Annotated in this window: 54 protein-coding genes (2 of these 54 cut by a window edge); 7 read left to right on the top strand and 47 right to left on the bottom strand. The window is 71.4% G+C overall.

What is annotated here, in order from left to right:
- On the top strand, positions 1-473 hold the end of the coding sequence (locus AMK26_RS12685; protein ID WP_073754604.1) for a sensor histidine kinase. It extends 724 nt beyond the left edge of the window; only the last 473 of its 1,197 coding nucleotides appear in the window; its start codon lies off the left edge, out of view; the stop codon is at positions 471-473.
- A gap of 3 nt (positions 474-476) precedes the next feature.
- Here AMK26_RS12685 and AMK26_RS12680 read toward each other — a convergent pair whose 3' ends face one another.
- From AMK26_RS12680 to rpsB, 9 genes are all read right to left on the bottom strand, one after another.
- Positions 477-1,493: an ABC transporter ATP-binding protein gene (locus AMK26_RS12680; protein ID WP_073754603.1), complete on the bottom strand. Its 1,017-nt coding sequence runs from the start codon at positions 1,491-1,493 to the stop codon at positions 477-479.
- A gap of 1 nt (position 1,494) precedes the next feature.
- Positions 1,495-3,102 carry an ABC transporter permease gene (locus AMK26_RS12675; RefSeq protein WP_073754602.1) on the bottom strand — a complete coding sequence of 536 codons (1,608 nt, stop codon included), beginning with the start codon at positions 3,100-3,102 and terminating at the stop codon, positions 1,495-1,497.
- Between the two features lie 26 nt (positions 3,103-3,128).
- The gene (locus AMK26_RS12670) at positions 3,129-4,223 is read right to left on the bottom strand and encodes a thiamine ABC transporter substrate-binding protein (RefSeq protein ID WP_073754601.1); all 1,095 of its coding nucleotides are present in this window, start codon (positions 4,221-4,223) and stop codon (positions 3,129-3,131) included.
- A 233-nt stretch (positions 4,224-4,456) separates the two neighbouring features.
- Positions 4,457-5,569 carry a 23S rRNA (adenine(2503)-C(2))-methyltransferase RlmN gene (gene rlmN / locus AMK26_RS12665; RefSeq protein ID WP_073754600.1) on the bottom strand — a complete coding sequence of 371 codons (1,113 nt, stop codon included), beginning with the start codon at positions 5,567-5,569 and terminating at the stop codon, positions 4,457-4,459.
- A gap of 272 nt (positions 5,570-5,841) precedes the next feature.
- Entirely contained in the window at positions 5,842-6,897 is a 1,056-nt protein-coding gene (locus tag AMK26_RS12660) for a phosphatidate cytidylyltransferase (protein WP_443333156.1), read from the bottom strand.
- Positions 6,898-7,034: 137 nt separating this feature from the next.
- Complete coding sequence (gene frr / locus AMK26_RS12655; RefSeq protein WP_064070288.1) at positions 7,035-7,592, bottom strand: ribosome recycling factor; 558 nt, start codon at positions 7,590-7,592, stop codon at positions 7,035-7,037.
- Positions 7,593-7,746: 154 nt separating this feature from the next.
- Positions 7,747-8,511, bottom strand: coding sequence for a UMP kinase (gene pyrH / locus AMK26_RS12650; protein WP_073754599.1), 765 nt, complete (start codon positions 8,509-8,511; stop codon positions 7,747-7,749).
- 159 nt (positions 8,512-8,670) lie between these two features.
- Positions 8,671-9,507, bottom strand: coding sequence for a translation elongation factor Ts (gene tsf, locus AMK26_RS12645; RefSeq protein ID WP_073754598.1), 837 nt, complete (start codon positions 9,505-9,507; stop codon positions 8,671-8,673).
- A gap of 99 nt (positions 9,508-9,606) precedes the next feature.
- Positions 9,607-10,533 carry a 30S ribosomal protein S2 gene (rpsB, locus tag AMK26_RS12640; RefSeq protein WP_073754597.1) on the bottom strand — a complete coding sequence of 309 codons (927 nt, stop codon included), beginning with the start codon at positions 10,531-10,533 and terminating at the stop codon, positions 9,607-9,609.
- A 253-nt stretch (positions 10,534-10,786) separates the two neighbouring features.
- On the opposite strand from rpsB, the gene AMK26_RS12635 reads away from it, so the two are divergent.
- Positions 10,787-11,263 (top strand): M23 family metallopeptidase, encoded by a 477-nt coding sequence (locus tag AMK26_RS12635; RefSeq protein ID WP_073754596.1) that lies wholly within the window; start codon positions 10,787-10,789, stop codon positions 11,261-11,263.
- A gap of 581 nt (positions 11,264-11,844) precedes the next feature.
- Here the strand turns inward: AMK26_RS12635 and AMK26_RS12630 are convergent.
- The 17 genes from AMK26_RS12630 to AMK26_RS12550 all read right to left on the bottom strand — a co-directional run bounded on the left by AMK26_RS12630 (position 11,845) and on the right by AMK26_RS12550 (position 24,699).
- Positions 11,845-12,405, bottom strand: coding sequence for a TetR/AcrR family transcriptional regulator (locus tag AMK26_RS12630; RefSeq protein ID WP_073754595.1), 561 nt, complete (start codon positions 12,403-12,405; stop codon positions 11,845-11,847).
- 53 nt (positions 12,406-12,458) lie between these two features.
- Positions 12,459-13,295 carry an RNA polymerase sigma factor WhiG gene (gene whiG, locus AMK26_RS12625; RefSeq protein ID WP_073754594.1) on the bottom strand — a complete coding sequence of 279 codons (837 nt, stop codon included), beginning with the start codon at positions 13,293-13,295 and terminating at the stop codon, positions 12,459-12,461.
- Between the two features lie 265 nt (positions 13,296-13,560).
- Positions 13,561-14,730 (bottom strand): DNA-processing protein DprA, encoded by a 1,170-nt coding sequence (gene dprA, locus AMK26_RS12620; protein WP_079277549.1) that lies wholly within the window; start codon positions 14,728-14,730, stop codon positions 13,561-13,563.
- Positions 14,731-14,845: 115 nt separating this feature from the next.
- On the bottom strand, positions 14,846-16,459 hold the full coding sequence (locus AMK26_RS12615; protein WP_073754593.1) for a YifB family Mg chelatase-like AAA ATPase: 1,614 nt from the start codon (positions 16,457-16,459) through the stop codon (positions 14,846-14,848).
- Entirely contained in the window at positions 16,459-16,821 is a 363-nt protein-coding gene (locus AMK26_RS12610; RefSeq protein WP_073754592.1) for a YraN family protein, read from the bottom strand. The genes AMK26_RS12615 and AMK26_RS12610 overlap by 1 nt, the downstream gene beginning before the upstream one ends.
- A gap of 118 nt (positions 16,822-16,939) precedes the next feature.
- The gene (locus AMK26_RS12605) at positions 16,940-17,248 is read right to left on the bottom strand and encodes a DUF2469 domain-containing protein (RefSeq protein WP_005311352.1); all 309 of its coding nucleotides are present in this window, start codon (positions 17,246-17,248) and stop codon (positions 16,940-16,942) included.
- A 55-nt stretch (positions 17,249-17,303) separates the two neighbouring features.
- Positions 17,304-17,798, bottom strand: a complete 495-nt coding sequence (locus AMK26_RS12600; protein ID WP_073754591.1) for an NUDIX hydrolase — start codon at positions 17,796-17,798, stop codon at positions 17,304-17,306.
- Positions 17,791-18,531: a signal peptidase I gene (gene lepB, locus AMK26_RS12595; RefSeq protein ID WP_073754590.1), complete on the bottom strand. Its 741-nt coding sequence runs from the start codon at positions 18,529-18,531 to the stop codon at positions 17,791-17,793. Before lepB (AMK26_RS12595) ends, AMK26_RS12600 begins: the two co-directional genes overlap by 8 nt.
- A gap of 102 nt (positions 18,532-18,633) precedes the next feature.
- A complete protein-coding gene (gene lepB / locus AMK26_RS12590) occupies positions 18,634-19,557 on the bottom strand; it encodes a signal peptidase I (RefSeq protein ID WP_073754589.1) in 924 nt (307 codons plus the stop codon).
- Complete coding sequence (lepB, locus tag AMK26_RS12585; protein ID WP_073754588.1) at positions 19,442-20,533, bottom strand: signal peptidase I; 1,092 nt, start codon at positions 20,531-20,533, stop codon at positions 19,442-19,444. The genes lepB (AMK26_RS12590) and lepB (AMK26_RS12585) overlap by 116 nt, the downstream gene beginning before the upstream one ends.
- Positions 20,526-21,287, bottom strand: coding sequence for a signal peptidase I (gene lepB / locus AMK26_RS12580; RefSeq protein ID WP_073754587.1), 762 nt, complete (start codon positions 21,285-21,287; stop codon positions 20,526-20,528). Before lepB (AMK26_RS12580) ends, lepB (AMK26_RS12585) begins: the two co-directional genes overlap by 8 nt.
- A 34-nt stretch (positions 21,288-21,321) precedes the next feature.
- Positions 21,322-21,672 (bottom strand): 50S ribosomal protein L19, encoded by a 351-nt coding sequence (gene rplS, locus AMK26_RS12575; RefSeq protein ID WP_073754586.1) that lies wholly within the window; start codon positions 21,670-21,672, stop codon positions 21,322-21,324.
- 128 nt (positions 21,673-21,800) lie between these two features.
- Entirely contained in the window at positions 21,801-22,622 is an 822-nt protein-coding gene (trmD, locus tag AMK26_RS12570; RefSeq protein WP_073754585.1) for a tRNA (guanosine(37)-N1)-methyltransferase TrmD, read from the bottom strand.
- Entirely contained in the window at positions 22,622-23,170 is a 549-nt protein-coding gene (gene rimM / locus AMK26_RS12565; protein WP_073754584.1) for a ribosome maturation factor RimM, read from the bottom strand. The genes trmD and rimM overlap by 1 nt, the downstream gene beginning before the upstream one ends.
- 94 nt (positions 23,171-23,264) lie before the next feature.
- Positions 23,265-23,504: an RNA-binding protein gene (locus AMK26_RS12560; RefSeq protein WP_005311361.1), complete on the bottom strand. Its 240-nt coding sequence runs from the start codon at positions 23,502-23,504 to the stop codon at positions 23,265-23,267.
- A gap of 2 nt (positions 23,505-23,506) precedes the next feature.
- Positions 23,507-23,950, bottom strand: a complete 444-nt coding sequence (gene rpsP / locus AMK26_RS12555; protein ID WP_073754583.1) for a 30S ribosomal protein S16 — start codon at positions 23,948-23,950, stop codon at positions 23,507-23,509.
- Between the two features lie 155 nt (positions 23,951-24,105).
- Positions 24,106-24,699 (bottom strand): hypothetical protein, encoded by a 594-nt coding sequence (locus AMK26_RS12550; RefSeq protein ID WP_198944041.1) that lies wholly within the window; start codon positions 24,697-24,699, stop codon positions 24,106-24,108.
- 745 nt (positions 24,700-25,444) lie between these two features.
- Here AMK26_RS12550 and AMK26_RS12545 point away from each other — a divergent pair.
- The gene (locus tag AMK26_RS12545; RefSeq protein WP_198944040.1) at positions 25,445-26,305 is read left to right on the top strand and encodes a methyltransferase domain-containing protein; all 861 of its coding nucleotides are present in this window, start codon (positions 25,445-25,447) and stop codon (positions 26,303-26,305) included.
- 10 nt (positions 26,306-26,315) lie between these two features.
- On the opposite strand, the gene ftsH is transcribed toward AMK26_RS12545, so the two are convergent.
- The 6 genes from ftsH to nsdA form a co-directional block, all read right to left on the bottom strand.
- Entirely contained in the window at positions 26,316-28,199 is a 1,884-nt protein-coding gene (ftsH, locus tag AMK26_RS12540; protein ID WP_073754582.1) for an ATP-dependent zinc metalloprotease FtsH, read from the bottom strand.
- 227 nt (positions 28,200-28,426) lie between these two features.
- Positions 28,427-29,977, bottom strand: coding sequence for a signal recognition particle protein (gene ffh / locus AMK26_RS12535; RefSeq protein WP_073754581.1), 1,551 nt, complete (start codon positions 29,975-29,977; stop codon positions 28,427-28,429).
- Positions 29,978-30,105: 128 nt separating this feature from the next.
- Positions 30,106-32,541, bottom strand: coding sequence for a [protein-PII] uridylyltransferase (locus AMK26_RS12530; protein ID WP_073754580.1), 2,436 nt, complete (start codon positions 32,539-32,541; stop codon positions 30,106-30,108).
- An 11-nt stretch (positions 32,542-32,552) separates the two neighbouring features.
- The gene (locus AMK26_RS12525) at positions 32,553-32,891 is read right to left on the bottom strand and encodes a P-II family nitrogen regulator (protein ID WP_073754579.1); all 339 of its coding nucleotides are present in this window, start codon (positions 32,889-32,891) and stop codon (positions 32,553-32,555) included.
- Positions 32,888-34,234, bottom strand: coding sequence for an ammonium transporter (locus tag AMK26_RS12520; protein ID WP_073754578.1), 1,347 nt, complete (start codon positions 34,232-34,234; stop codon positions 32,888-32,890). Before AMK26_RS12520 ends, AMK26_RS12525 begins: the two co-directional genes overlap by 4 nt.
- 320 nt (positions 34,235-34,554) lie before the next feature.
- Complete coding sequence (gene nsdA, locus AMK26_RS12515; RefSeq protein ID WP_073754577.1) at positions 34,555-36,027, bottom strand: transcriptional repressor NsdA; 1,473 nt, start codon at positions 36,025-36,027, stop codon at positions 34,555-34,557.
- Between the two features lie 427 nt (positions 36,028-36,454).
- Here nsdA and AMK26_RS12510 point away from each other — a divergent pair, with 427 nt between their 5' ends.
- Entirely contained in the window at positions 36,455-37,105 is a 651-nt protein-coding gene (locus AMK26_RS12510) for a bifunctional DNA primase/polymerase (protein ID WP_073754576.1), read from the top strand.
- A gap of 93 nt (positions 37,106-37,198) precedes the next feature.
- On the opposite strand, the gene ftsY is transcribed toward AMK26_RS12510, so the two are convergent.
- Complete coding sequence (ftsY, locus tag AMK26_RS12505) at positions 37,199-38,425, bottom strand: signal recognition particle-docking protein FtsY (RefSeq protein ID WP_073754575.1); 1,227 nt, start codon at positions 38,423-38,425, stop codon at positions 37,199-37,201.
- A gap of 138 nt (positions 38,426-38,563) precedes the next feature.
- Here ftsY and AMK26_RS12500 point away from each other — a divergent pair, with 138 nt between their 5' ends.
- Entirely contained in the window at positions 38,564-40,033 is a 1,470-nt protein-coding gene (locus tag AMK26_RS12500) for a cytosine permease (protein ID WP_073754574.1), read from the top strand.
- Between the two features lie 60 nt (positions 40,034-40,093).
- On the top strand, positions 40,094-41,074 hold the full coding sequence (locus AMK26_RS12495) for an LLM class flavin-dependent oxidoreductase (RefSeq protein WP_073754573.1): 981 nt from the start codon (positions 40,094-40,096) through the stop codon (positions 41,072-41,074).
- 40 nt (positions 41,075-41,114) lie between these two features.
- Here AMK26_RS12495 and AMK26_RS12490 read toward each other — a convergent pair whose 3' ends face one another.
- The 4 genes from AMK26_RS12490 to AMK26_RS12475 form a co-directional block, all read right to left on the bottom strand.
- Entirely contained in the window at positions 41,115-42,533 is a 1,419-nt protein-coding gene (locus AMK26_RS12490; RefSeq protein ID WP_073754572.1) for a sugar porter family MFS transporter, read from the bottom strand.
- Positions 42,534-42,755: 222 nt separating this feature from the next.
- Complete coding sequence (gene smc, locus AMK26_RS12485; RefSeq protein ID WP_073754571.1) at positions 42,756-46,310, bottom strand: chromosome segregation protein SMC; 3,555 nt, start codon at positions 46,308-46,310, stop codon at positions 42,756-42,758.
- A 206-nt stretch (positions 46,311-46,516) separates the two neighbouring features.
- Positions 46,517-46,726 carry a hypothetical protein gene (locus tag AMK26_RS12480; protein WP_073754570.1) on the bottom strand — a complete coding sequence of 70 codons (210 nt, stop codon included), beginning with the start codon at positions 46,724-46,726 and terminating at the stop codon, positions 46,517-46,519.
- Positions 46,727-47,136: 410 nt separating this feature from the next.
- On the bottom strand, positions 47,137-47,418 hold the full coding sequence (locus AMK26_RS12475) for an acylphosphatase (protein WP_073754569.1): 282 nt from the start codon (positions 47,416-47,418) through the stop codon (positions 47,137-47,139).
- Positions 47,419-47,569: 151 nt separating this feature from the next.
- Between AMK26_RS12475 and AMK26_RS12470 the strand changes: the two genes are divergently transcribed.
- Positions 47,570-48,445, top strand: a complete 876-nt coding sequence (locus tag AMK26_RS12470) for a CAP domain-containing protein (protein WP_073754568.1) — start codon at positions 47,570-47,572, stop codon at positions 48,443-48,445.
- Positions 48,446-48,527: 82 nt separating this feature from the next.
- Here the strand turns inward: AMK26_RS12470 and AMK26_RS12465 are convergent, their stop codons facing one another.
- The 10 genes from AMK26_RS12465 to AMK26_RS12420 all read right to left on the bottom strand — a co-directional run.
- On the bottom strand, positions 48,528-48,941 hold the full coding sequence (locus AMK26_RS12465) for a VOC family protein (RefSeq protein WP_073754567.1): 414 nt from the start codon (positions 48,939-48,941) through the stop codon (positions 48,528-48,530).
- Between the two features lie 84 nt (positions 48,942-49,025).
- Positions 49,026-49,898, bottom strand: coding sequence for a bifunctional DNA-formamidopyrimidine glycosylase/DNA-(apurinic or apyrimidinic site) lyase (gene mutM / locus AMK26_RS12460; RefSeq protein ID WP_073754566.1), 873 nt, complete (start codon positions 49,896-49,898; stop codon positions 49,026-49,028).
- An 81-nt stretch (positions 49,899-49,979) separates the two neighbouring features.
- Positions 49,980-50,894, bottom strand: a complete 915-nt coding sequence (gene rnc / locus AMK26_RS12455; protein WP_073754565.1) for a ribonuclease III — start codon at positions 50,892-50,894, stop codon at positions 49,980-49,982.
- A gap of 20 nt (positions 50,895-50,914) precedes the next feature.
- The gene (gene rpmF / locus AMK26_RS12450) at positions 50,915-51,088 is read right to left on the bottom strand and encodes a 50S ribosomal protein L32 (protein ID WP_030496967.1); all 174 of its coding nucleotides are present in this window, start codon (positions 51,086-51,088) and stop codon (positions 50,915-50,917) included.
- A gap of 2 nt (positions 51,089-51,090) precedes the next feature.
- Entirely contained in the window at positions 51,091-51,696 is a 606-nt protein-coding gene (locus tag AMK26_RS12445) for a YceD family protein (protein WP_198944039.1), read from the bottom strand.
- Positions 51,697-51,868: 172 nt separating this feature from the next.
- Complete coding sequence (locus tag AMK26_RS12440; protein WP_073754563.1) at positions 51,869-52,978, bottom strand: ATP synthase F0 subunit B; 1,110 nt, start codon at positions 52,976-52,978, stop codon at positions 51,869-51,871.
- 100 nt (positions 52,979-53,078) lie between these two features.
- A complete protein-coding gene (gene coaD, locus AMK26_RS12435) occupies positions 53,079-53,558 on the bottom strand; it encodes a pantetheine-phosphate adenylyltransferase (protein ID WP_198944038.1) in 480 nt (159 codons plus the stop codon).
- A gap of 26 nt (positions 53,559-53,584) precedes the next feature.
- The gene (gene rsmD, locus AMK26_RS12430; protein ID WP_073754561.1) at positions 53,585-54,169 is read right to left on the bottom strand and encodes a 16S rRNA (guanine(966)-N(2))-methyltransferase RsmD; all 585 of its coding nucleotides are present in this window, start codon (positions 54,167-54,169) and stop codon (positions 53,585-53,587) included.
- Between the two features lie 69 nt (positions 54,170-54,238).
- Complete coding sequence (gene recG / locus AMK26_RS12425; protein WP_073754560.1) at positions 54,239-56,425, bottom strand: ATP-dependent DNA helicase RecG; 2,187 nt, start codon at positions 56,423-56,425, stop codon at positions 54,239-54,241.
- 46 nt (positions 56,426-56,471) lie between these two features.
- Positions 56,472-56,753: the final stretch of a DAK2 domain-containing protein gene (locus AMK26_RS12420; protein ID WP_241837865.1), read on the bottom strand. Its footprint extends 1,386 nt past the window's final position; only the last 282 of its 1,668 coding nucleotides appear in the window; its start codon lies beyond the right edge, outside the window; the stop codon is at positions 56,472-56,474.

Below are 56,753 nucleotides of genomic sequence, written 5' to 3'. Positions count from 1 at the left end.
TCCTGGAGGTGGCCCGCCTGGACAACGGCGGCGAGGAGGCCGACGTACGGCTGGTGGAGCTGGGTGCGCTCGCCCGCCGGGCGGTACGCGCGGTCGAACACAGCGGCGTGCGCCTTGACATCGTTGCCGACGCGCTGCTGGAGACCGATGCGCGGCGCGTGGAGCGGGTCCTGACGAACCTGGTCAGCAACGCGTTGCGGCACGGTGCCGAACCGGTCGTGGTGGAGGTCGAGGGCGGGGTCGTCCGGGTCCGCGACCGGGGCGCCGGTTTCCCCGAGCACCTGCTGGCGCACGGGCCGCGCCGGTTCCAGACCAGCGCGGTGGGCAAGGGGCTGGGCCTGGGCCTGACGATCGCCGCGGGCCAGGCGCGGGTGCTGGGCGCCCGCCTGACGTTCACCAACCCGGAGGGCGGCGGCGCGCGCGCCGTGCTGGACCTGTCGGGGGCCGTCCGCGAGGAACCGCCCGAAGGCTGACGCTCAGCCGAGCACCACGACCTCGTCCGCCGCGAACGTCACGCCCACCACCGCCCCCTCCTCGGGCGCGTCCCGCAGCGCGCACTCGGCCTCCAAGAGGGGCCCGGTCTCCGGCCGGAGCCGTACCGCCACGTGGTGCCCCCGGAACGTCCGCCCCTCGACGGTGCACCGCAGTCCGTCGGCCGGGTCGCCGAGCCGTACCCCCGCCGGCCGCACCAGCACCTGAACCGCCCCCTGGGCGGAGTCGGCCGGCACGGGGACCTTGCCCCACACGGTGTCGGCCGCCTCGCCGGTCACCGTCGCCGCGACCACGTTGTCGAAGCCCAGGAAACGGGCGATGAACTCCGACGCCGGGCGCCGCCACACCTCCAGCGGCGTACCGCTCTGCGCGATGCGCCCGTCGCGCATCACCACCACCCGGTCGGCGAGCGCGAAGGCCTCGCCCTGGTCGTGCGTGACGGCGAGCACCGTCGTACCGAGCCGCCCGAACAGGTGCCGCAGCTCGACGACGAGCCGCTCGCGCAGCCCCCGGTCGAGCTGGCCGAGCGGTTCGTCGAGCATCAGCAGCCGGGGGCGGGGCGCCAGCGCCCGCGCGAGGGCGACGCGCTGCTGCTCGCCGCCGGACAGCGCGGCGACGGCCCGCCGTTCGGCGCCCGGCAGCCCGACGAGCTCCAGCAACTCGGCGACCCGCTCCGCCTGTTCCTTCCGCGACGCGCCGCGCATGCGCAGCCCGAACGCGACGTTGCCGCCGACGTCCCGCTGCGGGAACAGCTGGTGGTCCTGGAACATGAGCCCGACGCCGCGCCGGTGCACGGGCACGCCCGCCTGGTCGGCGCCGTCGAGCAGCACACGGCCCGCGTCCACGCCCTGGAGCCCGGCCACGACCCGCAGCAGGGTCGACTTTCCGCTGCCGCTCGGCCCGAGGACGCACACGATCTCATGGTCGGCGACGTCTAGGGACACCGAGTCCACGGCGACGCGCGATCCGAAGCGTACGGTCACGCCGTCAAGACGCAGCATGTCAGAACTCCCCGGAGCGTTCGGTGGTACGGATACGTTCGAGCAGCAGAAGCGCCACCGCGCACACCACCATCAGGATCGTCGACAGGGCCATGGCCTGGCCGTAGTTGAGCTCGCCGGGCCGGCCGAGGAGCCGGGCGACCGCGACCGGGAGGGTCGGGTTGTCGGGGCGGGCGATGAACACGGTCGCCCCGAACTCGCCCAGCGACACGGCGAACGCGAACCCGGCGGCCACCAGCAGCGCCCGCCGCACCAGCGGCAGGTCCACCTCCCGCCACACCCGCCACGGCGACGCGCCCAGCACGGCCGCCGCCTCGCGCAGCCGCGCGTCCACCGCGCGCAGCACGGGCAGCATGGTCCGTACGACGAAGGGGACGCCGACCAGGGCCTGGGCGAGCGGCACCAGGATCCACGAGGAGCGCAGGTCGAGCGGCGGCTCGTCCAGCGCGATGAGGAACCCGAAGCCGACGGTCACGGCGGACACGCCGAGCGGCAGCATCAGCAGCGCGTCGAAGCCGCGCACGACGCGCCCGGCGCGCCGGGTCAGCGCAGCGGCGGCGAGCCCGCCGACCAGGAGCGCGATCCCGGTCGCGGCGAGGGCGTACTCCAGCGAGTTCCCGATCGCCTCCAGGGGCGGCACCAGGAACGTCCCGCCGCCCGCGTCCACGTCCTGGAGCGCCCGGTAGTAGCCGAGCCCGCCGTCGAAGGACCGCTCGACGAGCACCCCGAGCGGCAGCAGGAGCAGCAGCACCACGGTGAGCAGCACGCCACCGAGCAGCCCCCACTGCCCGGCCCCGCGCGGCCGCCGCGCGGTCTGCGCGGCGTCGACGAGCTTCAGCGCGGTCTCCCGCCGCCGTACCGTCCGGGCGTGCACGGCGAGGATCGCCCCGACGGCGGCGAACTGCACCAGCGTCAGCACCGCCGCCGTCGGCAGGTCGAGCAGCTGCGCCGTCTGCCGGTAGATCTCCGCCTCCAGGGTGCGGTACGCGGGCCCGCCGAGGATCTGGATGATGCCGAAGGAGGTGTACGTGAAGAGGAACACCATCAGCGCGGCGGCGGCCACGGCGGGCGCGAGCGCCGGCAGCGTCACCCGCCGCCACGCCCCGAAGCGCGAGGCACCCAGCACCCGGGCGGCCTCCTCCTGGCGCGGGTCGAGCTGTGCCCACAGCCCGCCGACGGTCCGGACGACGACCGCGTAGTTGAAGAAGACGTGCGCGAGGAGGATCGCCCACACGGTGGTGTCCAGCCGTACGCCCCACAGCTCGTCGAGCAGCCCGCCCCGCCCGAGCAGGGCGAGGAACGCGGTGCCGACGACGACGGTCGGCAGGACGAACGGCACGGTGACGACGGCCCGCAGCAGCCCCTTGCCGGGGAAGTCGAAGCGGGCGAAGACGTACGCCCCGGGCAGCGCGATCAGCAGGGTGAGCGCGGTGGAGGCGAGCGCCTGCCAGGTGGTGAACCAGAGCACGTCCAGGATGTCCGGGCGGCCCAGCACGTCGCCGAGCCGCCCGAGCTGCCAGCCACCGTCGTCCGTCTTCAGCCCGCGCCCGACGATCGCGGCGACCGGGTAGGCGAAGAAGACGGCGAAGAACACCACGGGCAGGGCCATGAGCCCCGCCCGCAGCGCCTTGCGCTCTACCTCAGGACGAGCGAGGACCACGACTGGATCCACCCGTCACGCTTCTCGGCGATCTTCTCGGGGGCGACGGTGTGCGGCTTGTCGACCTTGGCGCCGTGCTTGGTGAACAGCTCCGGCAGCTTCGCGTCCTTCGCCACCGGGTTCACGAACATCTGCAGCGGCATGTCCTCCTGGAACTTCTTGCTGATCAGGAAGTCGATGAGGGCCTTGCCGCCGTCGGGGTTCTTCGCGCCGGTCAGCAGCCCGGCGAACTCGGTCTGCTGGAAGCACGTCCCGGTGGAGACGCCGGTCGGCGCCTCGGCGGGCTGCGGCTCGGAGTACAGCACCTCGACGGGCGGGCTGGAGGCGTACGACACGACGAGCGGCCGGTCGCCCTTGGCCTTCTTGCCGCCGGCGGAGCCGGAGAACTCCTGGTTGTAGGCGAGCTCCCAGCTGTCGACGACCTTGACGCCGTTGGCCTTCAGCTTCTTCCAGTAGTCCTGCCAGCCGTCGTCGCCGTACTGGGCGGCCGTGCCGAGCAGGAACCCGAGACCCGGCGAGGACCGCTCCGGGTTCTCCACGACGAGGAGGTTCTTGTACGCGGGCTTGGCGAGGTCGTCGAAGGTCTGCGGCGGCGCGAGCTTCTTGTCCGCGAAGTACTTCTTGTCGTAGTTGACGCAGATCTTGCCGGTGTCGACGGGCGTGACGCGGTGCTTGTCCTTGTCGAGCTGGACGGCCTCGGGGACCCGGTCCAGGCCCTTGGCCTCGTACGGCTCGAACAGCCCGTTGTCGAGCGCGCGGGACAGCAGCGTGTTGTCGACGCCGAAGAAGACGTCGCCCTGCGGGGCGCCCTTGGTGAGGATGGCCTTGTTGACGGCCTCACCCGCGTCGCCGCTCTTGAGGACCTTGACGGTGTAGCCGGTCTGCTTGGTGAACTCCTTCAGGACGGCCGGGGAGGCGTTGAAGGAGTCGTGGCTGACGAGCGTCACGGTCTTCGACTTCGTACCGCCGTCACCGGCGTCCTTGCCGGACTCGCTGCCGCAGGCGGTGAGCGTGGTGACGCCCAGCGCGGCGGCGACGGCGCCGACCGCGATCTTCTTGGTGGTGCTCACTGAGATTCCTCCTGGGTATGACCAGGAAGAGACGCGGCCCTGCCCACCCCCTCATGGAAGTGGGCAGGGCGCAACAGCTCGAGTAACGACCGAACTTCCTACCCAGAATGACCTGGGCGAGGTTCAGAGGGTCTGCGGCCGCTGTGCTTGTCTTAAAAGCGTGTGCCGCACTCTCAGCGCTGTGGCGCTCCCCTGTCGGAATATGCAGGTGTGTTCGAGCTCAGACTACAAGCTCACCTCTCCGAGGCGGCGAGCTGTCCACAGGCACCGTCGATTTCCTGACCGCGGGTGTCACGCACCGTGACCGGTACGCCGTGGGCGGCGATGGCCTCGACGAACGCCTTCTCGTCCTCCGGGCGGGACGCGGTCCACTTCGACCCCGGGGTCGGGTTGAGCGGGATCAGGTTGACGTGGACGCGCTTGCCCTTGAGGAGGCGGCCGAGGAGGTCGCCCCGCCAGGCCTGGTCATTGATGTCGCGGATCAGGGCGTACTCGATCGAGACACGGCGGCCGGACTTCTCCGCGTACTCCCAGGCGGCGTCCAGCACCTCCCGCACCTTCCAGCGCGTGTTGACGGGGACGAGGGTGTCGCGCAGCTCGTCGTCGGGGGCGTGCAGCGAAACGGCGAGGCGGCACTTGAAGCCCTCGTCGGCGAAGCGGAGCATCGCCGGGACGAGGCCGACCGTCGAGACGGTGATGCCGCGCTGCGACAGCCCGAGCCCGTCCGGCTCGGGGTCGGTGAGCCGCCTGATCGCTCCGACGACCCGCTTGTAGTTCGCCAGCGGCTCGCCCATGCCCATGAAGACGATGTTGGAGAGCCGTGCGGGCCCACCGGGCACCTCGCCGTCGCGTAGCGCCCGCATGCCGTCGACGATCTGGTGCACGATCTCGGCGGTGGACAGGTTCCGGTCGAGCCCGGCCTGGCCGGTGGCGCAGAACGGGCAGTTCATGCCGCAGCCGGCCTGCGAGGAGATGCACATCGTGACGCGGTCGGGGTACCGCATCAGGACGGACTCGACGAGCGTGCCGTCGTGGAGCCGCCACAGGGTCTTACGGGTGGTGTCGTCGTCGCAGGAGATGTGCCGTACGACGGACATCAGGTCGGGCAGCAGCTCGGCCGCGAGCTTCTCGCGGGACGCGGCGGGGATGTCCGTCCACTCGGCCGGGTCGTGCGCGTACCGCGCGAAGTAGTGCTGGGACAGTTGCTTGGCGCGGAACGGCTTCTCACCGATCGCGGCGACGGCCTCCTTGCGCTCGGCGGGCGTGAGGTCGGCGAGGTGCCGCGGCGGCTTCGTGGCTCCGCGCGGGGCGACGAAGGTGAGCTCTCCCGGTGCGGGGCGTGGCATGACCTGGTACTCCTCAGTAAAGACGAGGCCGCGGTACGTGAGCCGGGAGACCTCACCGGATGATCCCCGCGCGCGTGCGTGGGCCGCGGGGCCGAAAGGGCCCGCCGCGACGGTGCGACGAGCCCTTCCAGGGTAACCGGATGCCGGTTCAGCCTGTTCCGACGAACATCACCAGCAGCAACCACACCACCGGAGCCGTCGGCAACAGCGAATCCAGCCGGTCCATACCGTGCCCATGTGCGGCTACCGCCGCGTGGCACCATGGCCCGCCATCAGCCTGTTCCGACGAAGACCACCAGCAGCAACCACACCACCGGAGCTGTCGGCAACAGCGAATCCAGCCGGTCCATGATGCCTCCATGACCCGGCAGCAGCGTGCCCATGTCCTTGATGCCGAGGTCCCGCTTGATCATCGACTCGCCGAGGTCGCCCAGCGTGGCGCTGGCCGCGACGGCGAGGCCCAGAAGCAGGCCCTGCCACCAGGTGCCGTCGTCGATGGCGAACTCCATGCACAGCGCGCCCGCCGCCATGGCGAACGCCACCGCGCCCAGCAGCCCCTCACGGGTCTTGCCGGGGCTGATGCGCGGCGCGAGCTTGTGCTTGCCGAAGCGCCAGCCGACGGCGTACGCGCCGGTGTCGCTGACCACGGTCAGGAGCAGGAAGGTGAGCACCCGCCAGGGGCCGTCGTCCGCGGTGAGCATCAGCGCCACGAACGTCGCCAGGAACGGCACGTAGAACGCGGCGAAGACGCCGGCCGTGACGTCCTTCAGGTAGCCCTCGGGCGGCTCCGTCATCCGCCACACCAGCACCGCGAGCGCGGTGAGCGCCATGGCGACCCAGGCGCCCTCCGCCCCGCGCACGTACCCGGCCACGACCATGGCCGCGCCGCCGACGGCGAGCGGCACGAGCGGGGCCTTGATGGACTTGCGCTCCTCCAGGCGGGAGGTCAGTTCCCACAGCCCGACCACGACCGCGACGGCTATCACGCCGACGAACGCGGCCTTCCAGATGAACAGCGACGCGACGATCACCGTCCCGAGAGCGACGCCGACCCCTATGGCGGCCCTGAGGTCCCGCCCGGCCCGCTTCTTCTGCGGGCCGGACGGACGGGGCTGTTCCGGAGGCTGCGGCGCTCCCGACGGCGAGCTGGGCATGGGCTCCTGCGGATTCTGCGGATTCTCCGGCTGCTGCGGCTGCGGCTGCGGCTGCCACCGCTGCCGCGTCTCGTCACGGAACGGGGGACCGCTCAGCGGAGCGGTCCCCCGGTCGCGGTCGTCCTGGCCACCGCCGGTGTCTCCACCGGCGGGGACGTCGGGCACGATGGGCATGGGCCGAGTCTGCTGTGCCTCATGCCCGTCGTAGGCGGGACCCGCCGGGGCTGCCGGAGCGAACCCCGGGTGGTACCCCTGGTCGGGCGGACCCCATGGACCGCCTCTCGGCGGGGCCCCCCAGGAAGAGTCGTTCATCAGACCTCGAGCAGCTCGGCTTCCTTGTGCTTGAGCAGCTCGTCCACCTGCGCGACGTACTTCGCGGTGGTGTCGTCGAGCTCCTTCTCCGCGCGGCGGCCCTCGTCCTCGCCGACCTCGCCGTCCTTGACGAACTTGTCGATCGTCTCCTTGGACTTGCGGCGGACCGAGCGGATCGAGATCTTGGCGTCCTCGGCCTTGCCCTTGGCGACCTTGATGTACTCGCGGCGGCGCTCCTCGGTGAGCTCGGGGAACACCACACGGATGATGTTGCCGTCGTTGCTCGGGTTGACGCCGAGGTCCGAGTCGCGGATGGCCTGCTCGATGTTGCGCAGCGCGCTCTTGTCGAACGGGGTCACCACGGCCATGCGGGGCTCCGGCACGGAGAACGACGCCAGCTGGTTGATCGGCGTGGTGGCACCGTAGTAGTCGGCCACGATCTTGTTGAACATGGCCGGGTGCGCACGCCCGGTACGGATCGCGGCGAAGTCCTCCTTGGCGACCAGGACGGCCTTCTCCATCTTCTCCTCTGCCTCGAGGAGGGTCTCTTCGATCACCACTTGCTCCTGCGTGTCTATGAGTAGGCCCGGCGTAACAAAGGGCTGCGGAACCTGCGTCGCGTCTGTCCCCTGCACGGTGTCCGACCGGCAGGGCTTTGTCCATCCCCTCGCGGGGCACCCCGGGGGCCGGAGCCCCCGGTGGATCCGGGGGTCAGGTCCTGGTGCCCTGGTCGCTCACGAGAGTGCCGATCTTCTCACCCTTCACGGCCCGCGCGATATTGCCCGCCGCGAGCAGCTCGAAGACGAGGATCGGCAGGTTGTTGTCGCGGCAGAGGGTGATGGCGGTGGCGTCGGCGACCTTGAGGTCGCGGGAGAGCACCTCGCCGTACTCCAGCGCGTCGAACTTCACCGCGTCGGGGTTGGCCTTGGGGTCGGAGTCGTAGACGCCGTCCACCCCGTTCTTGCCCATGAGGAGCGCTTCCGCGTCGATCTCCAGGGCACGCTGGGCCGCGGTGGTGTCGGTGGAGAAGTAGGGCATGCCCATACCGGCGCCAAAGATCACGACGCGGCCCTTCTCCAGGTGGCGCACGGCGCGCAGCGGGATGTACGGCTCCGCGACCTGCCCCATGGTGATGGCGGTCTGGACCCGCGAGTCGATGCCCTCCTTCTCCAGGAAGTCCTGGAGGGCGAGGCAGTTCATGACCGTACCGAGCATGCCCATGTAGTCGGAGCGGGCCCGGTCCATGCCACGTACCTGAAGCTCGGCGCCGCGGAAGAAGTTGCCGCCGCCGATCACGACCGCGATCTCCGCGCCGTCGCGGACGACCGCGGCGATCTCGCGTGCGATGGCGTGTACGACGTCGGGATCGACGCCGAGGCCACCACCGCCGGCGAACGCCTCGCCGGACAGCTTCAGCATGAAGCGGCCGGCCTTTTTACCGGTGTTGTCGTCGCCCTGTGCGGCGCCCTGGTTCATGGAGATCTCCTCGTGCACATACGAAGAAGGCCATTGCCGGTGGGTGTGGTTGTCCCTACGGCAATGGCCTCCTCGTCAGATCTGTGGCCGCCGGCGCTCACGCGACCGACCGTCCACTGGGAAAACCCTAGCGGGCTCCCGTGTCGAGCGCGTACCGGCTCAGATGCCGACCTTGATGCGGCTGAAGCGCTTCAGGGTGACACCGGCCTCGTCCAGGACCTTCTGGACGGACTTCTTGTTGTCGAGCGCGTACGGCTGACCCAGGAGGGTGGCGTCCTTGAAGAAGCCGTTGAGGCGACCCTCGACGATCTTCGGGAGCGCGGCCTCGGGCTTGCCCTCGGCGCGGGTGGTCTCCTCGGCGACGCGGCGCTCGGCCTCGACGACCTCGGCCGGGACGTCGTCCTTGGAGAGGTACTTCGGGGCGAAGGCGGCGATGTGCTGCGCGATGCCCTTGGCGACCTCGGCGTTCTCCTTGTCGAGCTCGACGAGGACACCGATCTGCGGGGGCAGGTCGGGCATGGTGCGGTGCATGTACGCCGAGACGTAACCGCCGGAGAACTGCGCGAAGCGGTCCAGGACGATCTTCTCGCCGAGGTTGGCGTTGGCCTCGTCGACGTACGCCTGGACGGTCTTGCCGGGCTCGATCTCGGACGCGAGCAGCGCCTCGATGTCGGCCGGGGAGGTCTTGGCGACGTGCTCGGCGAGGGCCTTGGCGACGCTCTGGAACTTCTCGCCCTTGGCGACGAAGTCCGTCTCGCACTTCAGCTCGACGAGGACACCGGAGGTGTTGTCGTCGGCGATCACGGAGACGACGGCGCCGTTCTCGGCGGAGCGGCCCTCGCGCTTGGCGACGCCCTTCTGGCCCTTGATGCGCAGGGCCTCGACGGCCTTGTCGACGTTGCCGTCGGACTCGTCCAGCGCCTTCTTGCAGTCCATCATGCCGGCGCCGGTGAGCTCGCGGAGCTTCTTGACGTCAGCGGCGGTGTAGTTCGCCATGATCTGTAAGTCTCTCTCGAAGTCTGGAAGATCTACGAAGATCTACGGGTGGACGGCGGGGGCTTTGTGGGCCCCCGCCGTCATCCGAACCTGAAAGGGTCAGGCCTGCTCGGCGTCCGCGGCCGGAGCCTCGGCGGCCGGAGCCTCGGCGGCGGGAGCCTCGGCAGCCTCGGCGGCCGGGGCCTCGGCCGGAGCCTCCGCAGCGGCCTCGGCCGGCTTCTCGGCAGCCTCGTCGGAGTCCGCCTTCTTCTCACCCTCGAGCAGGTCGCGCTCCCACTCGGCCAGCGGCTCGCCGGCGGCCTTCTCACCCGGCTTCTGGTCGCCGGTCGCGGCGCCGGAGCGGGCGATGAGGCCCTCGGCGACGGCGTCGGCGATCACGCGGGTGAGCAGGGTGACGGAGCGGATCGCGTCGTCGTTGCCCGGGATCTTGTAGTCGACCTCGTCGGGGTCGCAGTTGGTGTCGAGGATCGCGACGACCGGGATGTGGAGCTTGCGCGCCTCACCGACGGCGATGTGCTCCTTCTTGGTGTCGACGATCCAGACGGCGCTCGGCACCTTCTGCATCTCGCGGATACCACCGAGGGTCTTCTCCAGCTTGGCCTTCTCGCGCGACAGCACGAGAAGCTCCTTCTTGGTCAGACCGGACGCGGCGACGTCCTCGAAGTCAATCGCCTCGAGCTCCTTCAGACGCTGAAGGCGCTTGTAGACGGTGGAGAAGTTGGTGAGCATGCCACCCAGCCAGCGCTGGTTGACGTACGGCATGCCGACGCGCGTCGCCTGCTCGGCGATGGCCTCCTGGGCCTGCTTCTTGGTACCGACGAACATGATGGAGCCGCCGTGCGCGACGGTCTCCTTGACGAACTCGTAGGCGCGGTCGATGTACGACAGCGACTGGAGCAGGTCGATGATGTAGATGCCGTTGCGCTCGGTGAAGATGAAGCGCTTCATCTTCGGGTTCCAGCGACGGGTCTGGTGACCGAAGTGGACGCCGCTTTCCAGCAGCTCCCGCATCGTGACGACGGCCATGGCCGTATCTCCTTGGTTCTCGGTTATGTCCTGACGCCCCGACGCGCCGTGCCACGAGTGGACCGAAGAGCGCTGCCACGACTTTTGAGGGTGGTGGCGGGGCGTGCGAAGTCGACCCGGTGGCCCGGGTCGCCAGAAGAAGTGTACGGGACCCTGGCAGCGGTGGGTGACGGCGCTGTCCACAACCGGCGGGTAGTCCACAGATCGGGTCCAAGATCAGCGCGGTCGCGTACGCCTGCGCCACATTCGGCTCATGTACTCCACCGTATTCGCCCTGGTCCTTTCCTCCGCCCTCATCACCGCCGCCTGGCCGGTGGGCCCGCCGCGCCCGGCGATCGTGCGGGGCTGGGAGCCTCCCGCCTCGGCGTACGGTCCGGGCCACCGCGGCGTGGACCTCGCCGCCCCGCCGGGCACCGAGGTCCGCGCGGCGGCGGCCGGCCGGGTCTCCTTCGCGGGCCCGGTTGCGGGCCGTGGCGTCCTGTCGGTCACCCACCCGTCCACGGGCACCCCGCCGCTGCGCACCACCTACGAACCGGTCCGCCCCCTGGTCCGCCCGGGCACCGACGTCGCGGCGGGCCAGGTGGTGGCCGTCGTGTCCCCCGACCCGGACTCCCACTGCACCCGACGGTGCCTCCACTGGGGCCTCCGCCGGGCCGACACGTACCTCAACCCCCTCTCCCTCCTCCACCGCCCGCCGTCCCGCCTGCTGCCCCTCACCGATCCGGGCTGACCGAACCCACGCCCGGGTGCATGTCCGTGTGGCGCGCGGGCGAAGTCGCCTGCAACCCGCGGGCCCGGTCGGGACGGGGTGCCGTGCGGCGCGCGGGCGAAGTCGCCTGCGGCCGGCGGGCCCGGTCAGGGCGGGATGCCGTGCGGCGCGCGGGCGAAGTCGCCTGCGGCCGGTGGGCCAAGGTCGGGGCCCCTCCGGGCTCACCTCCTCGCGGTCGGCGGGGTGCCCGAGCACTCACGTGGCCGTATCCCGCCGCCAACCGCTGCGGGGGCGACCCTGCACGGCCCCTCCTCGCCGTCTTCGTAAGACCACCGGCCCGCAGACGGCGTACGACCGGGGTGTGGCCGTGCAGGGTCGCCCCCGCAGAGGATGGGGGTCCCCCCTGCTCGAGCGAAGCCGAGAGCTTGGGGGAGGCGTCGGACGGGCTCCCTACCGCCGAGACCCAAGGCCGCCGGCCTCGAGGAGGTGAGCCCGGAGGGGCCACACCCCCACCCACCGGCAGGCGCCGCCCCGAGCACCGGGCCGGAGCCCGCGCCGCAGCCCGCGTCGCAGGCCCGCCCGCCAAGCACGGACGGCAAGCGCTACGCGCCCCGCACGCCCCGGAGCGCCATCGCGACGGCCGTGTCGGCGATGGAGCCCGGGTCCTCCGCCGCGCCGAGCTCGATGCGGCGCACCGCGGCGTCCACCACGCCCTGCAGCAGCATCGCGGCCAGCCGCGGCTGCTCCTGCCCCAGCTCCGCCAGCGCCTCCACGATCATGGCGACCAGGCCACCGTGCGCCGCGCGGATCTTCTCCCGCGCGCCGTCGTCCAGTTCGCTCGCGGAGATCGCGACGACCGCCCGGTGGCGCCGGTCGCCCACGAGGTCCAGCTGGGTGCGGACGTACGCCTCGACCTTGCCCTCGGGCGTGTCCGCCCGCTCCATCGCCGACTCGACCTCCGCCGCCCACACGGGGAAGTCGACGGCGCACAGCTCTTCGACGACGGCGGCGCGGGAGCGGAAGTACTCGTACACGGACGACCGGGCCAGGCCGGTTCGCTCGGCGAGGGCGGGGAAGGTCAGCGCTTCCGTCCCGCCTTCGGACAGCAGGGAACGCGCGGCGTCCAGCAGGGCGCCGCGCTGCATGGTCCGGTGCTCGGCCACGGAGGCCGCTCGAATCCTGGGCACGGCTCCACTTTACGGCCGCCCGTTCGACGTCACCGTCCTACATCGGCCAGCTTTGCCCGCAGCTGGAGGACCGACTTGGTGTGGATCTGGCTGACGCGGCTCTCGGTGACCCCCAGCACGTTGCCGATTTCGGCCAGGGTCAGACCCTCGTAGTAGTACAGCGTGACGACCGTCTTCTCGCGCTCGGGCAGGGTGTTGATGGCGCGGGCGAGCAGCCGCCGCAGCTCGCGGTCCTCGGCGACCTCGACGGGGTCGTCGGCGGCGGTGTCCTCCAGCGTGTCCATGAGACTGAGCCGGTCGCCGCCCTCGCCGCCGACGTGCAGCAGCTCCTCCAGGGCGACGACGTTCGCCAGGGACAACTGGCTGAAAACCGCGTGCAGTTCCTCCAGGGCGATGCCCATCTCCGAGGCGACCTCGCTCTCGGAGGGGGTGCGCCGCAGCTGGGCCTCCAAGGTGGCGTACGCGCGCTCCACGGCCCTCGCCTTCTGCCGCACCGAGCGCGGGATCCAGTCCAGCGCCCGCAGTTCGTCGATCATCGCGCCACGGATCCGGGTGATGGCGTACGTCTCGAACTTGATCGACCGCCCGATGTCGAACTTCTCGATCGCGTCGATGAGTCCGAAGACCCCGGACGACACGAAGTCCGCCTGCTCCACGTTGGACGGCAGACCGACGCTCACCCGGCCCGCGACGTACTTCACCAGCGGCGAGTAGTGCAGGATCAGCTGTTCCCGCAGCCGCTCGTCGCCCGTGTCCTTGTACGACCGCCACAGCTCGTCGAGCGACGAGGGTGCGGGCGGGCGCACGGTGCCCCGGGCAGCGGGGGGCACCGCTGCGCGGTCGGACCCGGAGGTGTGCTGGGGCATGCGTCGCCTTGAGCCGTTCTGCTGAGGTGTGAGTGGGGACGGGGGAATGAGGGGGGAATGCGGAGGGGGTAATTCTGGTGAGCGTAGCGTGACTGAGGAGTCGCAGTGAGCGAAGGCCCCTCGATCGTGACTCCGCGAGGGCGTGCCGTCGGCCGCATCTTCGAATGGGGCCCACGGGGCCGACTGCGCGCGCGTCGGCCCCTCGGGTGTCGCCGAGAGAGCTACGAGGGTCATCCGCATCACCTTTTCACCCGAATGCTGCGGGTCAAGCACCGCCTCGCCGGGCGTTCGGGCGACGTACCGCCGCGGCCGTCAACTGCCATCCGTCGCCATGGCGTTCGACGAAACCGAGGGAGTGGAGTTCGTACAGCCTGGCGAGCGTCGCGTCAACGCTGGTGCCGGCGTCACGCGCGATGTCGTTCCCGGTGGCGGTCCTCCCTCGTGCGGGCAGGGCTTCGAGCACGCGTGCGCTGACCGGGTCGAGGAGGTCCCTGGGCAGGACGGGCCCGCGCCGGGGCGGGGCCAGGTCGCCGATCTCCCCGACCAGCTCCGCGACTTCCGCGGCGTCCGTGACCAGCTCGGCCCCGCCGCGCAGCAGCTCGTGCACGCCCGCGGAGAGGCCGCTGGTGGCCGGGCCTGGGACGCCCATGGTGAACCGGCCGAGCTGCTGCGCGGCGCGGGCGGTCACCAGGGAGCCACTGCGGTACTCGGCCTCGACGACGACGGTCCCTCGGGTGAGCGCGGCGATCACGCGGTTGCGGAGGATGAACCGGCCGGGGGTCGGATGGGCGCCGGGCGGCAACTCGCCGATCACCAGGCCCTGTTCCGCGATACGCCCGATCAGCTTGGCGTGGCCGCGCGGATAGGCCACGTCGACCCCGCAGGCCAGCACGGCGACGGTCGCCCCGCCGGCGGCCAGCGCACCCCGGTGGGCGGCGCCGTCGACGCCGAACGCCGCGCCGGAGACGACGACCCAGCCGCGCTCGGAGAGGCCCGAGGCGAGGGTCGCCGCCATGTGCGCCCCGTACGGTGTGCAGGCTCGCGCCCCGACGACGGCGACGGAGCGCAGCGCCCAGCGGCGGAGGTCGGGCCGGCCGCGCACCCAGAGGCCGACGGGCCGGCCGTCCCCGAGGTCGTCGAGCTGGCTGGGCCACTCGGGGTCGCCCGGCACGACGAACCGCCCGCCGCACGCGTCCACCGCCGCCAGGTCCCGGTCCGGCTCGGCCCGCGCGGCCCGCGTCCGGAGGCCCTGGATCCGCTGTTCGCTCGCGCCGGTGAGCGCGCTGTCGTCGTACGGCACCGACGTCAGCCGCCGCAACAACTCCACGGCCCCCAGCTGCCGCAGCCAGCGCCCGCCGTGCTCATCACCCGGTTCGATGACCCGCGTCAACGCCGCCCGCGCCCACCGCTCTTCCTCCGTCACCTTCTCAGCCATGCCTCTCCCCCATCGCAAGCCGTTCGCACCCCCGTTGGGCAGCCGCCCTCCCCGATCCGGTTCCGCCGCCCCCGCCCGGGGCAGGCGCCACCCCGCACCACCTCCCCGCTCCCGGTCACGGTGCGTCCCCGACCGCCATGGGCACACCCCGGGCGATGCCGGTGCGGAGCTCCAGCGCCAGGTGGACGTCGGCGGGGCCGGGGCGGTCGCGGCCGGCGAGGTCGGCGATCGTCCAGGCGACGCGGAGGACCCGGTCCAGGCCGCGCGCGGTGAGCAGGCCCCGTTCGATGTCCCGCTCGGCGGCGGCGAGGGCGCCGGGGGCGACCTGCCAGCGGGTGCGCAGTTCGTGTCCGGGCACCTCGCAGTTGACGTTCCACGGCGTGCCGTCCAGGCGGGCGGCGGCGCGCGCCCGGGCGTCCCGCACCCGCGCGGCGACGGCGTCGGTGGACTCGCCGCGCCCGCCCTGGCCCAGCAGGTCCGAGCGGCTGACCGCTTCCACCTCGACGCGCAGGTCGACCCGGTCCAGCAGCGGTCCGGACAGCCGGGCCTGGTAGCGGCGGATCACCGACGCGGGGCATTCGCAGCCCGCCCCGTGCAGGGTGTGCCGCCCGCACGGGCACGGGTTGGCTGCCAGCACCATCAGGAACCGCGCCGGCAGCCGCACCACGCCCGCGCTGCGCGCCACCACCACATGGCCGGACTCCAGGGGCTGCCGCAGCGCGTCCAGCGCCTTGCCGGAGAACTCGGGCGCCTCGTCGAGGAAGAGCACCCCTCGATGAGCGAGGGAGACGGCGCCCGGTCTCGGCAGGCCGTTGCCGCCACCGACCAGGGACTGCATGGTGGCGGAGTGGTGCGGCGCGCAGTACGGCGGCCGGTGCACGAGCGGCTCGCCCGGCGGCAGGAGGCCCGCCACCGAGTGGACCGCGGTGACCTCCAGGGCCTCCTGGCGGGTCAGCGGCGGCAGGACGCTCGGCAGCCGCTCGGCCAGCATGGTCTTGCCCGCGCCCGGCGGGCCGGACAGCAGCAGGTGATGGCCGCCGGCCGCCGCCACCTCCAGGGCGACGCGCGCCGCCCGTTGCCCCGCGACGTCGGCGAGGTCGGGCCCGTCGGCGGGGTCTGGGCTCAGTCCGGTGCCCACGCCGGCGCCGGGGACCAGCAGCCCGGCCAGTATGGCGTCGGGCCGCCCCGCCTCGGCGGGCTCCTCGTCCGGCACCGGCTCGTCGGCGAGCACGGCGATCAGCTGCCGTAGCGTACGGACGCCGAGGACCGAGACGCCCGGCACCAGCGCGGCCTCTCCCGCCGTCCGCTCCGGGACGACCACCTGCTGGTAGCCGGCCTCGGCGGCGGCGAGCACCGCCGGCAGCACGCCCCGGACGGGTCTGACCCGGCCGTCGAGGCCGAGCTCCCCGATGAGCACCAGGTCGGCGATGGTCCGGGGATCGATGCGCTCGGCCGCGCCCAGTACCGCGCAGGCGACCGCCAGATCGAAGCCCGAGCCGCCCTTGGGTACGGAGGCCGGGCTGAGCCCGACCGTCAGTTTCTTCTGCGGCCATTCCGCGCCCGAGTTGACGACCGCCGCCCGCACCCGGTCGCGGCTCTCGGTCAGGCTCTTGTCCGGCAGCCCGACCAGCGTGAACGCCGCGACGCCCGGCTCCAGGTCCGCCTGGACCTCGACGACCACGCCTTCGACGCCGACCAGGGCAACCGAGCATGTCCGGGCGAACCCCATCAGGCCACCCCCCGCACGTGCTCGACGACGGGCGCGCCGCGCCGGGGCAGCAGTACCCCCACCAGATCGATGCGCACCCCGCCGGGCGGTGGCCCGCCGTGCCGCTCCAGCCAGCACTGCGCCAGCCGCCGCAGCCGCTCCGCCTTGGCGGGCGTCACTCCGGCCATGGGGTGCTCGAAGCCGCCCCCTCTGCGGGTCTTGACCTCGCAGATGACCACCGTGTCGCCGTCGCGGGCGACGATGTCGATCTCCCCGGCCCGCCCGCACCGCCAGTTCCGGGCGAGCGTGGCCATCCCGGCCTCGCCCAGCCGGCGGACGGCCAGCTCCTCGCCGTACCGCCCCAGTGCCCCCGTCGCGTTCATTTCGGCACCACCTCCGGCACCGACTGTGACGCGTCGGCGCCGGACTTGTGGATCTTGGTGGATAACCGACCGGTTGTGGAAAACCTCGTCACCCACACCGGTGAACGCCAACCAAGAGCTAGCTGCCGGGCAGCTCCAGGTCGCTCTTGTTGAGCTCCTCGATGTTCACGTCCTTGAATGTGAGAACGCGTACCTGCTTGACGAACCGCGCCGGCCGATACATGTCCCAGACCCACGCGTCCGCCATGGACACTTCGAAGAACACCTCGCCCTGGACCGAGTGCACCTGCATCTCGTAATCATTGGTGAGGTAGAAGCGACGCTCGGTCTCGATCACATATTTGAACAGACCGACGACATCGCGGTACTCCCGGTAGAGCTTCAGCTCCATCTCGGTCTCGTACTTCTCGAGGTCCTCGGCGCTCATGGCATGTTCCCCTTCAGCCGTGCGTCCCCCTATTGTGCTCCAGTCTCCTGCGCCCCTAGACGATTTCCGGGGCCAGCACCACTGGCGTAGCAGGGGGTCCCTCGTCGAGCAGCGTGCGGAGCAGCTCGGCGAGTCGTGTCGGGTACACCGTCTCACGGGCCGCCGACAGTTCGGCGGAGGTCCACCACCTCAGCCCTGTGACACTGCGCGCCTCCAGCTCCGTGGGGTCGGCCAGGGCCACCGCCGCCGCGGGCTGCCGCGTACGCGCCAGGTAGTACCACTCGTCCTGGTTCCAGCGCCGCCCGGCGAACGGGAACGAGCAGAACCGCTGCCACACCACCGGGCCCAGCTCCACATCCGTGAGCCCGGTCTCCTCGGCCAGCTCGCGTACCGCGGCCTCTTCGCGCGTCTCGTCGCCCTCCACCCCGCCGCCCGGGGTGAACCACCAGGTCTCGGCCGGGTCGTCCGGCTCGTACCCGTGCAGCAGCAGGATCCGGTCGTCGGGGTCGAGCAGCAGGACCCGCGCGACCTTCCGCGGCTCCTCAGCCATGCGCGCCCGCCCCGGTACGCGGCCGAGACCGCGACAGGACCCTGGCGACCGGCCCGTACGCCGCACCGCCGAGGACCAGCACCGCCCCGGCCACCACCGACCCGGCCACCAGCTTCACCGGACCGGGCCGCGACACACCGCCCGGCAGCGCCGCGAAGCTCCGCGGCCGCTCCACCATCGCGCCCAGCGGCCACGCCACGGCGTCCACCCGCGCGTTCACCGCACTGCGCGGCACCGAGCCCTGCCCGGGGTCCTGGAGGTGGACGCGGGAGTCCTGGGAGCTGCCTCGCTCGTCACCGAGCAGGAAGAGCTGCCCCTCGGGCACCGAGGCCGAGAACGTCGTCGTGGAGGCGGGCCCCTCCGAGCGAAGATACGGTTCTTCAACCGCCTTGCCGTTGATCGTGAGCCGGCCCCCGCTGCCGCAGCAGGCCACCGTGTCACCGCCCACGCCCACGACCCGCTTCACCATCGGCAGATCGCCCCAGGACGAGTCCCTGAACACCACCACATCACCGCGCCGCACCTCGGAGCCGTCTATCCGCTGCGCCAGCACGCGGTCCCCCGCGACGACGGTCGGGGCCATCGAGTCGGTCGGCACGGTGTACGGCTGGTACTGGACCGCTCCCCAGGCGAACCCACCGAGGAAGAGCACACAGCCGACGGCCACGGCCAGCCCCGACAGCACGCTGCCGAGACGGCCGTGGCCGTCGCCCGTCGTGACGTTCCTGCTCATCGCGCGCTCCCGCCTTCGCCAGATCCACGATCTGGGACGGCACCCTACCCGCGGTGCCCTACCCGGCGGTACGCCGACCACAAGCCGACCGTCGGTCGGCCGTTACGCCGCCGTACGCCGCTTCCGCCGCCACAGGATCACCGGCAGTGCCCCGGCGAGCCCCAGCGCGCCCGGCCCGGCCATCTCCGCGGCGGCGGTCGCGGCCGCCGCGGTGCTGAGCCCCGGCTGGTCGAACGTGTCCGGGACCGGAAGGGTGGACCAGCGGGTGACCGGCCAGGCCACCACGACCGCCCGCCCGACGACCTGGTCGTCGGCGATCGTGCCGCTGCCGGGCAGTTCCTGGTGGTAGCGGGAGTCCAGCGAGTTCTGACGGTTGTCGCCCATCACCCAGATACGGCCCTCGGGCACCTTGATCGGCCCGAACGGCTCGTCGTCGCACGGCGTGGAGCCGGGGTGGATGTACGTGGTCTCGTCCAGCGGCTTGCCGTTGACGACGACCTTGCCGCCCTTCTTGCAGCTCACGGTGTCGCCGCCGACCGCGATGACCCGCTTGATCAGGTCCTTCTCCTCGGCGGACGGCATCAGTCCGATGAAGCTCAGGAACTTCTGCACCACGTTGGGCTCGGGGGTGGGCTCGCCCTCCAGCCAGCCGCCCGGGTCGTGGAAGACGACGACCTCGCCGCGCTCCGGCTCGGAGCCGAACCACGGGGTCAGCTTGTCGACCAGCACCCGGTCGCCGCGCTGGAGCGTGTTCATCATCGACTCCGAGGGAATCGAGAACGCCTGCACCAGGAACGTCTTGATCAGCAGCGCCAGGAGCAGCGCGATACCGATCAGCAGCGGCAGTTCCTTCCAGAAGGAACGGGGCTTCCTCGGCTCCTCGAGGCCGCCGTCCTCGGCGGTGTCGCCGTCAGTCGGACCCGTCTCGGATGGGGGCTCCCCGGCGGAACCGGACGACGAAGCCTCGCCGAACTTCTCGGGCCTCTCCTCGGGCTCGTCGTGTCCGGATCGTGCGCCGACCGCCAAATCCCCCACATCCACTCCTCACTCCGTGCAACCGCCGGCCCCACAGCAGGGGCAGGCCCACCACTCCCATAACGAGCGGGAGTTCCGCAGGGGTCGGGAGCCCGGTCAATCCGTTCACATTCCGAGAGGACACACTATGCGACGCGCCGAGCGCCGTCGCAGTCCCGGTCCGCGAGTCCGGAACGGACGCGAAAGTGTCCGGTTCCTCAAGGCTGCGCCAGTGGTCGAAGGGCCAGGCGATGACGACCGCCCGCCCGACGACCTCCTCTTGCGAGACCGTTCCCTGAAACGCCTCGTTCAGGTGAAACCGCGAGTCCGCCGAGTTCGACCGGTGGTCCCCCATCACGAAGATCCTCCCGGCCGGCACCTTCACCTCGAACGGGATGGTCGAGGGGACGTCTCCCGGGTGCAGATACGGTTCGGTGAGCGGTACGCCGTTGACGGTGACCCTGCGGTCCTGGTCGCAGCACTTGACGGTGTCCCCGCCGACCGCGACGACCCGTTTGATCAGGTCCTGTTCGTCCTCGGACGGCAGCAGGCCGATGAAGGTCAGGGCCTGTTTGACCTGCTTGACGACGACCGGGTCGTCCTTCTTGGGCGTCTGCTCCTGCTGGAGCCAGCCGCCCGGGTCCTTGAAGACGACGACGTCCCCGCGCTGCGGCTTGGAGCCGAACCACGGGGTGAGCTTGTCCACCAGGACCCGGTCGTCGATCTGGATCGTCTGCTCCATGGAGCCGGACGGGATGACGAAGGCCTGCACCAGAAAGGTCTTCAGAACGAGCGCGATGAGCAGCGCCACGGTGATGAGGAGGGGTATCTCCTTGACGGCCGACCGGCGCCGGCGCCGCTTGACCTTGCGGGCCAGTTTGCGCCGCTCCGCGCGCCCGGGCAGCGGCCGGGCGCCGTCCGTGGGACGTGAGCCGGTGGGCAGCCGGGTGTCGGCCCGGTGGCTGCCCTGCTTGCCGCGGTTACCCATGGCCCCCGCCCGCCGCTCCCGCCGCCTCCGGTACGTCGCGGAAGGCGCCCGTGGGCTCCACCTCCGACCAGCGCCCGAACGGCCAGCCGATCCAGTCCGCCCGTCCGATCACCCGGTCCACGGGGACCATGCCGCCGCCCGGGGAGCCGAGGTGGTCGCGGGAGTCGCGCGAGTGGCTGCGGTGGTCCCCCATGACCCACAGCGTGCCCGGGGGTACGACGATGTCGAAGGGCACCCGCGAGGGCGCGTCACCGGGGTACAGGTAGTCCTCGTCCACGGGTACGCCGTTCACCTCGACCCTTCCCCCCTCGTCGCAGCACTTCACGCGGTCGCCTCCCACCCCCACGACGCGCTTGACGAAGTCGGTGTCGGCCGGCTCGGCGAGGCCGAGTGCGGCGGCCGCGCCGTGCAGCAGCCCGGCGACCGGGTTCTGCTCCGGTGCCTCCTGGACGAAGGACCCGGTGCCGTCGAAGACGACCACGTCCCCGCGCGCGGGCTCGGAACCGAAACGGTACGCCACCTTGTTCACCAGCACCCGGTCCCCGATCCGGAGGGTGGGTTCCATGGAGCCGCTCGGGATCTGGAAGGGCTGCACCACGAAGTGGCTGAACAGCAGCAGGAAGACCGCACAGGCGAGCCCGATCAGCCCGGCACGCCGCCAGGAGAGCCGCGAGGGCCGGAAACGCACGGAGCGCGACCGCTCCTCCTTCTCGGAGGAACGGCCGCGCTCTGTGTGCTGTGCTTCGGTGTCCATCGGAGCCAGATGGTATCCGGCCCTCCTGTGACGGTCAGTTGTCGCGCTTCTCCTTGATCTTCGCGGCCTTGCCGCGCAGCTCACGGAGGTAGTACAGCTTGGCGCGACGGACGTCACCGCGGGTCACGAGCTCGATCTTCTCGAAGATCGGGCTGTGCACCGGGAAGGTGCGCTCGACGCCGACGGAGAAGGAGACCTTGCGGACGGTGAACGTCTCGCTGACGCCCGAACCCTGGCGGCGGATGACGACACCCTTGAACTGCTGGATACGGGAGCGGTTGCCCTCGATGACGCGGACGTGGACGTTCACGGTGTCACCGGGACGGAACGCCGGGACGTCGGTCCGCAGCGACGCGGAGTTGACAGCGTCGAGCACGTGAGACATGTGTGTCTGCTTCCTCGCTGATGCCACAGGTCATCAACGGAATATCGATAAGGAGAAAAGGGGCGCTGAGTCGGGCGGGCGTCGTGTCCCCCTGTGGCAGGGGCGCACGCCGGACGTACAGCAGCGGCCTATTCTTCCACGTCCTGGGGCCTGCGCCAAAATCGGCCACCTTGTTCCGGTGCCCAGCCCAGCAGGGAGAGGGTTTCGCGGTCCTTCTTGTCGAACGCGGAGGGGTCGCAGCGCTCGATCAGATCGGGCCGGTTGCGGGCGGTACGCCGCAGCGCCTCGTCCCGCCGCCACCTCGCGATCTTGCCGTGGTGCCCGCTGAGCAGGACGTCGGGGATGCCGCGGCCACGCCACTCGGGCGGCTTGGTGTAGACGGGGCCTTCCAGCAGGTTGGCCATCGCGCCGGGGGCGAAGGAGTCGTCCCGGTGGGATTCGGCGTTGCCCAGGACGCCGGGCAGCAGGCGCGCCACGGCTTCGGTGACGACCAGGACGGCGGCCTCGCCGCCGGCCAGTACGTAGTCGCCGATGGACACCTCGTAGACCGGTATCCGGGTGGCGTACTCGTCCATGACACGGCGGTCGATGCCTTCGTACCGGGCCGGGGTGAAGATCAGCCAGGGGCGCTGGGAGAGCTCGACGGCCAGTTCCTGGGTGAAGGGCCGGCCGCTGGGCGTGGGGACGACCAGTACGGGTCCGTGGGCGCCGGTCTCGTAGCCGGAGGCCAGGACGTCGTCCAGGGCGTCGCCCCAGGGCTCTGTCTTCATGACCATGCCGGGGCCGCCGCCGTAGGGGGTGTCGTCGACCGTGTTGTGCCGGTCGTAGGTCCACCGGCGCAGATCGTGTACGTGGACGTCGAGCTGACCGCGCGCGCGTGCCTTGCCGACGAGGGAGACGTTCAGCGGTTCCAGGTACTCGGGGAAGATCGTGACGACGTCGAGCCGCATCAGGACCCGTCCTCGTCACGGGTGGACACGATCTCGGCGCGGTCGTCGATGAGTCCCGGCGGCGGGGTGATGACCGCCTTCTGCTCGTCGAGGTCGATGTCGGTGACGATCTCCTCGACGAACGGGATCATGACTTCGCTGCCGTCGGGCCGTTCCACCACGAACAGGTCCTGGGAGGGCAGGTGCGAGATTTCGGTGATCCGGCCGACCTCGGTGCCGTCGGCGAGGACGACGTCCAGGTCGATGAGCTGGTGGTCGTAGTACTCGTCGGGCTCCTCCGGACGCTCGTCCGGGTCCACGTCGGCGATCAGCAGCGTGTTGCGCAGGGCCTCGGCGGCGTTGCGGTCCCGTACGCCCTCGAAGCGCAGCAGCAGCCGGCCGCTGTGGACGCGGCCGGTCTCGATGGTCAGCGGCCCGGCGGAGGCCGGGTCCGTGGCCAGTACGGCACCGGGCGCGAGCCGCAGCTCTGGCTCGTCCGTACGCACCTCGACGGTGACCTCGCCCTTGATGCCATGGGCGCGGCCGATCCGTGCCACTACCAGCTGCACTACCTCTCCTTTACGACAACGACTACGGGCCGGGGTGGGCCCGAAGCCCTCCCCGGCCCGTGCCGGCGCATTTAAGCGAAAACAGCCAACGTGTTCAGCGGACCTGGTCCACATCGACGAGGTCGACGCGGATGCCACGGCCGCCGATGGCGCCCACGACGGTACGCAGAGCGCGCGCGGTGCGGCCGTTACGGCCGATCACCTTGCCGAGGTCGTCGGGGTGGACCCGGACCTCGAGCACCCGCCCACGGCGCAGGTTGCGCGAGGCGACCTGCACGTCGTCGGGGTTGTCGACGATGCCCTTCACGAGGTGCTCGAGAGCCTCCTCGAGCATGCTCAGGCCTCGGTCGACTCGGTGGACGCGGCCTCGGCCTCGTCCGCCTTCTTGTCGGCCTTCTTCGCCTTCGGGGTGATGGCCTCACCCTTGGTGTCGTCGCCCTCGAGCGCCTTGGCGAAGGCGTCGAAGGAGGCGCGCTTGTCTTCCTTGGCGGCCGGGGCCAGCAGCGGCTTCTCCGGGGCCGGGAGGCCCTTCGCCTTCTGCCAGTCGCCGGTGAGCTTCAGGATCGCGAGGACCGGCTCGGTCGGCTGGGCGCCGACGGACAGCCAGTACTGCGCACGCTCCGAGTCGACCTCGATGCGCGACGGGTTCTGCACCGGGTGGTACAGGCCGATCTCCTCGATGGCCCGGCCGTCACGGCGGGTACGGGAGTCGGCGACGACGATGCGGTAGTGAGGCGAACGGATCTTGCCCAGACGCTTCAGCTTGATCTTGACTGCCACGGGTGTGGTGTCTCCTGGTCTTGACGTGGTTGGGCACAACGTGATGCCGCGTGGGGTTGCGGTACTCGAGTGCCCGATGGACGCGTCAGCCGGAGGAGAGAGGGGTCCTGTTCGACTGTCGAGTACAGCTAGCCATTGTGCCACATCACGCGCGGTCAGCTCGCCGCGCCCACGGCTTCCGGGATACGGAAGGGCTTCCCGCAGCCGCCGCACACGATGGGCGCCTGCGCGAGGACCGAGGGCACGACCCGGACGTTGCGACCGCAGTCGCACACGGCCTTGACGCGTACGCCACCACCGGAGGAGCCGTGCCGGGCGGCCGGCCCACGGAAGGAGCGCTTGGTGTCCGCGGCCGTGGCGACCGTGTGCGCCTTGAGGGCGCGCTGCAGCCGCTCGATGGTCGGGCGGTACCGGCGCTTGGCCTCGGGGCTGAGCGTGACCAGGGAGAAACCGCTGCTGGGGTGCGGCTCCTCGGAGTGGTCCAGGCCCATCTCCTCGGCGATCGCCAGGAATCTGCGGTTGTGGTAGCGACCGGCGCGCGAGGTGTCCCGGACGCCTCGCGCGGCGGCGATGCCATGGACTGCCTCATGGAGCAGTCGCTCGAAGGAGAGCTCGGCGCCACACGCGGACGACGACTCTCCGATCAGGGATTCGGGCGCGGCAAGATCGGGCAGCTCGGGGTGGTGCCGCTGAATGTCGGCCCACGCCTGTGCCAGCTCTGCGGCGAGAACAGGTGGTGTCGTGCTCACGTCGTGACAACGAGCCGGAGTGCCGCCGGGTTCCATTCCGGGGCATCCCAAATAATTTGCACGTACCCGTCAGTTGCCGTTGATGCGTCCTGACGAGGGCCAGTGCGCTGATCTGCGGAGAAGCCGCGCAGCTCGCATCAAGGTGGTACGTAGCGGCGCGTACGCCCCGGCGCGTAGCCGACCGCCGTGCGCCGGTCGCCGCCCCCGGGTCGTGGAGGGCGCGCGGGCGGGCCCCGAGCGGTGTACGGAGCCGACAGTACCGGGGCCGTTCCCGGCGCGGCCGACCGCCCCCGCGTCGGCCGGCACCGGGCGGCTCCTCCGCCGGTCAGGGCGAGGTCGGGACAGAGATCGGGACCGGACCAGGAGCTGGCCAGGACCCGGGCCGGGGTTCCGGCCAGGACCCGGCCGGCCGGGAGCCCGGCCGTGACCCGGGCCGTGACCCGGGCCAGGACCTGGGCCGATGGCCCGGCCGGGAAGCGCGCCAAGGGCCCAGGCCACGGGGGCCGGCGGTCCCTCGGCGCCGTCCTGGCATGGCGGGATTCGCAGGGCGCCGCCACTATGGGAGGTGGTTCGTGCCGCACTCGGGGGCGCACAACCGGGGCACGCAAGCATTGCTCCCCGACCCCTGGACTTGGGGGCGGATGCGGAGTTCCCTGGCTACGGGGAGTGCGAGCGCACGTACACGGGGGCTGTCAATCAGGGCAGAGACGCACAGATGGACTCTCGGCGGATTGGGGCGCTTTCGATGACACCTATGCTCGTCCAGCACCACCCCCACCCGGCCTCGGCCCCTCCGGCTTCGGATGCGCCCGGCCGTGCCCGCGACTGGGCGGAGATCCAGGAACGGATGCTCGTCCCGCTCTATGAGGCGGTGTACGAGCACCTGGAGGTCGGTACCGGGACGCGGCTGCTCGGTCTCGGATGCGGCTCCGGCCTCGCCCTGCTGATGGCCGCCGCGCGCGGCGCGCAGGTCACGGGCGTCGACACGGACCACGCGCGCGTGGACCTGGCTCGTAAGCGGCTGCTCCCCGACGCGGGCGGGCGTGAAACCCACCGCTGCGGCGAGACGAGACTGCTGTACGGCGGGCCCGCGGACGCCGCGGATCCCACCCGTCCGGCGTACAACCTGATCACCGCCTTCCAGCCGATCGGCTGCTCCGCGGGTGACTCCGACGGGCTGGCGCCCGCCCTCGCGGCCGCCGTACGGCTGGCCGAGCGGGGCAGCGCGGTGGTGCTGGCGGGCTGGGGCCCGCCGGAACGGTGCGCCACCTCCGCGGTGCTGCGGGTGGCGGGCCGGCTGACCGAGCGGCTGCGCACGGGCGCGACCTGGCGTCCGGCCCTCCGGGACGACCTGGAGGAGGTGGCCTCGCGGGCCGGGCTCAGGCCGGACGGCTCGGGACGGGTGGCGTGCCCGTTCGGGTACGCGGACATGGACAGCGCCGTACGCGGGCTGTTCTCGACCGGCCTGTTCGACCCGGCGGTGGCCGCCTCGGACCAGGCGACGGTGGAGAAGGAGGTCACCGAGGCCCTCCACCCGCATGTGCGCCCCGACGGCACCGTATGGATGCCCAACGTGTTCCGCTACCTCGTCGCCAGGACGCCCTGACGGCCATGGGCTACTCCTTGGCGAGACGGGGGATGCCCGCGGCCCGGTAGGCGTCCTCCTCCTCCAGGGTCTCGTTCTCCAGGAGCGCCGCCGCCAGCGCGTCCAGCCTGGCGCGGTGCTCCTGGAGCAGTCGGCAGGCGCTCTCGTAGCACTCGTCGACGATGCGGCGCATCTCGTGGGCGACGGCGTCCAGCGTGGCGGGCGCCGCCGACAGCCCGTACGCCTGCTGCGCGTCGCCGGGGATGGCGCTGAGCCGGCCGACCCGCTCGCTCATGCCCCAGCGGCCGGCCATGCCGCGCGCGATGTTGGTGACCTGTTCCAGGTCGCTCTCCGAGCCCGTCGTGATGACCCCGAAGACGATGTGCTCGGCCGCCATGCCGCCGAGCGCCCCGATGATGCGGCCGCGCAGATAGTCCTCCGTGTACGCGTACTTGTCGGCGTCCGGCGTCGACAGGGTCACCCCGAGGGCCCGCCCGCGCGGGACGATGGTGACCTTGCGGACCGGGTCGGCGCCGGGCTGGAGCATGCCGAGCAGCGCGTGCCCGCTCTCGTGGTACGCGGTACGGCGCCGTTCCTCCAGGGGCATGACCAGCGCGCGTTCGGCTCCGAGCTGGACCTTCTCCAGCGCGTCGGAGAGGTCCGAGCGGGTGACCTGGTGCTGCCGGCGCTTGACCGCGAGGAGGGCGGCTTCGTTGGCGAGGTTGGCCAGTTCGGCGCCGGTCATGCCCGGTGTCGTACGGGCGACCTGGGTGAGGTCGACGTCGTCGGCCAGCGGGATGTCACGGGTGTGGATCCGGAGGATGGCCTCGCGGCCGCCCCGGTCGGGCGGGCTGACGTGGACGATCCGGTCGAAGCGGCCGGGGCGGGTCAGCGCCGGGTCAAGGACGTCGGCGCGGTTGGTGGCCGCGATGACGATGACGCCCTCGGAGCCGGAGAAGCCGTCCATCTCGGTGAGGATCTGGTTGAGCGTCTGTTCGCGCTCGTCGTGTCCGCCCATGGCGGCGCCGCCGCCGCGTACGCGTCCGATGGTGTCGATCTCGTCGATGAAGATGATCGCGGGCGCGACCTTGCGGGCCTCGTTGAAGAGTTCCCGTACGCGTGAGGCGCCCACGCCCACGATCATCTCGATGAACTCGGACGCGGACGCGGAGAAGAACGGCACACCCGCCTCGCCCGCCACGGCCCGCGCCAGCAGCGTCTTGCCGGTGCCGGGCAGGCCGGACAGCAGCACGCCGCGCGGCATCTTGGCGCCCATCCTGCGGTAGGCCTGGGGGTTCTTCAGGAAGTCGACGACGTCGTTGAGCTCGCCCTCCACCTCGTCGATCCCCGCCACGTCGGCGAAGGTGGTCCGCTGCCCCACCTCCAGCTCGACGGGTTTGGGCGGCGCCTTGCGGCCGAGCATGCCGCCCGCGCCGAACCCGGCGCCCCTCATCCGCCGGGCGATGAACAGCCACAGCACGACGAGCAGCAGGATCGGCGCCAGTGAGAACAGCAGGTTGGCGAGGAAGCTCGGCTTCTCGACGACCGGCTCGGCCGTCACGGTGACCTTCTGCTTCGTCAGCTCGGCCCAGAGGTTGTCGTCGGCGAACGCCGGCCGCTGGGTGGTGAAGCGCTGCTTGTTCTTCAGCTCCCCCTCAATGGCGTCGCCCTTGGAGTAGATCTTTGTGACGTTGCCGTCCGAAACCTGTTGGCTGAATTCGGTGTACGAGATGGTCCGCTCGTCGCCGTCGCCGAAGTAGGACAGGGCCAGGTTGGTGAGGACGAAGACGGCCACCGCGGCGAGGAGCAGCCCCATCCAGCCCGGCATCCTCTTGCGCGGAGGCGGTGGAGGCGGTGCGCCCTCGGAGCGCCAGGGCTGGTCGGTACGGTCGCGCGGGGGTACGGAATCGGCCACGCAGCCATGATGCGAGAGGCGAACGAAAGCGGCATTACGGACGCCGGGGCGTCCACCCCCCGTATGGCCGACGCGCGGGGCCCGGTTCAGGAGCAGGCGCGCCCGTCGGGCGGAGGCGCTCCCCGACGAACCGAGGGGCGTCCGCCCTCACACGGACGAACGGGCGTCCACCCGTGGTGGACGCCCGTTCGGCGGGGGGCGGGAGTCCGCGCCCTGCGGGTTGCTGGTCAGCCCATGAACTTCTTGAACTCGTCGGGGAGCTCGAAGTCCTTGCCCGGCTCACCGTTCGGCAGCCCGAACGCGCCGCCCTGCTGAGCCTGTTCGCGGCGCGCCGCCGCGGCCTGCTCCTCGGCCTTCCGCTTCATCGGGTTGCCGCTCTTGCGCTTGCCCTTGGCCTGCTTGACCTGCTTCTTCTGCCGGCCGGGGCCACCGCCCATGCCCGGGATGCCAGGCATACCGGGCATCCCGCCGCCCTGGGCCATGCGGGACATCATCTTGCGGGCCTCGAAGAAGCGCTCGACCAGCGACTTGACCGCGCTGACGTCGACACCGGAACCACGGGCGATACGCGCCCGGCGGGAGCCGTTGATGATCGTCGGGTCCTGGCGCTCGCCCGGCGTCATCGACTTGATGATCGCGGCCGTACGGTCCACGTCACGCTCGTCGATGTTGTTGATCTGCTCCTTCATCTGGGCCATGCCCGGGAGCATGCCGAGCAGCTTGGAGATGGAGCCCATCTTCCTGACCTGCTCCATCTGGGCCAGGAAGTCGTCGAGGGTGAAGTCCTTGCCCTTGCTGCTCGCCAGCTTGGAGGCCATCTTGGCGGCCTCTTCCTGGCTGAAGGTCTGCTCGGCCTTCTCGATCAGCGAGAGCATGTCGCCCATGCCGAGGATGCGGGACGCCATGCGGTCCGGGTGGAACGCGTCGAAGTCGTCCAGCTTCTCGCCGTTGGAGGCGAACATGATCTGGCGGCCGGTCACGTGCGCGATCGACAGCGCGGCACCACCGCGGGCGTCGCCGTCGAGCTTGGACAGCACCACGCCGTCGAAGCCGACGCCGTCGCGGAACGCCTCGGCCGTGTTGACCGCGTCCTGACCGATCATGGCGTCGACGACGAACAGCACCTCGTCGGGGCTGACGGCGTCGCGGATGTCCGCGGCCTGCTGCATCAGCTCCTGGTCGATGCCGAGGCGGCCGGCGGTGTCGACGATGACGATGTCGTACTGCTTGGTGCGCGCGTACTCGATGGAGTCCTTGGCGACCTGGACCGGGTCTCCGACGCCGTTGCCCGGCTCCGGCGCGTAGACGCCGACGCCGGCGCGCTCGGCGACGACCGAGAGCTGGTTGACGGCGTTGGGGCGCTGGAGGTCACAGGCGACGAGCAGCGGGGAGTGGCCCTGGCCCTTCAGCCACAGGCCGAGCTTTCCGGCGAGGGTGGTCTTACCGGCACCCTGGAGACCGGCGAGCATGATCACGGTCGGCGCGGTCTTGGCGAACCGCAGCCTGCGGGTCTCGCCGCCGAGGATGCCGATGAGCTCCTCGTTGACGATCTTGATGACCTGCTGGGCAGGGTTCAGCGCCTGCGAGACCTCGGCGCCGAGCGCCCGCTCCTTGACCTGCTTGATGAAGGCGCGGACGACGGGCAGGGCGACGTCCGCTTCCAGCAGCGCGATACGGATCTCACGTGCCGTGGCGTCGATGTCCGCCTCGCTGAGGCGGCCCTTGCCTCGGAGGTTCTTGAAAGTCGCTGCAAGGCGGTCGGAGAGGGTATCGAACACGGCGGTCGCGGATCCTCGGTGTAGGGGTCGGGCGGACACTCGCCCCCCAGGGTATCCGCCTCGCGCCGGTGAGCATCAGCCCCGCCCGGAAGCGGCCGTCCGGAAGCGGCCGCCCGCCAGGGCGGGCCCTACCGGTTGCGGAGGTCGGTCTCCAGGGTGCGGGCCACCTCCGAGGCCTCTTCCGGGGTGAGCGGGGCGCCTGTGGCGTCCGTGACGTAGAAGGCGTCGACAGCGTTCGCGCCCAGCGTCGAGACGTGGGCGCTGCGGACGCGGACCTCGGCCGTCTCGAGGGCGCGGCCGATGCGGTGCAGCAGGCCCGGGGCGTCATGGGCGCGGACTTCGATGACCGTGGCCAGCGTCGAACCGGCCGGGGCGACCGTGACCCGCGGTGGCGGGGCCGTGACGCCGCGCCGGCGCGGGTAGGCCGCTTCCCGCTCGGCGAGGCGGGCGGCGATGTTCAGGGAGCCGTCCAGGGCCCGGAAGAGGTCGGCGCGCAGCCGGGTGGCCTGCGGCAGGGAGCCGTATTCGGCCGCGACGCGCCAGTTCAGTACGAGGACGGCGGCGGGGCCGAGCTCGGTGGGCAGGTCGATGGCGCGGAGGTCGGCGGAGCGGACGGTGAGGCGGTGCAGGGCGAGGACCCCGGCGACGGCGGGCAGGACGCCCGGCTGGTCGGGGAGGGCGATGAGCAGTTCGACGCCGACCGGTTCCGGTTCCGTGTGGTCGGAAGGGGACTCGGCGTGGAGGGTCAGGACCGGTTCGCCGGTGCGGAGGGCTTCGACGGCGAGGCGTTCCTCCTCGGCACTGGGAGCGGCGGCGGGCTCCGGGGCGGGGGGTGTGTCGCCCGCGAGGACGCCCGCGACCCGCTTGACCAGGTCGGCGACGAGTGAGGCGCGCCAGGAGGACCAGGCGGCGGGGCCGGTGGCCAGGGCGTCGGCCTCGGTGAGGGCGTGCAGGAGTTCCAGGGTCGAGGGCGAGCCGACGGCCGCGGCGACGGACTGGACGGTGGCCGGGTCGTCCAGGTCGCGGCGGGTCGCGGTCTCGACGAGCAGCAGGTGGTGGCGTACGAGGGCGGCGATGACGGCGACGTCGTGCGGGTCGAAGCCGATCCGGCCGGCCACGTCCCGGGCGATGGTCTCGCCCGCCACGGAGTGGTCGCCGGGCCAGCCCTTGCCGATGTCGTGGAGGAGGGCGGCGACCAGGAGGAGGTCGGGGCGGCCGACGCGGCGGGTGAGGGCGGCGGCGCGTACCGCCGTCTCGACGAGGTGCCGGTCGACGGTCCAGGTGTGGACGGGGTTGCGCTGCGGGCGGCAGCGGACGCGTTCCCAGTCGGGCAGGAGGCGGGTGATGAGGCCTTCGGCCTCCAGGGCCTCCCAGACGGGGACGGTGGGTTCCCCGGCACCGAGCAGCGTGACGAGTTCCTCGCGCGCGTCGGCCGGCCACGGCTCGGGCAGCGGTTTCGTGGTGGCCGCGAGGTGGCGTACGGCGTGCAGGGAGAGGGGCAGGCCGGACTGGGCGGCCGCGGCGGCGGCGCGCAGCGGAAGGACCGGGTCGCGTTCGGGACGGGCGGTGCGGGCGAGGACGACCTCGCCGTCCATCTCGACGACGCCCTCGGCGAGCGGGGTGCGCTCGGGCTGGGCCTTGCCGCCACCGAGCATGGCGCGCAGCCGGGGGCGGGCGGAGCGGGCCTTGAGGACACGGTTGACCTCGCGCCAGGTGACGTCGCCGGCGTACGAGATGGTGCGGGCGGCTTCGTAGACCTGGCGGAGCAGGGTGTCGGAGTCGAGCAGCTCCAGGGCGCCGGCGACCTGGCCCTGTTCCTGGAGGGCGAGGCGGTCGGTGGCCCGCCCGGTGACGAGGTGGAGCGCGTCGCGGGTGTCGAGGAGGGTGCGGCGGGCTTCGGCGAGCCCTTCGCGGGGGGCGTCGGCGAGCCAGGAGGCGGCGACGGCGCGCAGCGCGGTGGCGTCGCGCAGTCCGCCGCGGGCTTCCTTGAGGTCGGGTTCGAGGAGGAACTGCAGCTCGCCCTGGCGTTCGGCGCGCTCCCGGCACAGTTCACCGAGCTCGGGCAGCCGCTTGGGTGCCTGGTTGCGCCAGTCGGCGAGGACGGTCGTACGCAATCCGGCGACCAGGCCGAGGTCGCCCGCGATGGGGCGGGCGTCGAGGAGGCCGAGCTGGACCTTGAGGTCCTCGCCGGCGGTCTTGCGGGCCTCGGCGGGGGTGCGGACGGAGTGGTCGAGGGCGAGGCCGAGGTCCCAGACGGGGTACCAGATGCGGTCGGCGAGGGCCGCGATGGTGGCGGCGTCGGCGCTGCCGTCGTGGAGGAGGAGCAGGTCGAGGTCGCTGCGCGGGGAGAGCTCGCCGCGTCCGTAGCCGCCGACGGCGACGAGGGCGGTGCCGCGGGGCGGGGCGGCGGCCGCGTGCAGGGCGGTCAGCCAGTCGTCGGTGAGCCGCGCGAGGGCGGCACGGCGCGGCGGCCCGGACCGCGCCTCCTGCGTCAGGAGGCGCAGCCGGGCCGCCGCGTAGCCGCTGGGTCCCGAGTCTTCGCTGGTCACTTCGGTACTCGTCACCCGTGGGCTCCTTACAGTGCGTCGGGTCCGCGTTCGCCGGTGCGGACGCGTACGGCGGTGTCGACGGGGACGCTCCACACCTTCCCGTCACCGATCTTGCCGGTACGGGCGGCCTTCACCACCACGTCGATGAGCTGTTCGGCCTCCTCGTCCTCGACCAGCACCTCGATGCGGATCTTCGGGACGAGGTCGACGGTGTACTCGGCGCCCCGGTAGACCTCGGTGTGGCCGCGCTGCCGTCCGTAGCCGCTGGCCTCGGTGACGGTCAGGCCCTGGACTCCGAAGGCCTGGAGGGCCTCCTTGATCTCGTCCAGGCGGTGCGGCTTGACGACCGCGGTGATGAGCTTCATGCGTCCACCTTCTTGTTCTCCGCTGCGGGCAGGGCCTCGGTGAGGGACTTGCGCGAGCCGGCACCGCCGCCGGCCCCGCTGAAGTCGTACGCCGTCTCGGCGTGCTCGACCTGGTCGATGCCCCGGACCTCGTCGTCCTCGCTGACGCGCATGCCCATCACCTTGTCGATGAGGAAGGCGAGCAGCGCGGAGACGATCAGAGAGTAGGCGAGGACGGCGAAGACTCCGGTGGCCTGCTTGCCGAGCTGCTCCAGGCCGCCGCCGTAGAAGAGGCCCTTGGCGTCGGACTGGACGCCGCCGGTGGCGAAGAAGCCGACCAGCAGGGAGCCGACCACACCGCCGACGAGGTGGACGCCGATGACGTCGAGGGAGTCGTCGTAGCCGAACTTGTACTTCAGGCCCACGGCCATGGCGCACAGGAGACCGGCGATGGCGCCGATGGCGATCGCGCCGAGCGGCGAGCAGGAGCCGCCGGCCGGGGTGATGGCGACGAGGCCGGCGACCGCGCCGGAGGCGGCGCCGAGGGTGGTGAAGGCGCCGTGGCGGATCTTCTCGTACGCGAGCCAGGCGAGCATCGCGGCGGCGGTGGCGACCTGGGTGTTGACGAACATCACCGCGCCGACGCCGTCGTCGTTGCCGAGCCAGGACCCGGCGTTGAAGCCGAACCAGCCGAACCACAGCAGGCCGGCGCCGAGCATGACCAGCGGCAGGCTGTGCGGCCGCATCGGGTCCTTCTTGAAGCCGATGCGCTTGCCGATGACGAGGATCACGCCGAGGGCGGCGGCACCGGCGTTGATGTGGACGGCGGTGCCGCCCGCGAAGTCGATGACGCCCATCTCGAAGAGCCAGCCGCCTGCGCCCCACACCCAGTGGGCGACGGGGAAGTAGACGACGGTGACCCACAGGGCGATGAACAGGGCCCACGCGGTGAACTTCACGCGGTCCGCGAGCGCGCCGCTGATCAGGGCGGGCGTGAGGATCGCGAACATCAGCTGGAAGACGGCGAAGACGTACACCGGGATGGTGTAGCCGTCCCACAGCTCGGTGATCCCGATGCCGCTGAGCCCGACGTAGTCGGACGACCATCCGACGATGGAGCCCGAGTCGGTGCCGAAGGCGATGCTGAAGCCGTAGAGCACCCACAGGATCGTGACGATCCCGAGGCTGATGAAGCTCATCATCAGCATGTTGAGAGTGGATTTGACGCGGACCATGCCTCCGTAGAAGAAGGCGAGGGCGGGCGTCATCAGCATCACCAGGGCGGAACAGATGAGCATGAACCCGGTGTTGGCGGCAGACAGCGTGGGTGCGTCTGCGGCAAGGGTCGTGATGCCTGGGGGCATCGGCGTCTCCTCGTCGTCGGTACGGCCTGTGCGGGGCTGAGCCGGTGCTGCGTTCGGCTATGAGGGGTGGCCGGTTATGAGCCCGAGATTTACGCAGCGCGGTTTCGGTCAATGCCGCACGATGTTTCGCCGCAGTGACGAAGAGGGCGGGTGTGTTACGTCGCTATGAACCGCGGAGTCACGGGGATGTAACGGGAGTACCCTCCGCACACGTCATGGGACCGGCCGCGACGGTCACCCTGTTGACCTGGCAATGGGGGAGCCGAGTCGGGCTGTACGGGGTGACGGTCGCGGCCGGGGTCTTATGTACCGCCGTGTTTTTAAACCGCTTCGGCGGTCTCGGGGAGCTGGGCGGTGAGGATGTCGGTGAGCCTGGCGACCTCCGGTACGTCTCCGAAGTCGCGGGCCGCCGTGTCCACGGTCTTGCGCAGCCGGGTGTTGACCCGCTCGGAGCGGACCCGCCGGGCGACGCCGAGGGCGGATTCGGCCAGCTTGGTGGCCTCCTCCGGCTCGCGCTTGAGCAGGTGCACGGTGGCCATGCCGACCAGGTTGAGGGCGTACGAACGCTGGTGGTCGTCGTCCTTGGAGAACAGGTCCACGGCCCGCTGCATCACGGGCTCGGCGAGCGAGGCGTACGTGGGGCTGCGGCCGGCCACATAGGCGAGGTCGCGGTAGGAGTGGGCGTTCTCCCCGTTGAGCTCGGCCTCGGAGAAGAAGCGGATCCAGTCGGGCTCGGGCTCGCCGTCGAGGCCGACGTCGGCAAAGGTGTCCTCCGCCATCCGCACGGCCCGCTTGCACTTGCTGGGCTGACCCATGTTCGCGTACGCCCGGGCCTCCATCGCATACAGCATGGCCTGGGTGCGGGAGGTCGCGCACTCCCGGCTTCCGTACTGGGCGAGGTGGATGAGCTCCAGCGCGTCGTCGGGCCGTCCGAGGTGGATCATCTGGCGGCTCATGGAGGAGAGGATGTACGAGCCCAGCGGCTTGTCGCCGGCCTCCTTGGCGGCGTGCAGGGCGAGGACGAAGTACTTCTGGGCGGTGGGCTGGAGGCCGACGTCGTAGCTCATCCAGCCGGCCAGTTCGGCCAGTTCGGCGGCGCACTTGAACAGCCGCTTGGCGGTCGAGGCGGGCTGCGGCTCCTGCAACAGGTCGGTGACCTCGTGAAGTTGGCCGACGACCGCCTTGCGGCGCAGCCCGCCGCCGCACTGGGCGTCCCACTGGCGGAACATGACGGTGGTGGATTCCAGCAGGTCGAGCTCGGCGCGGGAGAGCCGGGTGGGGCGGCGCGGGGCGGTCGGTTCGGCGCGGGCCGGTTCGGCGGTGGGGGTGGGTACGAGCCAGCGCTGCATGGGCTCGATGAGGGCGGGGCCGGCGGCCAGGGCGAGCGAGGTGCCGAGGAAGCCGCGCCGGGCCAGCATCAGGTCGCTGCGGGAGAAGTCACTGAGCAGGGCCACGGTCTGGGGGCCCGCCCAGGGGAGGTCGACGCCGGACACCGAGGGTGACTGGTGTGCCGTGCGCAGCCCGAGGTCCTCGATGGCGACGACGCTGCCGAACCGCTCGGAGAACAGTTCGGACAGGATGCGCGGGATGGGCTCGCGCGGCTGTTCGCCGTCGAGCCAGCGCCGTACGCGCGAGGTGTCGGTGCTGATGTGGTGTGCGCCCATCTGGCGCGCCCGTCGGTTCACTTGACGCGCCAGCTCGCCCTTCGACCAGCCGCTGCGCACGAACCACGAGCTCAGCTGCTCGTTCGGGCGCTTCCCGGCGTTCGTACCGTCTGCGCCACTGCCGCCCACTGGAAGGCCCCCATCCGCCGAATCACTGTTGCGCGAACCCGTATCAGAATGCCGTCGATCGCGGCCGCCCGTCCGGAGGTTGCACCCTTCGAACAGGGAACCGGCTTGCCTCCGGCATACCCACCTGCGCGGTCACTACCCCGGGTTCGTGCACTGAAAGTAATCCTACGATCACCCGTCCGGCGAGGCCGTTTCCATAAACGCCACCATTCGCCACCCCTTCGAATGAACTCCCCCGCCGCCAGGCGCGATTCACTTGACACGACGACGATCGGGAGTCGGCGGACGGTAGCGCGACAAGGCGTGCGCTACGGGACGCACCACCCTGCGCACCACTGCGCGCCGCCCGCTGGGGTACGGCCGCGACGGTACGTCACGGTGGGACTCCGGGTCGTAACCACCGGCGATTTCCACCGTTGGAGGGGACATGGGCTTCACGATCGGCGGCTCCCGCATCCTGTCCGGCTCGCGGCGGCGCGGCGCCCGCGCCACGGAGTGCACCGTGGTGGCGGAGTACACCGGCCTGTGGGGCTGGGACGTGGTCCCCGGCGCCCGGGCCGCGTCCGGCCGGTGCTCCTGCGGCGACCCGGCCTGTACGGCTCCGGGGGCGCACCCGCTGGGCTTCGCGCCCGAGGTGCCGGCGGGTTCGACGCTCGACGCGGTCGCCGAGGTCTGGTCGGAGTTCCCGGGCGCGGCGCTGATGCTGCCCGTGGGCCGCGCCTTCGACGTGCTGGAGGTGGCGGAGCAGGCCGGTCACCGGGCGCTGGTCCGACTGGAGCGGATGGGCCTGCCACTGGGCCCGGTGTGCGTCACGCCCACGGGCCGGGCCCAGTTCTTCGTGGCGCCCGGCGCGGCGGCGGAGCTGCCGCAGCTGCTGTACCGGATGGGCTGGGACGACGCCGACCTGGACCTGCGGTGCCTGGGCCCGGGCGCGCACATCACGGCTCCCCCGTCGGACCACGCGGGCCTGGGCCCCGCCCGCTGGCTCCGCCCCCCGACGCTCGACGCGGGCGCCCCGCCCCAGGCCCGCCTGCTGCTGGGCACGCTGGCGTACATCTGCCACCGGTCGGCGACGTAACGGGGGCCACGCCCCCACCGCCCGGACGGGCAAGCCCGGCACAGCCCCGCCCCGGGGCGGGCACCCCCGGAAGGGCGCCCGCCCGGTGGGAGGCTAGTCGCCGATCAGGGCGTCGACGAAGGCTTCCGGCTCGAAGGGGGCCAGGTCGTCCGGGCCCTCGCCCAGGCCGACCAGCTTCACCGGGACGCCCAGCTCCCGCTGGACCGCGACGACGATGCCGCCCTTGGCCGTGCCGTCCAGCTTGGTGAGCACGATGCCGGTGATGTCGACGACCTCGGCGAAGACCCGCGCCTGGACCAGTCCGTTCTGGCCGGTCGTGGCGTCCAGGACGAGCAGGATCTCGTCCAGCGGGCCGTGCTTCTCCACGACGCGCTTGACCTTGCCCAGCTCGTCCATCAGACCGGTCTTGGTGTGCAGCCGGCCCGCCGTGTCGATGAGCACCACATCGGCGCCCTCGGCGATACCTTCCTTCACCGCGTCGTACGCGACCGACGCCGGGTCGCCCGCCTCCGGCCCGCGCACCGTGCGTGCGCCGACCCGCTCGCCCCAGGTCTGGAGCTGGTCCGCGGCCGCCGCGCGGAACGTGTCCGCCGCGCCGAGCACCACCGACTTGCCGTCGGCGACCAGCACCCGCGCCAGCTTGCCGGTGGTCGTGGTCTTGCCGGTGCCGTTGACGCCGACGACCATGACGATCCCCGGCGTGTCCAGGTCGCTCTCGGTGTGGACGGTGCGGTCCAGGTCCGTACCGACGAGGGTGAGCAGCTCCTCGCGCAGCAGGGCGCGCAGCTCCTCGGGCGTACGCGTACCGAGGACACGCACGCGCTCGCGCAGGCGCTCCACCAGCTCCTGGGTCGGGGTGACACCGACGTCGGCCGTGAGGAGGGTGTCCTCGATCTCCTCCCAGGTGTCCTCGTCGAGGTGCTCCCGCGACAGCAGGGTCAGCAGGCCCTTGCCCAGGGTGTTCTGCGAGCGGGCGAGCCGGGCGCGCAGCCGGACCAGCCGGCCGGCGGTCGGCTCCGGAACCTCGATCTCGGGCGCGGGCGGCGCCGCGACGAGCGGGTCCTCGACGGCGGCGGGGGCCTCCAGCGCCTCTTCGGCCGTCGGGAGGTCCACCTCCTCGATGGTGCGGCGCGGTTCCTCCCGCGGTGTCTCCGCCTCCTCGCCGACGTGCGGCTCGGCGGGCGGAGCGGTGATGGTCGGCGTACTCGACGGCGCCTGGGGCGGCGGCAGCTGCTTCTTCTTGCGGCTGCTGACCACGAGGCCGCTGATCGCGCCGACCGCGACCAGAGCGATGACTACAGCAAGGATGAGGATTTCCATAACCCGTCCAGTATCGGCCACGACCGCCCGGTCGAGCGGTCTCGGAGCATGCACCCGGGACCAAGGCCCCTGTTTGGACCTTTATGGACAGGAACGTACGATGCGGGGAATCCCCCTCCTCCCGCACGGAGCTGATCCATGCCCCACGCCTCCGAGTCCGAAGGCGCGACAGAGACCGCGACAGAGACAGCGATAGAGACCCGCGGCCTCGAGCCCGTCCCCGATGCCGAGCGCACCGGTCACATCCGGGAGCTGTTCCCCACCTGGGTCGCGGCGAACATCAGTGTGCTGCTGCTCACCATGGGCGCCGGCCTGATCGTCTTCAACGGCCTGAACTTCTGGCAGGTGCTGACCGTCGCGATCGCCGCGCCCGTCCTCTCGTACGGGATCGTCGGTCTGATCTCGATCGCGGGCAAGCGCGGCGGCTCCCCCGGCATGGCGCTGTCCCGCGCGGTGTTCGGGCAGCGCGGGAACCTCTTCCCGGGGACGCTGATCTGGGTGGCGCGCTGGGGCTGGGAGACGATCAACGCGGTGACGGGCGCGTACGCCGTCCTCACCGTCCTCGACCTGCTCTTCGGCATCAAGAGCAACACCGTCCTCATCGTCACCACCCTCCTCCTCTTCGTCGCCGCGACCTTCCTCGTCTCCGGTCTGGGCATCAACGCCCTGCGCGTGTGCAGCACGTGGTCCACGTACCTCTTCGGCGCGTTCTCCGTCCTCGTGCTGGTCTACCTGGTCGCCAACACCGACTGGAGTGCCGTCTTCGCCAGGCCGGCCGGTTCGACGGCGATGATGATCGCGGGTATCGGCACGATCGCGGCGGGCGGCATCAGCTGGGTGCCCTCCGGTCCGGACTTCACGCGCTATCTGCCGCGTACGGCGTCGTCGAGGGCGATGGTCGCCTCCACGGTCGGCGGGGCCGGGATCGTGGTGCTGCCGATGGTGCTGATGGGTGCGGTGATGGCGGTGTCGACGCCGAGCCTGGCGTCCGCGCAGGACCCGGTGTCGTTCATCGGCGAGCTGCTGCCGGCGTGGATCTCGGTGCCGTACCTGGTGATCGCGCTGATCGGCATGCTGCTGATCAATTCGATGTCGATGTACTCGGCCGGGTTCACCGCGCAGACGCTGGGCATCAACGTGCCGCGCGCCTGGGCGGTCAGCGTGAACGCGGTGATCTCCCTGGTCTTCGGCTTCCTGCTGATGGTGGTGGCGACCAGCTTCATCGGCTCGTTCATCTCGTTCCTGACGCTGCTGGCGGTGGCGTTCTCGGCGTGGATCGGCGTCTTCGGCGTCGACATGCTGCGCCGGACGTCGTACGACGGCGAGGCGCTGATGGACACCACCCGGACGAGCGCCTACTGGTACCGGGGCGGCTTCGCGTGGCAGGCGATGGCCGCGTGGGGCGTGGCGCTGGCGGTGGGGCTGCTGTTCACGAAGGTCGACTGGTTCGCCGGGCCGCTCGCCGGTTCGTGGATCGGTGCGAACGGTCTGGGCTGGCTGGTGACGATCGTGGTTGCGGCGGTGCTGTACGGCGTGCTGCCGCGCAGCTCGCGGCAGGAGCCCCAGGAGGCCAGGACGGCGCCCGAATCCGTCCCTGTTTCCATCTGACGTCGCGTCAGCTAACGTCCCTCTTCGCCGCGTTCACCGTCCGGCGGAGGGGGACTTCTCATGGCCTTCACAGTGGTCCGGTTCAACCTCGTGGCGCCCGGCGCGACTCCCGAGGCCCTCGCCGGGCGTTACCGCGCGGCGCTGGAGATGGCCGCGTACGCCGACCGCATCGGCGTGGACACGGTCCAGACGGAGGAGCACCACGGCGCCGCGAACAACTGGCTGCCCTCACCCTTGGTCTTCGCCGGCGCGGTCTTCGGCGCGACCCGCCGGATCGGTGTCACCGTCTCGGCGGTCATCGGCCCGCTGCACGACCCGCTGCGGCTGGCGGAGGAGGTCGCCGTACTGGACCTGCTGTCGAAGGGGCGGCTGGTGACGGTCGCGGGGATCGGCTACCGGCCGGAGGAGTACGCGGCGCACGGCGTCGACTGGGGCCGGCGCGGGCAGCTCCAGGACCTGCTGCTGGAGACGGTGCTGCGGGCGTGGACGGGCGAGGAGTTCACGTACCAGGGCCGTACGGTACGGGTCACCCCGCGCCCGTACACGCGGCCGCACCCGCTGCTGCTGGTGGGCGGCTCGTCACGGCCGGCCGCCCGGCGGGCCGCCCGGCTGGGCCTGCCGTTCTTCCCGAGCGCGCACCTGCCGGAGCTGGAGGCGTACTACCACGAGCAGCGGGCCGCCTTCGGGACGGAGGGCTTCTGCGTGATGCCGGCGGCGGCGACGCCGCTGCTGCACCTGTCGGAGGACCCGGACCGTACGTGGGCGGTGTACGGGGAGCACCTGCTGCACGAGGCGCGGACGTACGCCTCCTGGCAGTCGGAGGGGATCCGCTCGGCGGTGCGGTCGCGTGCGACGACGGTTCAGGAGCTGCGGGCGGAGGGGGTGTACCGGGTGGTGACGCCCGACGAGTGCGTGGCGCTGGGCGCCGGGGGTCTCGTACTGCATCCGCTGTGTGGCGGGATGCCGGTCGACGAGGGGTGGCGCGCGCTGCATCTGCTGGGCGAGAACGTACTGCCCCGGCTCAAGGCCGTCGGGGCCTGAACCGGGGCAGTTCTCGTTCCGAGGAGAGGGGCAGCGGGGATTAGCCCATCTCCTCCAACGCCTTGCCCTTGGTCTCCTTCACGTACTTGAGCACGAAGGGGATGGAGAGCACGGCGAAGACCGTGTAGATGACGTACGTACCGGAGAGGTTCCAGTCCGCCAGGGACGGGAAGCTCGCGGTGATGGTCCAGTTGGCGATCCACTGCGCGGAGGCGGCGACGCCGAGGGCGGCGGCGCGGAGGCGGTTGGGGAACATCTCGCCGAGGAAGACCCAGACCACCACGCCCCACGAGAGGGCGAAGAAGAGCACGAAGAGGTGGGCGGCGACCAGGGCGACGGCACCCTGGGTGGCGGGCAGCTTGCCGTCGACGAGGTCGGCGGAGAAGGCCCAGGCCTCGAAGGCGAGGGCGATCGCCATACCGGCGGAGCCGACGAGGGCGAGCGGCCTGCGGCCGACCCGGTCGACCAGGACCATCGCGATCACGGTGCCGACGATGTTGATGATCGACGTGGTGAACGAGTAGAAGAACGAGCTCTCCGGGTTGACGCCGACCGACTGCCACAGGGTCGCGGAGTAGTAGAAGGCGACGTTGATGCCGACGAGCTGCTGGAAGACCGAGAGGCCGATACCGACCCAGACGATCGGCAGGAAGCCGAAGCGGCTGCCGAGCAGGTCGCGGAAGGTCGACTTGTGCTCGCGGTGCATCGCGATCTCGATCTCGCGTACGCGGGCGTCGAGATCGACGTTGTGGCCCTCGACCTCGGCGAGGACCTCCTTGGCCTTGTCCTTGCGGCCGACGGAGATCAGGAAGCGGGGCGACTCGGGGATCGCGAAGGAGAGCAGGCCGTACAGGATGGCCGGGACGACCATGACGCCGAGCATCCACTGCCAGGCCTCCAGGCCGGCGATCACGCCGCGCTGGTCACCGTCGGCGAGCTGGAGGATGCCGTAGTTGACCAGCTGGGAGACGGCGATGCCGATGACGATCGCGGCCTGCTGGAAGGAGCCGAGCCGGCCTCGGTACGCGGCCGGGGAGACCTCGGCGATGTACGCGGGGCCGATCACCGACGCCATGCCGATGGCGAAGCCACCGACCACGCGCCACATGGCGAGGTCCCAGAGCGCGAAGGGCAGGGCGGAGCCGACGGCGCTGACGGTGAAGAGGACGGCGGCGATCTGGATGCAGCGGATGCGGCCGATGCGGTCGGCGATCCGGCCGGCGACGGCGGCACCGATGGCGCAGCCGACGAGGGCGACCGCGATGACCTGGGCGAGGGTGCCGGAACCGATCTCGTACCGGTGGCGGATGGCCTCGACGGCGCCGTTGATGACGGAGCTGTCGTAGCCGAAGAGGAATCCGCCCATCGCGGCGGCGGCCGTGATGAAGATGACATGGCCGAGGTGGTCGGGGTGGGCCTCGCGGGCCCCCGACGCCGGTGGCTGCGCTGTGCTGGTCACGTGAACTCCTGGTACCCGGCGCCGTCGCCGGGCATGGGGGGCGAGCCCTTCCAGTGGCGCACAACTTCACGCCGCCCACCACTTGAAGGTAAAAGCAACGTTGCAGAGACTATTCCTTCAAGTTTCGAAGTCAAGAGTCTTTGGGATGTGAATCTGAGCGCACGGCGTGTCGGCTTGCGTTCATGACTTGAAGCCTTCAGGCAGGGGTGGACCCCCGGCGGCTCAGCGGAGGCGCTGGCTGATGACCTTGGAGACGCCGTCTCCCTGCATGGACACGCCGTAGAGCGCGTCGGCGACCTCCATGGTTCGCTTCTGGTGGGTGATCACGATCAGCTGGGAGCTCTCCTGGAGCTCCTGCATGATCCGGATCAGCCGCTGGAGGTTGGTGTCGTCCAGTGCCGCCTCGACCTCGTCCATCACGTAGAACGGGCTCGGCCGCGCCTTGAAGATCGACACCAGCATGGCGACGGCCGTCAGCGACCGCTCCCCGCCGGACAGCAGCGACAGGCGCTTGACCTTCTTGCCGGGCGGGCGGGCCTCGACGTCCACACCCGTGGTGAGCATGTTGTCGGGGTCGGTCAGCACGAGCCGTCCCTCGCCGCCCGGGAAGAGCCGCGAGAAGACGCCCTCGAACTCGCGGGCCGTGTCGTGGTACGCCTGCGTGAAGACCTGCTCGACGCGTTCGTCCACCTCCTTCACCACCTGAAGGAGGTCGGCCCGCGTCTTCTTCAGGTCCTCGAGCTGCTCGGACAAGAACTGGTGGCGCTCCTCCAGCGCCGCGAACTCCTCCAGCGCCAGCGGGTTCACCTTTCCGAGCTGTTGGTACGCCCGTTCGGCCGACTTCAGGCGCTTTTCCTGTTCGGCGCGGACGAAACGTCTCGGCTGGTTGCGGGGATGGTCCGGGTCGTCCGGAAGCTCTTCCCCCTCGGCGGGCAAGGACGGCGGGACCGGCTGGTCGGGGCCGTACTCGGCGATGAGGACGGCCGGCTCCACACCCAGCTCCTCCAGCGCCTTCGTCTCCAGCTGCTCGATGCGCAGCCGCTTCTCCGCGCCCAGCACCTCCCCCCGGTGCACCGAGTCGGTGAGCTTGTCCAGCTCGCCCTTCAGGTCCCGGCCCCGGGCGCGGGCCGCCCCAAGGTCCTGCTCGCGCGCCGCCTTGGCCGCCTCGGCAGCCGCCCGCTCCCGCTCGGCCCGTACGAGGGACACCTCGACGTGCGCGAGGAGCTGACGGGCGCCGGAGGCGACGGCCGCGGCGACCTCGGCCTCGTGGCGCAGCCGGGCGCGGCGCTGCTCGGCACGCGCGCGTGCCTCCCGTTCGGCGCGCGCGGCCCGGTCCAGGGCGTCGGCGCGCCCGGCCAGGCCCTTGACCCGCTCCTCATGGGTACGCACCTGGAGGCGGGCCTCCATCTCGGTCTGGCGGGCGTTGGCGCCGTCGGCGGCGAGCCGGTCGCGTACGGAGGTGTCGGGCTCCTCCTCGGCCGGCGCCTCCTCGGCGACCAGCAGCCGCTCGGCCAGCTCCTCGGCCTCCTCGGTGGCCTTCTCCAGGGCCTCCTGGGCGCGGGCGGCGGCCGCGGCGGTCCGTTCGGCCTCGCCCGCGGCGCCGCGCGCCTGCCCGGCGAGCCGCCCGAGAGCCTGCGCGACGGAGGACTTCTCCCGGTCGGCCGCCCGGCGCCGCTCGGCCAGCTCCTCGACCCGGGCGGCCCAGGCGCGGCGCCGCTCGGTGGCCTCGGCCTGCGCGGCGGCCAGCTCCTCGCACCGTACGGCCAGCTCGGCCAGCTGGGCGGCGGCCTCGTCGACGGACGCCTGCACCTCCAGCAGGCTCGGCGCCCCGGCCGACCCGCCGTGCGCGACGTGCGCCCCGAGGACGTCGCCCTCGGCGGTGACGGCGACGAGCCCGGGACGGGCGTACACCAGGTCCTCGGCGTCCTCCAGGGTGGCGACGACCACGACGTCCCGCAGCAGCCGCCGCACGGCCGGCATCAGTTCCTCGGGCCCGCGCACCAGGTCCACGGCGTACGTACGGCCCTCTTCGCGTACGTCACCGTCGGGGCCGCCCGGCAGGCCGCCCAGCAGCAGCGCGGCGCGCCCCGCGTCCTGTTTGCGCAGCAGCCGGATGGCCTCGGCGGCCGTCGCCGGGTCCCGCACCGCGACCGCGTCGGCGGCCGCGCCCAGGGCGGCGGCGACCGGCACCTCGTAGCCGGGGGTCACGGTGAGCAGCTCGGCGGCCGGGCCCAGCAGGCCGGCGAGGCGGTCGGCGGCGCCCAGCAGCGCGCCCGTCCCGTCCTTGCGGCGCAGCCCCAGCGCCAGGGCCTCCTGCCGGGCCCGGGTCGCGGCCCGCTTGCGTTCCACCGCGGTCGCGGCCTCCCGCGCGGCGGTGAGGGCGGCCTCCGCGTCGGCGAGCTCCCGCTTGGCCGCCTCGTGCTGCTCGGCGAGCTCGGTGTCGCCCGCGTCCAGCCCGTCGACCTCCGCCTTGAGCGCCTCGTACTCCTCCTGCGCGGCGACCGCCCGCTCCTGCGCCTCGTCGCGGGCGGCGGCCAGCCGGTCGATCTCGGCCTGCGCGGAGGCGGCGCGGGAGCGGGCGGCGCCCACCTGGCCGCTCAGCCGGGCCAGACCCTCGCGCCGGTCGGCGATCGCCCGCGCCGCGTCCTTCAGGCGCCGCTCCTCCACCGCCAGTCCTCGCTCCAGCTCGGCGCGGTGGGCGACGGTGTCCTCCAGGGCGCGTTCGGCGGCCTCCAGCGCGGCCTCCAGCTCCGCCTCCTGCTCGCGGATCCGGGCGGCCTCCCGCTCCAGGTCCTCGGGGTCGCGGCCGCGCCGCTCCTCCACCGGCGGGGCGGTGGCGCTCTTCACCCGCGCGTCGGCCAGCGAGATCGTGCCGCGCACCCGCTCGGCCAGCTGCGACAGCTCGTACCAGGTCTGCTGGGCGCGCTGGAGCCTGGGCGCCAGGCGCCGTACCTCGTCCTCCAGCGCCGCCTCCCGCGCGAGCGCCGCCTTCAGCTCGGCCTCCGCCCGCTCCTTGCGCTCCTTCAGCGCGGCCTCGTCGGCGATCTCGGCTGCCAGCGCCTCCCGGAGGCGTACGAGATCGTCGGCGAGCAGCCGCAGCCGGGCGTCCCGCAGGTCGGCCTGGATGACGGCGGCCCGCCGCGCCACGGCGGCCTGCCGCCCGAGCGGCTTGAGCTGACGGCGCAGCTCGTGGTTGAGGTCCTGTACGCGGGCGAGGTTGGCCTGCATCGCGTCCAGCTTCCGCAGCGCCTTCTCCTTGCGCTTGCGGTGCTTGAGGACGCCGGCGGCCTCCTCGATGAACGCCCGGCGGCCCATCGGGTCGGCGTGCAGCACGGAGTCGAGCTGGCCCTGCCCGACGATCACGTGCATTTCCCGGCCGATACCGGAGTCGCTGAGGAGATCCTGGATATCGAGCAGCCGGCACGTGTCGCCGTTGATCTGGTATTCGCTGCTGCCGCCCCGGAACATGATCCGCGTAATGGTGACTTCGGCGTAGTCGATGGGCAGCGCGCCGTCGGAGTTGTCGATGGTGAGGGAGACCTCGGCGCGGCCGAGCGGCGGCCGGCCGGTCGTCCCGGCGAAGATGACGTCCTCCATCTTGCCGCCGCGCAGCGACTTGGCCCCCTGTTCCCCCATGACCCAGGAGAGCGCGTCCACCACATTGGACTTGCCCGAGCCGTTCGGCCCCACGACGCACGTGATTCCCGGTTCGAACCGGAGGGTGGTGGCGGAGGCGAACGACTTGAAACCGCGCAGGGTCAGGGCCTTGAGGTGCACGCCCCCGGACTTTACCCGCCGCTTCCCGTTTGCCCCATGAACGCGGAGGGCAGATCAGAGGTTAAGGATCAGTGGAACGCCGGTGACGGCGGGGGAAGGAAAAGAAAGAAGGGACGCCGAAGCGTCCCTTGCATATCTCGCGAGAGTGTTTCTCACCCTGCCCGATACCGACGTGCCGATACGGGCCTTGCCGACGGGGGCTGGGTTCAGGTGAGCGCAGGCTCCGCCTTGGGTACGTCGATGTCGATGCCGTCGAGCAGCGACTCGCTGTGTGCGGCGGCGTTCAGCGCATCGTTCTCGGACTGAATCCGTACGAGCTCGGACTCGAGGTCCTGGACGCGCTGCTGAAGCCGTCGCATCTCGGCGAGAAGTCGCGGGTCGGAACCGCCGACATAACCGAGAAGCGCCTTTGCCATGACTTTTGGTCCTCCACACTGAGTGACCGACCGAAGCGGTGTGGGTCGTGAGGGATTCGCACCCGCGGTGTCCAGCAGTGGTGGTGCCGCTGCGGTTCTTACTGCCAAACAGCTAAGGTGCGCGGGGCTTCCAGAGTCTCACCAAAAAGTTTGACGGTCAACACGATCACGCCCCGCATCAAGGGGCAACCGGGGAGCCTGCGGCCGCGAATGGTGCGGCGGCGCCTCGCGCTGCGGTGCCCAGGGGCGTGCGGATGATCCATCGGGACCTTTCGATCATCCTTACCCGCGCAGCCTGGCATGACAACCGATTCTTGGCAACCACCAGGTCGTTTCTGCCGTGCGCACATGCTGCCGGCAGTTCCGGGGGCCCGGCGCGTGAAACCCGGCCGCCGCCGCGACCAAGATCGTCAGCGGATCGCGAAGCCGTCGTAACCGCCGCGGGGGGTGTCCCAGATCTCAGTGACTCCGTCGACGCGCCCGGGAGTGTCGCCGGAGCGAAGCCACTCCAGCAAACGGTGGCAATTCTCACTCGGCCCCTCGGCCACGACCTGCACGCGCCCGTCGTCCAGATTGGAGGCGAAACCCGTAAGGCCCCCGATCTCCAGAGCGTTTGCCCTGGTGAACCAGCGGAAGCCCACTCCCTGTACTCGACCGCGCACCCAGGCGGTGAGCCGTGCGTCTTCGTTCATGGCTGCACGCTAACCGGCCAATTGCACTCGGAGCACTTCTCCCCCACGCGTCATGGCGTACAGTCCCGACGAAATGAGCCTCACCCGTTCGGGCGAGTGACGGAATGACCTTGACGTACGGACCAGACGTCGAAGCAGGAAGGCACAGCAGATGGGACGCCACCGGAAGAAGCGGGCCGTGGTGCCCGTACGCACCGGGCTGCTCGGCGCCTCCGCCGCGATGGCGGTCGGCGCCGTCGCCGTGACCTCCGGCCTGCTGCCCGGTGGCGACACCTTCACCATCGGCGGCAGCGGCTCGAACGAGCGCGTCCACGCCGGGAGCTCCCCCGAGCTGGACGCCCAGGGCGGCTCCGGCGCCACGCCCGAGCGCCCGTCGACGGCCGCGAGCCGGAGCGCGGAGCGTACCCTCGCGCCGTCCAAGGCCCCCTCGGCGACACCGTCCGCACCCGCCTCCTCCACGCCGCCGAAGCAGACGAAGGCCCCGGCACCGAAGAAGACGGCCACCAAGGGCGCGGCACCCACCCGGCCGGCGACGCCCACGCCGAAGCGGACCGTCGAGCGGCCCAAGGCCCCGTCGGCCCCCTCGGTCCCGTCGTCCCTCCCGTCCTCCGTCCCCTCCTCCGCCGCTGCCGCCGCCGACACAGGCCGGGAGGCGGCCGCCGAGGCCGCGGTGCTCAGCCTGGTCAACGCCGAGCGCGCCAAGGTGGGCTGCGGCCCGGTGCAGGCGTCCCGCGGGCTGGCGGCGCTGGCCGGCGCGTACAGCAAGGACATGGCCGAGCGCGGCTTCTTCTCGCACACCGACCCCGACGGGGCGTCGCCCTGGGACCGCGCCGCGAAGGCGGGCGTCGAGGGGCTCGCGGCGGAGAACATCGCCCGGGGTCAGGCGGACGCCGAGGCCGTGATGGAGTCCTGGATGAACAGCGACGGGCACCGCGCCAACATCCTCAACTGCGACTACACGCGGATCGGCGTCGGAGTGCACTTCGCCGAGGGCGGCCCCTGGTGGACCCAGAACTTCGGCTTCTGAGGTAGCCGAAGGTCCCCTATGCCGCTTGCAGGACCGTCTCCGGGCCGTCGTCGCGCTTCTGGGGAGCGCCCCGCCACGGCGGTTACTGGTCGCGCTGAGGCCAGATGAGGCCCTGATCAGTCCAGATGACACCCCTGTTGCGGCAGAGGCAGAAGGGGTGGCCGATGGGGTCGGCGTAGACGCGGAAGCCGTAGCCGTCGGGGCCGATGCAGTCCCGCAGCAGGGTCGCGCCGAGGGCCAGGACGCGGCGCTGTTCGGCCTCGATGTCGTCGACTTCGAAGTCGAGGTGGAACTGCTTGGGGTGCTCGCTGTCGGGCCACCGCGGGGCGCGGTAGTCCTCTACCTTGGTGAAGGCCAGTTCGATCTCGCCGAACCGGATACCGGCCCAGTTCTCGTCACTGCCCTGCTTGACCGGGAGCCCCGTCACCTCGGAGTAGAAGGCTGCCAGCTTCATCGTGTCCGGGCAATCGATGATGAAGTCGGTTAGTCGTAGCATCCCGCGATCTTGTCACAAGATCAAATGAGCCGGACGTGAGACAGGCCCCCAGGCGGCTGCCCAACCCCTTCGGCTTCTGACGCGTTACGACGCGGTGCGCGGAACGGTACGCGGCGGGCGCTGGCAGCGCGGGCAGTAGTAGCTGGACCGGTTCATCCAGGGGCGTCGGCGCATCGGCGTGCCGCACCGCCGGCACGGCTCGCCCTCACGGCCGTACGCGTCGAGGGAGCGGTCGAAGTAGCCGGACTCGCCGTTGACGTTGACGTACAGGCTGTCGAAGCTGGTGCCGCCGACGGCGAGCGCGGCCGTCATCACGTCCCGTACGTGCCCGAGCAGCTCGGCGGAGCGGGGGCGGGTCAGGCTGGCGGTGGGGCGGTCGTAGTGGAGGCGGGAGCGCCACAGCGCCTCGTCCGCGTAGATGTTGCCGACGCCGCTGATCAGCGACTGGTCCAGCAGGGCCCGCTTGACCGTCGTACGGCGCAGGCGCAGCGCCGTGTGGAAGGCGGTGTCGTCGAACTCCGGGTCGAGCGGGTCGCGGGCGATGTGCGCGATGGCCTGGGGCAGCCCGTCCGGAGTGTTCTCGTGGAGCGAGAGCCCGCCGAAGGTGCGCTGGTCGACGAAGCGCAGCTCGGTGCCGAGCTCGTCGGCGAAGCGGATACGGATCCGCAGGTGTTTCTCGTCCGCCGCGTCCTCCGGCTGCACCAGCAGCTGGCCGCTCATGCCCAGGTGCCCGAGCACGGACGCGTCGCTGTCCTCCAGGGGCAGCCACAGGTACTTGCCACGCCGTCGCGCGACGCCGAAACGGTGCCCCTTGAGGCGGGCCGCGAAGTCCTCGCCGCCCGCGAGATGCCGCCGGACGGCACGGGGGTGCAGGACGTGGACGTCGGCCACGGTCCGGCCGCTGACCCAGCGCTCCAGGCCGCGCCGTACGACTTCGACCTCGGGCAGCTCGGGCACGGGACTCCTCCGGGGGACGGACGGTGGATGGGAAAACCCCGCCGCACCGGTGGGGTGCGGCGGGGCCGGAAGCGAGGAAGCTCAGGCCGTGGCCGAGTCGGCCGCGGGGGTCTGAGGAACTCCGGAGCCCGAAGAGGTGTCGGCGGCCTCTTCGGACTGGGAACCGGAGTCCGTGCCGTCGCCGGCACTCGTGCCGTCGCCGTCGCCGGGGACGGCGACGGCGGACGTGGCGGCTTCGGCCGCGGCCCTGGCCGAAGCCTTCGCCGCCGCCTCCCGTTCGTCCGCGGCGGCCCGGATGGCCCGCCAGGCGGACTCCGCCGCCTGCTGCTCCGCTTCCTTCTTGCTGCGGCCGGTGCCGGTGCCGTACGAGACACCACCGACGCGGGCAGCAGCAGTGAAGGTCTTCTCGTGGTCCGGTCCGGTCTCGGTGACCAGGTACTCCGGAACGCCGAGACCCTCGGCCGCGGTGAGTTCCTGGAGGCTGGTCTTCCAGTCCAGGCCGGCGCCGAGGTTCGAGGACTTCTCGATCAGCGGGTCGAAGAGCCGGTGCACCAGCTCGGACGCCGCTTCGAGGCCCTGGTCGAGATAGACCGCGCCGATCACCGCTTCCAGGGTGTCGGCGAGGATGGATGCCTTGTCCCGGCCTCCGGTGCCCTCTTCGCCCCGGCCCAGCCGGATGAAGGAGCCCAGGTCGAGGCCGCGGCCGACCTCCGCCAGCGCACGTGAGTTGACCACCGCGGCCCGCAACTTGGCCAGCTGGCCTTCGGGCAGGTCGGGGTGGGTGCGGTACAGCGTGTCCGTGACCACCAGGCCGAGCACGGAGTCCCCGAGGAACTCCAGGCGCTCGTTGGTGGGCAGGCCGCCGTTCTCGTACGCGTACGAACGGTGGGTCAGCGCACGCACCAGAAGGGCGGACTCGAGGTGGTACCCGAGCCGCCCTTCCAGAAGCGTGTGGGACGAGGCCGTGTTCTCCGCCTGCTTCTTGGCGTCAGACATCGCGCCTCTCACCAGCCCGCTCAGACCGAGAGGACCTGGCGCTTGTTGTACGTGCCGCAGCTCGGGCACGCGATGTGCTGCTGCTTCGGCTCCTGGCAACGCTCACACGAAACCAGGGTGGGGACCGCAGCCTTCCACTGCGACCGGCGGTGGCGCGTGTTGCTGCGCGACATCTTCCGCTTCGGAACAGCCACGGCTACTTCTCCTGCTTCTCGTCGACGCCCGCTTCGGCGCCGCTCATGTTGTCCTTCTCGTCGGTTCCGAGTGAACCGGCGAGTCCCTGCAGTGCCGCCCAACGGATGTCGACGGCGTCATGGTGGTGGTCCGGGTTCTCGTTCAGGTTGGCCCCGCATTCGGCGCACAACCCGGCACAGTCCTCCCGGCACACCGGCTGCATCGGCAGTGCGAGCACCACCGCATCACGCAGCACGGGTTCGAGGTCGAACATGCCGTCCTCGAGGGGCATGATGTCCTCGTCGTCCTCGGCATCGTCGTCCGCGGCCGCCTTGCGGTGGCCCCGGTCATCGGTGTCGGGGTACGAGAACATCTCCTGGAAGTCCGCCACGACATCCTGGCGCAGCGGCTCCAGACACCTTACGCACTCCCCCTCGGCCGACGCACGGGCGGTGCCTGTGACAAGCACCCCTTCCATGACCGACTCGAGGCGGAGGTCCAGCTCGACGGGCGAGCCCTGCGGCACGCCGATGACCCCGTCGATGCCGAGGTCCACGGGGGCCTCGACCGTGCGGGACAGCCGCTGGAGGGCACCGGGACGCCGACCCAGCTCGTGCGTGTCGAACACGAGGGGGTTGCGGTGGTCGAGGCGCGTACTCAGGGCTTTTCCTGCTTTCGGAATCGTTCGAGGGTGCCCGGCTCAGGACTCTGGGCCTAAGCGGGCACGCGGGATCGCGGACGTACTCGCGACCGAAGAGCCAGGATACTGGACGCTTCGCTCACAGCCCAATCCGGGCCGGTCAGTGCCCTTGTCCGTGCCCCTGCCCGTGACCCTGCTCGTACTGACGGAGCTGGTCCAGGTCGATCATGCTCGTGTCGAAGAAGCTCGTCTCGTCGAGCGCGGCGGCCTGCGGCTGCTGCTGCGCATCGTAGGGCGCGGCGTAAGCCGCTCCGGTGGAGCCGGTGCTTGCACCGGGGTACGGCTGCTGTGCATAGCCCTGGACCTGCTGGCCGCTCTGGTCATAGCCCTGGTACGCGTACGGGTCCTGCTGGTAGGCGTAGGCGTCCTGGGTCTGGTGGGGCTGCTGGTAGGCGTACGGGTCGGGCTGCTGCTGGGCCGGGATGTGGGGCGCCGCCGGCTGTACGGGCTGCTGTACGGGCTGCCGGCCCGGCTCCGGGTCGGCCAGCTCCGCCAGGCCCGCCAGGTAGTCGGCGTCGCTGGTGTGCTGCCGCCCGCCGCCGGCCGCGTCCTGGGCGGCCATGTGCGCGCCGAGGTCGTCGGTGGCGATCCGGCCGTGCAGCTTCTGGCGGCCGCGCCCGACCGCCTCCAGGGTCTTGGTGAGCACGGCCTCGAAGGCGCTGATCTTGGCGTCGACGTACTCGTCCGCGCGCCGGATCAGGGTCTGCGGGTCCGCGCTGTACTCGGGGGCGTCCTCGTCCGCGTACCCCTGCTCGTCGAGGCCGGGGCCCCGGCCGAGGAGCTTCTCGCGGCCGCGGTCGACCGAGCCGATGGTCTTGGTGAGGACGACCTCGAAGTTGGCGAGCTTGGAGTCGACGTAGTCGTCGGCCTCGGCGCGGATCTCCTCGGCCTCCCGGCGGGCCTCGGCGAGGATGCGGTCGGCCTCCTCCTGGGACTGGCGGGCGATCTGGGTGTCGGAGATCAGCGAGCCGCGCTCGGCGTGGGCGGCCTCGATGATCCGCTCGGCCTCCTGGCGGGCCTGCTCGACCAGCTGCTCGCGGCCGCCGATCAGCTCCTGGGCCTGGGCCAGCGAGCCGGGCAGGGCCTGGCGCAGCTCGTCGAGCATCCCGAGCAGCTCGGCGCGGTTGACCACGCAGGAGGCCGACATGGGCATGGAACGGGCGCTCGCGACCGTCTCGACGATCTCGTCGAGCTTCTTCTGCACGTCCACCGTGTGCTCGCCACTCTCTACAGCCGGATTGGAGACGGACGGGACCGACTGTAAGGCCAGTCGGCCGGGGCCCGACACCGGGTGACGGACTGTCAGTTGCTCACTTCTCGCCCAGCCGCTTCACCAGGGCCTCGTGGACGACCGGCGGGAGGAGGTGGGAGACGTCACCGCCCCAGGCGGCGACCTCCTTGACCAGGGAGGAGGACAGGAAGCTGTAGGTGGGGTTGGTCGGGACGAAGAGGGTCTCGACACCGGAGAGGCCGTTGTTCATCTGGGCCATCTGGAGTTCGTAGTCGAAGTCGCTGACCGCGCGCAGCCCCTTGACGATGGCGGGGATGTCGCGCTCCTTGCAGAAGTCGACGAGCAGGCCGTGGTGGGACTCCACCTTGACGTTGCCGTACTCGACTGTGACCTGGCGGATGAGTTCCATCCGCTCCTCGACGGTGAACAGGCCCTTCTTGGACTGGTTGATCATCACCGCGACGTGGACGACGTCGTACAGCTTGGAGGCGCGGGCGATGATGTCGAGGTGTCCGTTCGTGATGGGGTCGAACGACCCCGGACAGACTGCGCGGCGCAACTGGATTCCCTCGCTCTCCGAACCGGTCATCGTGCGTCTTCGCACGTAGAGGCGGCGCGACCGTACCAAAACGTTCCCTCGCCGTAGCGACGGGCCCGTAGCGGTTCGAAACCGTCCGGCCAGGTGAATTCTCCGCCCCTGGTGCTGCGCTCCACGGTGACGAGCGCGGCGTCGGCGAGCCAGCCTTTGGTGCGGAGTGTGAGGAGGATCTCGCCAAGATCGTCGTCGGAGACGGCGTACGGCGGGTCGAGGAAGACCACGTCGTACGGCTGCGTCGGCGCCGGTCCTGTCACGATCTGTTCGGCTTTGCCGGCGCGGACCTCGGCGCCGGGCAGGCCGAGTGCCCGGACGTTCTCGCGGACCGTGCGGGCGGCCCGCTGGTCGGCCTCGACGAGCAGGGCGTGGGCGGCGCCCCGGGAGAGCGCCTCCAAGCCGACGGCGCCGGACCCGGCGTACAGGTCGGCGATCCGGATGCCGTCGAGCGTCCCGAGGAGCGCCTCCCAGGTGGAGAACAGCCCCTCGCGTGCCCGGTCGGAGGTGGGGCGGGTGCCGTTGCCCGGCGGCACGGCCAGGCGGCGTCCGCCGGCCGCGCCGGCGATCACGCGGGTCATCTGAGGTCCTTAGCCGTCCTGTGGATGCTGGTGACTCCACGATATGGGCTGGAGCGGGATGTGCACCGGTCAGCCCTTCTCCAGGTACTGCTCGCGCTCCTTGTCGAGCAGGGCGTCGAGGGCGGTGCGCAGCTCCGGGAGGTGCTCCATCTCGGGGTCGGCGCTGACGACGGCGACGGCCTCCTCGCGGGCGGCCGCGATGACGTCCTCGTCCTCGATGACGGCGAGCATCCGGAGGCTGGAGCGCACCCCGGACTGGGCCTGGCCGAGCACATCGCCCTCGCGGCGCTGTTCGAGGTCGATGCGGGAGAGCTCGAAGCCGTCGAGGGTGGAGGCGACGGCGGTCAGGCGCTGCCGGGCGGGGCTCGCCTCGGGCATGTCGGTGACCAGCAGGCACAGACCGGGGGCGGAGCCGCGGCCCACGCGGCCGCGCAGCTGGTGCAGCTGGGAGACGCCGAACCGGTCCGCGTCCATGATGACCATGGCGGTGGCGTTGGGGACGTTGACGCCGACCTCGATGACGGTCGTGGCGACGAGGACGTCCGCGTCCCCGGCGGCGAAGCGGCGCATGACGGCGTCCTTGTCGTCGGGGGCCATCCTGCCGTGCAGCACCTCGACGCGGAGGCCCGCCAGGGGGCCCTTGGCGAGCTGGTCGGCGACGTCCAGGACGGCGAGCGGGGGCCGCTTCTCGGCGTCGTCCTCCTTGGCCTTCTTCTTCTCGTCCTCGTCGTCACCGATGCGGGGGCAGACCACGTACGCCTGGTGCCCGTTCTCCACCTCCTCGCGGACCCGCTCCCAGGCGCGGGCCAGGAAGTGCGGCTTGTCGGCGGCCGGGACGACATGGCTGGCGATCGGCGAGCGGCCGGCGGGGAGCTGGTCGAGGACGGAGGTCTCCAGGTCGCCGAAGACGGTCATCGCGACCGTGCGCGGGATGGGCGTGGCGGTCATGACCAGCAGGTGCGGGGGCTGCTTGCCCTTGCCGCGCAGGGCGTCGCGCTGCTCGACGCCGAAGCGGTGCTGCTCGTCGACGACGACCAGGCCCAGGTCGTGGAACTGGACCTTGTCCTCGATCAGCGCGTGGGTGCCGATGACGATGCCCGCCTCGCCGGTGACCAGGTCGAGCAGCGCCTGGCGGCGGGCGGGCGCGCTCATCGAGCCGGTGAGCAGGACGACCTTGGTGGCCCGCTCGGCGCCGCCCAGCATCCCGCCTTCGGCCAGCTCGCCCATCATCTCCGTGATCGACCGGTGGTGCTGCTGGGCGAGCACCTCCGTCGGCGCGAGCATGGCGGCCTGCCCGCCCGCGTCGACGACGGCGAGCATGGCCCGCAGGGCGACCATCGTCTTTCCGCTGCCGACCTCGCCCTGGAGGAGGCGGTGCATGGGGTGCTCGGTGGCCAGGTCGTCGAAGATCTCCTTCGAGACCTTCTGCTGGCCCTCGGTGAGCGTGAACGGCAGCTTGGCGTCGAAGGCGTCGAGCAGCCCGCCCGGCACCGGTTCGCGTGCCACGGCGGGCAGTTGGGTGTCGGCGTACCGGCGGCGGGCGAGGGCGACCTGGAGGACGAACGCCTCGTCCCACTTGAGCCGGTCACGGGCCTGGGCGATGTCTTCCTTGGTGCGCGGCCGGTGGATCTTGCGCAGGGCGTCGGGGAGGCCGGTCAGGCCCCGGCCCTCGCGGAGGGCGGGCGGCAGCGGGTCGACGGCGTCCGCCGCGCTGGGCAGCACCGCGTCGACCGCCTTGGCGATCTTCCAGGACTCCAGCTTGGTGGTGGCCGGGTAGATCGGGATGAGGGCCCCGGCCCAGCTGTCCACGGTGCTCTCGCCGTCCTCGCCGCGCAGCAGCTCGTAGGCGGGGTGGGCGAGCTGCGTCTTGCGGTTGAAGACGGAGACCTTGCCGGCGAACATCGCGCGGGTGCCGGGCAGCAGGTCCTTGTGCGGCTTGTGGACGCCCTTGCCGAAGAAGACCAGCTGCAGTCGTCCGCTGCCGTCGGTGATGGTCACCTCCAGCCGCTGGCCGCGCCCCTTGGCACTGTTGAACGTCAGCACCCGGGCGTCCGCGACCCGGGCGACCACGGTGACGTGCTCGTCCAGCGGCAGGTCGGCGAGGGTGGTGAGCTCGCCGCGCTCCGCGTACCGCCGGGGGTAGTGGTGGAGCAGGTCACCGACGGTGTGCAGGTCGAGGTGCTCGGCCATCACCTTGGCGGTGGCGGCGCCGAGCTGCTTCTTCAGTGGTTTGTCGAGAGCTGACACGTCTCCCATTGCACACCACGGCACTGACAGGCGTGCGCACCTGTGGACGGACGCGCTATTCGACGCCGATGAGCAGCAGGGGGGCCTGGGGGCCGCCGGAGTAGACGACCGTGTCGACCGCGAGGTGGGTTTCGCGTACGTGGGTCTCCAGGCGGCCCGCGAGGGTGTCGGGGGCGTCGTCGGCGAGGACGAGGGTGACCAGTTCGCCGCCCGCCGAGAGCATGCGGTCCAGGACCGTCTCCGCGATGGTCGCCACGTCGTGGCCGATCACGGCGACGTCGCCGTCGATCAGGCCGAGGACGTCGCCGGCCTGGCAGACGCCGGCGGAGGTGAACGA

It is taken from the genome of Streptomyces sp. CB03234, assembly GCF_001905885.1.
GTDB lineage: Bacteria > Actinomycetota > Actinomycetes > Streptomycetales > Streptomycetaceae > Streptomyces.
This window is presented reverse-complemented; position numbering and strand designations above follow the sequence as displayed.

Coding starts and splice junctions, on each gene's coding strand:
- whiG (WP_073754594.1), bottom strand. CDS start 13,295: ATGCCCCAGCACACCTCCGGGTCCGACCGCGCAGCGGTGCCCCCCGCT.
- AMK26_RS12470 (WP_073754568.1), top strand. CDS start 47,570: ATGGGACGCCACCGGAAGAAGCGGGCCGTGGTGCCCGTACGCACCGGG.
- AMK26_RS12520 (WP_073754578.1), bottom strand. CDS start 34,234: ATGCCCCCAGGCATCACGACCCTTGCCGCAGACGCACCCACGCTGTCT.
- AMK26_RS12615 (WP_073754593.1), bottom strand. CDS start 16,459: ATGGGGTTCGCCCGGACATGCTCGGTTGCCCTGGTCGGCGTCGAAGGC.
- lepB (WP_073754588.1), bottom strand. CDS start 20,533: ATGGGTAACCGCGGCAAGCAGGGCAGCCACCGGGCCGACACCCGGCTG.
- AMK26_RS12605 (WP_005311352.1), bottom strand. CDS start 17,248: ATGAGCGCCGAGGACCTCGAGAAGTACGAGACCGAGATGGAGCTGAAG.
- tsf (WP_073754598.1), bottom strand. CDS start 9,507: ATGGCGAACTACACCGCCGCTGACGTCAAGAAGCTCCGCGAGCTCACC.
- AMK26_RS12660 (WP_443333156.1), bottom strand. CDS start 6,897: ATGCCCATCGTGCCCGACGTCCCCGCCGGTGGAGACACCGGCGGTGGC.
- AMK26_RS12500 (WP_073754574.1), top strand. CDS start 38,564: ATGCCCCACGCCTCCGAGTCCGAAGGCGCGACAGAGACCGCGACAGAG.
- rsmD (WP_073754561.1), bottom strand. CDS start 54,169: ATGACCCGCGTGATCGCCGGCGCGGCCGGCGGACGCCGCCTGGCCGTG.
- lepB (WP_073754590.1), bottom strand. CDS start 18,531: ATGAGCAGGAACGTCACGACGGGCGACGGCCACGGCCGTCTCGGCAGC.
- trmD (WP_073754585.1), bottom strand. CDS start 22,622: ATGCGGCTCGACGTCGTCACGATCTTCCCCGAGTACCTGGAACCGCTG.
- AMK26_RS12525 (WP_073754579.1), bottom strand. CDS start 32,891: ATGAAGCTCATCACCGCGGTCGTCAAGCCGCACCGCCTGGACGAGATC.
- AMK26_RS12600 (WP_073754591.1), bottom strand. CDS start 17,798: ATGGCTGAGGAGCCGCGGAAGGTCGCGCGGGTCCTGCTGCTCGACCCC.
- rlmN (WP_073754600.1), bottom strand. CDS start 5,569: ATGCCACGCCCCGCACCGGGAGAGCTCACCTTCGTCGCCCCGCGCGGA.
- AMK26_RS12635 (WP_073754596.1), top strand. CDS start 10,787: ATGTACTCCACCGTATTCGCCCTGGTCCTTTCCTCCGCCCTCATCACC.
- lepB (WP_073754587.1), bottom strand. CDS start 21,287: ATGGACACCGAAGCACAGCACACAGAGCGCGGCCGTTCCTCCGAGAAG.
- rplS (WP_073754586.1), bottom strand. CDS start 21,672: ATGTCTCACGTGCTCGACGCTGTCAACTCCGCGTCGCTGCGGACCGAC.
- AMK26_RS12675 (WP_073754602.1), bottom strand. CDS start 3,102: ATGGCCCTGCCCGTGGTGTTCTTCGCCGTCTTCTTCGCCTACCCGGTC.
- AMK26_RS12610 (WP_073754592.1), bottom strand. CDS start 16,821: ATGAACGCGACGGGGGCACTGGGGCGGTACGGCGAGGAGCTGGCCGTC.
- AMK26_RS12680 (WP_073754603.1), bottom strand. CDS start 1,493: ATGCTGCGTCTTGACGGCGTGACCGTACGCTTCGGATCGCGCGTCGCC.
- rnc (WP_073754565.1), bottom strand. CDS start 50,894: ATGTCTGACGCCAAGAAGCAGGCGGAGAACACGGCCTCGTCCCACACG.
- recG (WP_073754560.1), bottom strand. CDS start 56,425: ATGGGAGACGTGTCAGCTCTCGACAAACCACTGAAGAAGCAGCTCGGC.
- AMK26_RS12495 (WP_073754573.1), top strand. CDS start 40,094: ATGGCCTTCACAGTGGTCCGGTTCAACCTCGTGGCGCCCGGCGCGACT.
- rpsB (WP_073754597.1), bottom strand. CDS start 10,533: ATGGCCGTCGTCACGATGCGGGAGCTGCTGGAAAGCGGCGTCCACTTC.
- dprA (WP_079277549.1), bottom strand. CDS start 14,730: ATGGCTGAGAAGGTGACGGAGGAAGAGCGGTGGGCGCGGGCGGCGTTG.
- AMK26_RS12560 (WP_005311361.1), bottom strand. CDS start 23,504: ATGCTCGAGGAGGCTCTCGAGCACCTCGTGAAGGGCATCGTCGACAAC.
- pyrH (WP_073754599.1), bottom strand. CDS start 8,511: ATGAACCAGGGCGCCGCACAGGGCGACGACAACACCGGTAAAAAGGCC.
- ftsY (WP_073754575.1), bottom strand. CDS start 38,425: ATGGAAATCCTCATCCTTGCTGTAGTCATCGCTCTGGTCGCGGTCGGC.
- AMK26_RS12545 (WP_198944040.1), top strand. CDS start 25,445: ATGACACCTATGCTCGTCCAGCACCACCCCCACCCGGCCTCGGCCCCT.
- AMK26_RS12475 (WP_073754569.1), bottom strand. CDS start 47,418: ATGAACGAAGACGCACGGCTCACCGCCTGGGTGCGCGGTCGAGTACAG.
- AMK26_RS12480 (WP_073754570.1), bottom strand. CDS start 46,726: ATGGCAAAGGCGCTTCTCGGTTATGTCGGCGGTTCCGACCCGCGACTT.
- AMK26_RS12510 (WP_073754576.1), top strand. CDS start 36,455: ATGGGCTTCACGATCGGCGGCTCCCGCATCCTGTCCGGCTCGCGGCGG.
- AMK26_RS12465 (WP_073754567.1), bottom strand. CDS start 48,941: ATGCTACGACTAACCGACTTCATCATCGATTGCCCGGACACGATGAAG.